Genomic DNA, 43,758 nt, shown 5'->3' with positions numbered 1-43,758 from the left:
GCCCCACCTTGCACTGCTTATATGGGGTATTTCTTTGGGCGGAAAAAAACTTAGCGTTTTAATTTTAAGCGCGGCTGCAATATGCATGGGGCCTGTGCTGCAGCTTACCACCAGCGATGACATCCCGATTAACGCGGCAAAATCCCTTACATCCATCGTTTCATCAAGAATCTTTATCCTTTTATCTTTAACAGAACCCGCGCCTGCTTTAATCATAATTTCTTTTTCTGATGCCGCGCCGGTTATAAGTACATCCGCTCCCGTTTCAACAGAAATCAGCGAAGCAATCTCCGCGTATTTTTCCGGGCTTAAGTTCCATGCCGAACCTTTACTGCCGGGATGAACTATTACAAACCGTTCTTTTAATCCAAGTTTTGCTGATACCTGTGCAGCCCTGTCTTTTTCTTCTTTTGTAGGAAAATAGTAATAGCCTGCCGCCTGCTTTTCGCCAAGAAACGGCGCCAGCATAAGGTTGTAATCGGCTTCATGTTTATCCGATTTTTTTCTGCTTATATTTATTCTTCTGTTAAAAAAAAGAGGCGAATACCACCGCCTTGAAGTGCCGTAAATTTCTTTTATTCCGCTTTTTTTCAGCATCCGCGCGATTTCAAAACGGGGATAAGCGCATATTGCAAGGTCAAAACCGCGGCCTTTTATGGACGTCTGGACAAACTTAATATTTTCTTTATTATAATAAATTATCCCTTTTACGTCGGGATTGTTTTCCAGAAGCGTTCCCGCGTACAGTCCCGCAAGCACATATGTTTCATATCCTGCCGCGGCCAGTTCGTGAATAAGGGGTGTGGTAAGTAATAAATCACCTATTCCGTCCGTACGGCATACCAGTACTTTTTTCATTAATCCCCCGTTTTTATGTCAATACCCGATACCGGCTTTTACTTATTATTACCGTATCTTTCAACTATTGTCTTAATTACATCCTTTGTAGAATGATTTTTCTTATCACCCACAATTACTATCTTTATCCCAAGCTCTTTTGCTATATCCTTTTCAGGCACTGTATCTTTTGTATAATCAGTGCCCTTTGCGTGATAATCGGGCTTTATTATCCTTAAAGTTTTTTCCACTGTCTGTTCGCCAAAGACGGTCACATAATCCACAAACTCAAACGCGGCCATAAGTTCCGCCCTGTCGCGCTGATTTACAAGCGGCCTGCCTTTGCCCTTTAACTTTCTGACTGACGCGTCCGAGTTTAAACCCAGTACAAGAATATCGCCTTTTGCTTTGGCACCGCGCAGAAACCGCACATGTCCCACGTGAAGAATGTCAAAACAGCCGTTGGCAAATACAATTTTCTTACCCTTTTTTTTCTGCTTCGCGGCAATAACCGCTATCTTTTCCCTTGTCATTATCTTAGTCGGCATTTTTAAGCTCCCTTTTTAATTCTTCCGCCGTAATTGTCGCTGTACCGCGCTTCATTACCACCACGCCGCCTGCCACATTTGCCGTTTTTGCGGCATCCGTAAGCGATGAATTACACCCAAGAGATAACGCCACAACAGAAGACACCGTATCGCCCGCTCCGGATACATCCACTATTTCATCCGTACCGTGCGCCGCGATAGAGGTAATTTTCCCTTTTTCAAAAATCATCATCCCTTTGCTGCCCCGGGTCACTATCATCCCTTTTGCCTTCATGGCATCTGAAAGTTTTCTGATTATTTTCGTCACGCTTTTGTCGTCGTATTTTTCTATTTCTACCGCAGGGCCTGCTTCGGTTTCATTTGGCGTGGCTGCCGATATGTATTTATACTTTCTTAAAGCGTATCGGGAATCCACTATTACTTTTGCCCCGGCTTTTGCCGCGGAATTAATGTATTTTATTATTCCGTCGGTAATCATACCGCCGCCATAATCCGAAACTATTACAGCACAGACAGAAGGTAATAACCTTTTAATATTTTCAATTACCTTTTTTTCCATCTCTTTTGAAATCCCGTTATCGCTGTACCTGTCAATTCTTACAATCTGCTGTTTTACGGTGTGCACGCTTCCCGCCATAACGCGCGCTTTTACAGGTACTGTATATTCATCGATCCTTACAATGCCGGAAATATCTATTCCTTTTTCCTTCATAAGGTCAAGCAGTATGTCCGAATACCTGTCAGTACCCGCAACCGACACCGGCACAGGCACCGCGCCAAGGTCGGATATATTCATAACAGGGTTTGCCCCGCCGCCTGCCACATAGGTGCTTTTTGTGTGCCTTAATATAAGAACGGGCGCCTCTCGCGAGATGCGCTCTGTTTCGCCGTAAATGTATTCATCAAGGATAAAATCCCCAAGTACAAGCACACGCTTGCCGCGGAATTTATCCACAAGGGCTGTATATTTTTTCATTTGTCCTCCGTCTTTATTCCGGCTGTTATCTTTTTAGCCGCAGAGTAAAGGTTTGCCGAGATAATATCGGGCCTTGTCTTTGGTTCAATTTTTAATGCCTGTTTCTTCCCTTTGCCGGTAAGTACAAGTACGGTTTTTGTCCCGGCATTTTTTCCAAGTTTAACATCGGTCAGTTTATCGCCTATTGACCAGCTTTGTTTCAGGTCAATTTTGAATTTTTTAACAGCCATATCTATCATACCCGTTTTGGGTTTGCGGCATTCGCAGTCTTTTCTATATTTTTTAACTTCAGCGTCAACGTGGTGCGGGCAGTAGAAATACGCGGCTATTTTTACGCCGTGCGCGGCTAAAAGTTTATCCATATATTTGTGCGTGGCCTTTACAAAATCCTCGCCGTAAAAACCGCGCGCCACGCCGGATTGATTTGTAAGTACAATGAGTTTGAACCCGCTGTCCTGCAGCAGTTTTAAACCCTTAACGCTGTTTTTATAGAAACGGAACTTTTTAAGGTCGCTTAAATAACCCGGGTCATGAATTATGTTCCCGTCCCTGTCAAGAAAGACTGCTTTGTTCATTAAGTACTCCTGATAAATTTATCCAATAAACTATTATCCCATATCCCATAACCAAACAAACTACCGCGGGCTAAAGACCCGCGTCTACCGGAACAAAACATACTACAACCGCTCTATTCAAATGTCCCTGCATCTTCGCTCGTAAACTCGCTTCATCGCCGGGATTTCCGCTCGCAGGCTCGCTACAACCGCATCCTGAAAGGGTGCGCCTACCGGTACTAAACCAAGCATCCAAGCATCTAACCTTCCAAGCATCTAAATTACTCGTGCAGTTTAAACTGCATATTATAAAGTTTTGTATATATCCCATTTTTGGCAAGCAGTTCTTCATGTCTGCCTTCTTCTTTTATGACACCGCCGTCAATTACAACTATCTTATCCGCGTTCCTTACCGTTGATAATCTGTGGGCTATGACAAATGTGGTCCTGTTTTTCATAAGGTTATTTATCGCGTCCTGCACCAGAATTTCTGATTCACTGTCAAGAGATGACGTGGCTTCATCCAGAATAAGAATAGGAGGATTTTTAAGTATAGCCCTTGCAATAGCAAGCCTTTGCCTCTGTCCTCCGGACAGCCTTACACCCCTGTCGCCTATCATGGTTTCATACGCTGCAGGCTGCTTGACTATAAAATCATGCGCGTTGGCAGCTTTTGCCGCGTCTAAAACTTTTGTTTCGTTTATTTCCCCGTCCCCGTAGGCAATATTCGCCTTTATAGTGTCATTAAAAAGTATTGTTTCCTGCGTTACTATTCCTATCAGTTTGCGCAGCGCTTCCTGTTTTATGTGCCTGATATCGGTTCCGTCTATTTCTATAACGCCTTCATGCGGGTCATAAAAACGCGCAAGAAGGTCTGCAGTGGTGCTTTTACCCGAACCTGACGGCCCGACAACGGCAAAAACCTGGCCTTTTTTTATTTCCAGATTAATTCCTTTTAATACATCTTCCCCCGGATTGTACGCGAATTTTACATTGTTAAAAGTTATGCTGTTTTTAAATTCAGGATATTCCTTTGCCCCGGGCAGGTCGTTAATTTCCGGCTTGGTATCAAGTATTTCAAATACACGTTCCCCCGCGGACAGCGCCTGCTGGATTACATTATTCATATCATTTAATTTTTTTACCTGCGGATATAATCCGGTAATGGCCGCTATGAAAGCAAAAAACGTCCCTGTGGTAAGCGTGCCGTTAATAACAGCTGACCCTGCCACAAAAATTATAGCCGCGATGCCAATGGCACCTATGGTTTCCATTGTGGGCGACGACAGCGAAGAAGCGCGGACTCCTCTCATTGTATAGTCAAAAAACCTCTGCAGGTCCGAATTAAAACGTCTGCGTTCATACTCTTCCATGCCAAATGCTTTTACTATCCTGATTCCGTTAAAACTTTCATTTAAAACAGCGGTGATATCACCCATTTTTTCCTGAGTGCCGCGCGCCGCAGCTTTCATTTTTTTGCCAAACTGAATAATAGGAAGCACAGCTATAGGAAAAACAATAATAGCCATTAACGCAAGAAACCAATTCAAATAAAAAAGAAGGCTTACAAGGCCGATAATGTTAAGGACGCTGCCTATAAGATTGCCAAGCACATTGGCCACCGCGCCCTGCATAAGAGTGACGTCATTGGTGATACGGGAGATAAGCACTCCCATTTTTTGATTGTTAAAAAATCTCATTGAAAGGTTGGTGATGTGCCTGTAAAGCGAATTGCGCATGTCCCAGATTATCTTATTTCCTATCCAGTTTATAAGATATCCCTGAATATACAGAAACACACCTTTCAGAGCGTAAATTAATATAACCGCGATCGGAAGCAGCCGTATGTATTTTAACGCTTCTGCCTTGTCAGGATTGGCAAGAATCTTATCAATTACGGGCTTTATAACGTAAAAAGAAGCCGCTGTAAGCCCCGCGGTAATGACCATAACACATAAAGCAATTATAATACGGGCAAGATATGGCTTCACATATTGCAGCATTCTAAGGTATGTTTTCATGCGTCTCCAAAGGTAAAGTAATATAAAACAAGCAATAATGTTATTATTTTATATGATTTTAAGGCTGTAAGCAAGAAAAACAAACAGAAAACCCGATAGAACAGGTTAAGTTGCCGCTAATTATTAAAAAAGGGTTATGTGTGTTTTTTCAGAAGCGCCGCGCAAAGTAACTGTGTATACATCAATACAGATTTAATGCAGCGCCGGCAGATTCGTATATGCCGCTAGTTCCCGGCCGCCAATGACGTTAACCTAACCCGCGATTTCAGGCTTGTTTGCCTGCAAGATTACCAATTTGCGGCGCGAACTGAAAAAATATACATAACCCTTATAAAATCAACTGCCGCGGGCTAAAGACCCGCGTCTACCAATACAAATCCCAACCAACTGCCGCCCCCTAAAAAAATACACATGCCCAAAATTAAAAAAGAGCCGGACAGCGTAAATGCGATGGCAACGCCCGCATTTAAGCAGCCATCCCTACAAATTCAAATACATCAAACAAAAACGAGGCGCAATATATTGCGCCTCTACATTATTAAAACAAATAACTGCTTAACAGACAGTGTCCTTTGTAACAACCCCGTCTTCCAGGACAACCACCCTTTTGGCGTGTTCCATGACGCGCTGGTCGTGGGTGGAAAATACAAATGTCACGCCGTGTTCTTCGTTCATGTGCTTCATGATAGCAAGAATATTCAGGCCGTTTTCCTTGTCAAGGTTTGCCGTAGGTTCGTCCGCAAGGACAAGTTTGGGGTTTGTTATAAGCGCGCGCGCGACAGCTATACGCTGGCGCTGCCCGCCGGACAGTTCGTCGGGCTTATGCCCCACAAATTCCTGCAGACCCACATCTTCTATAATATCCGCTACCCTTTTCTTTCTTTCTTCAGCTTTCACTCCCTGTATAATAAGCGGGAATTCAATATTTTCCGATACGTTAAGCACCGGTATTAAGTTAAACGTCTGAAAAATAAAACCAATCCTGTCCCTTCTTAACTCTGTTGCATGTTTGTCGCTAAGTTTGGAAACATCGTGGTCGCCAAAAAGTTTTACAAGCCCGCTTGTAGGCGAATCAAGGCACCCTATAAGATTTAAAAGGGTTGTCTTGCCCGAACCTGACGGCCCCACAATAGACATAAACTCTCCCTCTTTAACGTTAAGGTTAACGCCTTTTAACGCGGACACAGTCGTCTTTCCCAGCTGATAATCTTTCTTTGCATCTTTAATTTCAATTATATTTCCCATTTTTTCACCTCTTAGAAGTATGCATTAAACTTCAGATTTAAAACCGACCGCACCGGATTTAACAGCACTCCCTGCGCGCTTCTTGAATCGCAGAAATTGTATAAAAGTTCCGCGGTAAAACCGTAATTTTCAGATGGATTCCACGTTAACGCCGGAAACGCGTAAACCGCGCCGTCATCCGCGCCGTAAATACCGGCGGCTGTTAAAGTAATTGTATCAAGCCAGGTATAACTTAAACTTGCCCCCGCGTAATTGCGTTTTGGCCACGCCATAAGCCCGCGGGAAATTCCCATATATGAATCACTATCCAAAACCTCCGCGGCAGCTTCGGCATAATCCGCGTTGTTCAATCCCCAGCCGTTATAATAATACTCCACGGAGATAAAAAATGAATCAGAGAGCCTTTTTGAAAGCCCGGCTGTTATGCCCAGCTTGAACTTACCGGTGTCACGCGGTTTTAAAACATGCATCACATTAGGCGCGTTTGACAAATATCTTATTGCCGCGCCTTCCAGATTAACTACAAAAATATCCGCGTCCCAGGATATTGCAGCACCAACGCTTTCAACATAATCATTCAGGTACGCGCCGTTTATAAAGATATCGGCAGTACCCACAAGTTTATACAGCTGAAAGGCATATGATATGCTGTTTTCAAGCGCCCCTTCATCATCGGCAGACACTGCCGATACAATTACCGACGGCGTAAAGAATTCACCGGAGTATTCAAGCCTTGCGCTGTAAGTGCCTTCCACCGTACCTTCAGGATCAAGCGCGTTTTTAGGTAGCTGCAGGACATCGGAAGGATTCCACATATACCCTGTGCCCCATCTTACCCGCTGTTTTCCAAATGACGCGGTAAACGGCCCGTTTGACAGGCCCGCGTACGCGTAATTAACAGCTGTGCTTACACTGTTTTCATTTAACTTCATCTCGCCGTTAAAATTCAATTTTACATCATCAAGTTCTTTTGTAAGGGTCAGCTCCGCTTTCTGTTCAACAGCAGATACAGGCGTCTGCGGGATTACATAAGGCCCGCTTATTAAAGCCTGCCTGTAATAACCCCTTAAATAGGAACTTTCCAGTTCCAAAGACATGTCAAAATCAGCCGCGTTTACACCCGCTGCAGGTATTAAAACCGCTAATAAAAATAGAAACCTTTTCATTGTTACCTCCAAAATATTAACCTCTTAAATATCCTGAATAAATAATGTTTTTTATTTTGCCATCTGTGTCTGGTCAAACTTGTAATCAGGCAGCGACTTTAATTCTTCCATGGATATAAAATCCACTTCCGTATAAGCTCCCCTCTCAAGGACATCTTCCATTTTCATGTGAAGCGGCCTTTTTAATCCCGCCATTTCCCCCACTTTGTCAAAAGTCATTTTTTTCATAAGTTTGCCGGACATACCGAAATAAGAAGCCTCGGTCGGCACCATAAGCGCCCTGTTTACCCAGATTTCAATTCTTGCGTAAGCCACATCCGGCCTTTTTGCCGTAAGTTCAAGCAGGTATAAATCGCCTTTGTTATCCTTTATAACCGGTTCATAGTCATCCGCCATCGTGGAATTCATAAGGTCTTCATTACTGAAAGAGCTGCCCATAAAAGAATCCTTTTTGCTCAAGCGCACAGGCCTGGACACAGCCGGCACATACATCCATAAATTATCGCCTGTCATAAGTATCTTTTTTCCTTTATCCCTTGCAGGCGCCGTAATTTCCATAAGCGCTTTATCCGTGCCTTTGGAGTGGATAAGATACGTGTAGGACAAAGCTTTCCTGCCCGGCCTTATAGTCTTCATACTCATTACCGATTTAAAAATCTTTGGATACAAAGAGTCATCCGTGGATTTTAAAAGTTCTTTTGCAAGCTCTTTTGAATATTTCGCGTCAGCGGCAAAAAGCCCGGATGCCGCAAGCAGCACTGCCATGACAAACAGTAATTTTTTCATAAAGTCCTCCATTATAGTTTTTTCATTAAACCCGCGCTTACTTAACGCCTCTTTTTAACGCGTGTATTATATCCGTCTTTGCGGCGCGCGAAGCGGGAAACCACGCCCCGAAAGCCGCCGAAATAATGCATATCAATCCCGATATAAGCCAGTCAAACGGCTCGCTTATCGCCTTCATCACAGGGTCAAAAGGCATGGACAATTCTTCCATTCCTTTACCGCTCATATCTATTCCTGTCACATTCATCTGATATACCAGAGGAAGTACAAGCAATCCTCCCACTATTACGCCAATCATGCCAAGTATCAGCCCTTCCACAAGAAACATATTTTTTATCTCTTTTTTCTGCATTCCAATAGCCCTTAATGTCCCTATTTCCGCCGTGCGTTCAAACACGCTTATGGTAAGCGTGTTTACAATTATAAAAAAAGATAAGAATATCAGAATTGCAAAAATAATCGAATAAACAACCAAGTCCTGCTGGATGGCAAAAATTATTTCCGGAGCTTCTTCCGCCCAGTCGCGCACGATAAGCGAAGGATACTTATTCCGGAGTATTTCCTGTATCTCTTTTTTAGCCTGCGCCGTGTACTTTTTATTTTCAAGGGCGATTTTAATTTCCGTCGCCGCGCCGTTCATGTTCAAATAATCCGAAGCGAAATCAAAAGGCACAACCGCAACATTTTTTTCCATATACTCAAAACCGGCGGAATATATGCCCTTAACTTCCGCGTCCACCAGGTTATTTGAATTATCCTTTGTCCTGGCGTAAATCATCATGGTGCCGCCGGGTTCAACCTGCATCAGCTGTGACAGTTTCTTTCCTATATATATTCCTGCATTATTACCCAGCGCCGTACCTGACACTTTATCGTAAGCGCTTGTCACTTTCTTTTCACTTTCATAATCTATTCCCATAAACATCATACCCGTTTTCTTGCTGCCGCTGCTAAGCGTACCGTTGCTTACTATATGCTTGGCAGCACCTTTAACCCTGCCCACCTTAATAATATCTTCTATAACTTCATCGGGGTTGCTTATGGCTATATCAAGCGGCATGCGCTTTTTGTCTTCAATATAACCTTCTTTATATATTTTCAAATGGCCCACCTGTAAATCTATTGTCTTGTCTATCATCATGTTATACTGCCCGCGGACCAGCCCTAAGACAAATATAAGCGCGATCATATTTACGGAAAAAGTCATCGCATTGAAAAACGTGCGCCTTTTGTGTTTAATAACGTTAAAAAATGCCATCTTTAAAGTTTTTTTGTTCATTCAAGCACCCTCAGTATCTCTACAGGTTTTCTGCGCGCTGCCGATAAAGCCGGATACAGCGAAGCTGCCACAGATATAAGCACACCGGTCACAAAAACAGCGGCTGCCGATTCAAATGTAAGCGCCGTTCCTATCATCGCGTCTATCCCTCCCATACTTTCCATCATATCCCCCATTTTTTCATAATTGATGGGGTGCTTCTGAAAATAAGCCACAATCGCGACAGAGGGCAGCATGCCCGCCGCCGTCCCTATAAGGCCAAGCGCGAAAGATTCCGATAAAATCATAAGTACAAGCTGCAGCCTGGACACGCCCATGGCGCGCAGTACGCCGAATTCCGGCATCCTTCCCATTATATTCATAAGGAAAGAATTAACTATGCCGAAAGCCGCGGCCACAAGAATAATGGCGCATATAATAAACGTCGCCACATCCATGGACTGAAAAGCATATACAAGCATAGGCTGCTCGTCCTCCCATGAATTCACCGTGTATTCAGGCGGTAATTTTTCCCTTAGCGCTTTTGCCGCGTCTTTGGCGGTAAGCGAATCATTTAAATTAACAAACAGCTCCGTTGCCGTGCCTTCTATGCCAAGAAATCTCTGCGCCAGTTCAAGCGAGCACAATACAAGTTTTTCATCTTCCGGCGGATTAAAATTGTTGAATATTCCGGTAATCACGCCTTCTACCGCGTTCATGCCGCCGTAACTGTCCAGCCCAAACAGCACCAGAGAATCCCCTTCTTTAACTTTTAATATCTGCGCCATTTTATAACCGATAGCTATTTCATTTTCCGCAGAAGGATACCTGCCCTGCCTGATATTTTTTACCCTCGGGGCGTAAACTTCATCCCTACGCGAAAGGTCAATTGCCTTAACCAGCGTTTCCTGGCTTAAATCGCCGGTGCTTGCAAGCACTCCAAAATTTATTTCCGCCCTTACATCCTTAAACCCCGGGATGGTTTTTATTTTTTCCATTATCCCGTCGTTAATCGGAATATTGTATTCCACAGGCGAAAAATCAAGATTCTCTTTATACATTTTGTTATACACTTTTACATGGCCCACCAGATCAAGCCCCTCTTTTAAAAGCTTCATCTTAAAACCATCCATATACCCGATTGTAAATTCCATAAAAAACACGCTGATAAAAACCGCAATAATAATAGTAAGCGAATTTCTGATATTCTTGGTAATATTTCCATAAGCAAGTTTAAGAAAGAAAAACATTATTTTTTCTCCTTTTTATATATTCCGTCTTTAAAAACCCTGTAAATAAGCCCAAGCCTGTTTTCGTAGGCAGCTTCTATGTCATCCATTGTAAATTCACCGCCTAAATCCGAAAGCACTTCCGAATCTATCGCGTAATCTATCCAGTTCCAGAGCCTGATAAATTCTTCCTGTGATAAAGCCAGTTTTGAAAAATCAACGCCTGAAAAAAACCTGCCGTAAAAAAACGCGACCTTCGGCTCCCAGCGCTCTTTCAAATATTCCATAACATTCATTCCGCCCTCGGTTTTAACCCGCATAAGCACCTTAAACAGGCTTGTCTTCTTCCTGAAAAAAGAATATGTCTCTTTGGTTACCAGTTTCAGCCTTTCAAGAATGTCTTTCTCTTCCAGATAGTAATCCTTGGACTGTACATACCCAAAAAAATCCTCCAGAATGTGGTCTATAACTTCAACATATAACTCTTTCTTGCTGGAAAAGTACTTAAAAAGGCTGCCTTTTGAAATTCCCGCCGCCTTTGCCATTTTATTGGTGGAAGCATTGGTATAGCCGGCTTTGGCGAACTCGTCTATACAGGCATGCATTATACGTTCCTGTTTGTCCGGGCTTAACCTTTTAAATAAGTGCTTTTCCTGTATCTTTGGCAATCAATCCTCCAATGACCACATGGTCATTAAATGATATATACAAGATTTTAATTAAAAAGTCAATAACGAAATGACCACCCGGTCATATCCCCCGACAAAACTACTCTAGACAGGCAATAAAATCCCTTACGCTTTTGGTAATATCGTCACTATGCCTGAACAATCCCCCGCCGATAAGAAATACGGCATCATTGCCGTAGAATTGCTTAAGTTCTGCCGCGCGTTCAACCGTCATACCGCCGCCCGGCGCCGGCATGATGGACTTTGCATTCCCGAATTTATCAGTACAGCCATTAACAATGCTTCTGCATTCCTCTTTTGAAAAAGAAAACCGTCCGCCGTAACTTGGAAAGATAGCGGCATCCGCGCCTGACAGCCTTGTAAGCTGCCCATACAGCGCGTAATGGCTTATTCCGGAATTCCCGCAGGAAGTGAAACTGCCGGCAAAAGCAGGGTGAAAAAAAACAGGTACGTTTACTTTATTATCACGCGATACTTCAAGAATGGAAGCAAAACCTGAAAGCGCCCCTGAAATTATAACCGCTCCCGCGCCGTACTTTGCCGCAAACTTTGCCCTCTTTAAAGTCTCTGTCCCGTCCCCCGTAACATTTGGCATATATACCGTATTGTATCCGGTCTGCCTGTTTGCTTTTCTTACCGCCTCCGTACACCTTTTTACCCTTTCATTAAAAGGTGAAAATTTCTGGTCAGCAAGGCCATGGTCGTCTTTTATTATGTCTATTCCGCCAAGCGCAAATTTATATGCAAGTTCCGCCAGTTCTTTAACACTTGTTCCCATTGGCTTTAAAGCGGAACATACAAGCGGGCGTTTTTTATTGCCGGTTATTTTTTTTATCCCTTTAACCCCGAAGCGCGGGCCGGTAAAAGTTTTTAACATGGCACCTGTAAGTTCAAACTTTTCAAGTTTGATTCCGGGCTTTATACTGATATTGCCGAACAGGACATTGAATAACTGGGTTAATTCATTACCCGCCGCGGCAGACGGAAATAAAATTTCCGCATTATAAAGACCTTTCTTAATCTCACTTAACGAACTTATTTTTCCGACAATGTTTTCCCTGATGCTTTTTTTCTTTATCAGGTCATACGGAAATTCAACAGTCTGCTCCACGCAGATATCAAAAGCGCGTTCTTTGGCTTCCGCCATATTACCCGCAGAAATATTGTACCGCGCGGCAAACCACCCTGTATTGTTCATTATTTTCCCGCCAGCCTTAAACCCGCAACACCGGCGACCACCAAAAGCAGGCTGATTATGCGCACCGCGTTAACCGGTTCTGCCAGAAACACTATACCTATAATTGCAACGCCAAGCGCTCCGATTCCCGTCCATACCGCATAAGCTGTTCCCACCGGAATTGTCTTTAACGCGTATGACAGCAGGAAAAAACTTATTACCATAAAAATAACGGCAATCACGCTGAACATGGGTTTTGTAAATCCCTGCGTGTATTTAAGCGTAAGCGCCCACGCCGTTTCAAATATGCCCGCAATAAACAGAATTATCCAGTCCATGATACTCTCCTGATTTTTAGAATTTATTAGAGGCCTTCGGCTTTAGCTTCGGAATGAACCGCTTCAATTCTTACTTTGGCAAGTTCATCATCGGAAATATTCAGTTTGTTTCCCGTCATCTTTTCGACAGCGTGTATAATAGCCGCGGCATCAAAGCCGTGTTCTTTCATAAGGTAAGCCCTGCTTGCTCCATGGGTAAAGGTGTCCCTTAAACCCAGCCTTGCCATTCTTTTATTAATACCGCAGGCTACCGCTTTTTCCGCCACTATTGTGCCAAGCCCGCCGGTAGTGGTATGGTTTTCAACGGTTATTACGCCGTATTTTCCGGTATTTATTATATCCGCGTACATTTTATTATTAAAAGGTTTTAACGTGGAAACGTGCACGTGATTTACCGACACGCCTTTTTTCTTCATAGCCGCGGCAGCGCGCAGGGTTTCTTCTGTGCATATCCCGGATGATATAATTGTCACATCCGTGCCTTTGCTTATAATTCTGGGAGTGTCAAACTTCATGGGTTCATCCGCGGAAAAAAGGCGCGGCAATTCCCCCCTTAACATTCTGATATAAACCGGGCCATTAACAGCGCGCATTACGTCAAGCACGCTTTCAACATCCGTGGCATCGCCTGTCTCAAGTATTGTCATATTTGGCAGCGCCCTCATTACAGAAACATCTTCTATTGCCTGGTGGGTGGCGCCGCCCGGCGTTACTATTCCGGGAAGAAAACCAAACATCTTAACCGGCAGATTCGGATACGCCACAGACATCGCAATCTGATCATACGCCCTTCTGTAAATAAAAACCGCGAAGGTATGAATTAAAGGAATAAATCCTTCCCTTGCAAGGCCTCCGGCAACCGACATCATATTCTGCTCCGCAATTCCGCAGGAAATAAAACGCGACGGATACGTGTCCCTGAAAAGGTCAGCTTCGCACGAACCTGTAAGGTCCGCGGACAATACAAGGACATTTTCCCTGTCCCTTGCCCAGGAGACAAGATTCTTCTGATGAACCCTTGATAATAATTCCATTATTCCGCCATCCGTTTCAACGCTTCCGCGTATTTTTCTTTTTCTTCCGCGCTTTTAAACCTTAAATAATGAAGTTTGGGCGCGTTCGCGCTTAACAGGGACAGCCCCTGGCACGGGTCAGTTTCCGCAAGTATAACAAGCACCCTTCCATCCGGCTTCAATTCCGCGCGTGATGCAAGTTCATTAATATTGTGCCCGTATAATTTAAAGACCCTTGCCCCAAAAGCTTCCAGCCTTTTATCCAGCGGGTCAATTCTCATAACTGAATTTACCGCGCCGTCACACTGCTGTTTATTAACATCCACAATTATCACCATATTATCAAGTTTATGGTGCGATATAAACTGCATCGATTCCCATGTCATTCCTATCTGAAACTCGCCGTCTGACATCATGACAATTACCCGGCCTTCTTCTTTTTTCATTTTTCTGGCAAGCGCGATACCGGCTGCCTGTCCAAGCCCCTGCCCTAAAGACCCTGTCATTACTTCCATTCCTGGGGAATGTTCAGCCCCTATCATTTCTACAGATGACCCGTCGCGGTTAAACTGTTCAAGGGAATTTTCCGACATTCTTCCCGCTTCTATCAGCGCGGCATAAAGTACAAGCGAATAATGCGTGGGCGACAGTATAAACCTGTCATATTCAGGATTTTTCGCGCCGTGCATATAAGCGCCGGTGGAATATTTGGAATTTGCCGCACCGGGAACGCCGGCATAAGGTTTTGGTTCAAGCGGGCCTTTAGAAGGTTCAAGTTTTAATATTTTGCTGTATAACGCGGCAAAAATTTCCGCCGAGGAACATGCCTGGCTCATATAACCGCCGTTATTCTTTATCGTGTGTTCAAGCACCCGTTTTCTTATCCCGGCTGCCATATTTTTTGCTTTTTCCTGCCAGCTTAATTCAGGTTTTGACATCATATCCTCCGTGTTATTAAGTAATATTAACAGATAACAGGCAAAGGATAAAGTTAAAAATATACCCGGGGATTTTGTTTTATACAGGCAAAAAAAACGAGGCGCAATACATTGCGCCTCCGCGTTAAAAAACATTTAAACACCGGCTTTATGCTGTCTTCTTCCCCCCGGTTAAATCCAAAAATGCGTACAATGACGCGACCATGGAATTTAGTTCATGAACCTGCGCGGATAATTCTTCCGAGGCCGCTGCTGTCTCTTCCGCATTTGCGGAATTGCTCTGCGTGCTGGAATCAACCTGAGCTACTGCTTTATTTACTTCTCTTATACCGGACAGCTGTTCATTGGACGAAACGCTTACGCCTGAAATTGCCTTTGCTGTTTCATTAACGCTTGCCCGCATGCGTTCCAGCGCTTCTTTTACCTCTGCCGATATAACAGTGCCTTTATCCACATTTTTCTGAACACCCTGTATTAGTTCTGTTGTGCTTTTTGCGGCATCAGCGGAACGTTTGGCAAGATTTCTTACCTCTTCAGCAACTACAGCAAACCCCTTCCCTGATTCACCCGCGCGCGCCGCTTCCACAGCCGCGTTTAACGCCAGAAGGTTTGTCTGAAAAGCAATATCATCTATTGTCTTAATAATTTTGGCGGTTTCATCAGATGACTGCTTTATAGCGGTTATGGCTTCCTGCATTCTGGCTATTGAAATTGAACCTTTCGCGGCCTCTTCACCGGCCTGGCCTGACGCGGCGCCGGCGCTTGCTGCAAGCTGGTTATTTTTATTTGCATTATCCGTAATCTGTGAAAGGGTGGAAGCCGTTTCAGTTACAGCAGCAGACTGTTCTGACGCGCTTTGGGCAAGGTCCTGGCTTGCAGACGCGATATGCACAGAAACCGAAGCCACTTCATCTGCCGCGCCCTTTAATTTTCCTATATTTGATTCAATTGATTTTTCAAAATATCTTCCCGTTAAAACAAATATGGTAATTACCATCAAAGTTGAACCGCCAAGCGTAATCAGCCGCATTAAAAGTTTATCAACCCCGGGGACATAACCGACATTAGTGACAAAATTAGAAATCATAATCATCAATACAATTGCCGGATATATCCTTATCCACATCTTAAATATCATCCTGTTCCTGAATATCATATACAAGCCGATACTGACAATAATAAAACCCAATGTTATTATCACAGTTGTTACGATAAGCGAATAGAAAACATTTCCCCAGGTCAGAACAGCTGTCGTTGCTTCCTCCATATAGCACCCCTTTTATAATTTTATAATTCTTACAGTTAATAATAAAGCATATACCGTGCCATATGGAATTTGTTATAAATATGAGATTTTAAAGGTATATTACCTTACAGAAAAAGACGTTTGTCGCATAATTGAAACAGGTTCATATGCCCCGTCTCACTTATGCGACCGGCTTTATCCCCAGTAAAGCGGCCGCGTTACCCCAAAAAACCAATTCCCTTTCCCTGTCATCTTTGATACAACTTATAAGCTTTGCTTTTATATCCCTTGCCCTTACCCACGGGAAATCTGAACCGAACATTACTTTATCCGCGCCGTGGGCTTTTACTATTTCTGTAAGCAGCGCGTCTTTTATAACCGTACAGTAAGCGGTGTCAAACAGGACATTTTTACCGCAAAGGTATTTCATCGCATCTTCCCACATATTAAGCCCGCCCATGTGCGCTATTACCAGTTTTAAACCGGGATATGTCTCAATAACATCTCTAAATCTTTCAGGCGTTCCTTTTATTTTATCGCGGTCAAATTCAGGCTCCGCGCCCGCGCCCGCGTGCTGCACCATATAAAGGCCGTTCTTTTGGCACGCTTCATAAATATCTTTCATACTGTTATCATCCGGATAAAAGTCCTGAATCTGCGGGTGCATCTTAACGCCTTTGATACCGTTTTCTGCCAGAAACCGCGCCTCTTCAAACGCTTCCCTTTCCATTGAAGGATGCATTGTGCCAAGGCAGATTACATCTTTCTGCGTATTATTAAATTCAATCATCATCCTGTTCACTTTTAAACAGGCCTGATGTGATAAAGCAATAGGGGCATTTACCGAAACAGATACCCCGTCTTCTCTCATAAACTTTTTTAACCCTTCAAGCTCCCCGTCATTACCTTCCAGTATCAAACCTTCTGATTTAAGATACTCTTTATCTGCCGGACTTCTGTCATCGGTAAAAAAGTGGGTGTGAGTATCAATGATTTTCATTCAGACTGACAGACCCAGAAGTTTTTCGGCGTTTAAATGATATATTCTTTCTTTGATATCATTTTCAGGAAAACACTTTTCAATCTTCGCTATAATTTTGCCCGAGCGTTCCCACGGAAAGTCAGAACCAAGCATTACTTTATCCGTTCCGTGGTCTTTTATTATATTGGTAAAAGCCGTATCTTCCATTTCATCACAGAAGGCAGTGTCAAAATAAACATTTTTGCCGACAAGATACCTGTAAACGTCATCCCACAGGTGATAGCCGCCCATGTGGGCAAGCACCATTTTCAACTGCGGATAAGTTTCAGCAACCCTTGCAAACCGCTGCGGCGTGCCTTTTACATCGTTCTCATCAAAAGCGCAGTCCGCCCCGGCGTGAAATAAAATTATCATGCCCAGTTTTGAACAAGTCTTATAAACTTTTTTTACCCGCCCGTCATCAGGATAAAACTGCTGATACTCCGGGTGCATCTTAATGCCTTTAATGCCATTATCATATAAAAACTGAATTTCATCCTCAAAACTGCCTACGGTATTAAAATAAGGGTGCATAGCGCCAAAACATATAACATCTTTATTTCCGGCTTTGTTGAATTCAACCATGCGCCTGTTAATTCCGGTAATCTGCTCCGGCTTTGTGGCGGCCGGCACATTAACCGATATATCAACGCCGTCTTCTTTCATATACTGCCGCAAAGATACTAAATCACCGTTGCCATACCCTTTTATGCCGCCAAGGTTTTCAAGGTGCCTTATTGTTTTTTCCGCGATTTCATCGGGAAAAAAATGGGTATGTACGTCAATTTTCATAAAAGCCCCTAATTTTTTATTGTCCTTTTACCATCTTAACAACCATTATACCCGCAAAAACCATAAGTACACCGCCAATATTATTCAGTAAAAAATTAAGCGCGGCGTCTTTATACATTCCCGCGCCAAGCTGGTTATGCATTTCCAGAGCGTATGACGAAAACGTTGTAAACGCTCCCATAAACCCCACCGCGAAAAACAGCCACAGATGGTTAAAATGCGGCACACCCTGCACGGTGGAAAACAGAATGCCTATCAGAAAAGAACCGACAAGATTAACCGCAAGCGTACCCCAGTGGGATACAACAGTCCCGGGAAACGCCAGGTTAACAAAGTGCGTGACAGCGTATCTTAAAACAGCACCAAGGCCGCCGCCTGCCGCCACCATAAGTATCTTATTAAGCATTTTCTTTTCTCAACTTTGAGATATCCGACTCTTCATAAATACGCCTGTTCTGTTCCACCCTGTTCATAGAATACAGATGAATTCCGGGCACGCCATTTTTTATCAGATGGTTTATCTGATTTACGGTATATTTCACGGTTTCATCACATACAGGATTATCAATTGCACAGGTGGAAGTGGCTGCTTTAAACCGCTCCGGAATCTCCACTCCGCACATCTTTGTCATACGTTCAAGGCTTGAAATCTTTGTCGCTGTCATTATTCCCGGCAGAACAGGCACTTTGATTCCCGCTTCCCTGGCCAATTTAACAAAATTGAAGTAATGGTCATCATTTAAAAACAACTGAGTGGTGATAAAAGAAGCCCCTGCTTCAACTTTATTCTTAAGATTTTCTATATCCACTTTTATATCTATTGCTTCAGGGTGTTTTTCAGGGTATCCGGCTACACCCACGCAGAAATCCCATTTATTCTTTATAAATTTAACAAGGTCAGATGCGTACTTGAAATCTTTCAGCGGGTCTTTAACACCTTCAGGCAGGTCGCCCCTTAGCGCCATTATATTCTGAATATTCTTTGATTGCAGTTCATTTAATATACCTGTAATGGAATCTTTTGTGGCGCCAATGCAGGTAAGGTGTGCCATGCAGGGTATTTTATAATGATTTTCAATACGTTCCGCAATTTCCACAGTCCTTGAACGGGTGCCGCCGCCGGCGCCAAATGTAATGCTTATAAAATCGGGCTTTAAATCCTTAAGCCCGTCCAGTGTATTATAAATTACCGATATATCCGAATCCGGCTTTGGCGGAAATATCTCCAGGGAAAAAACAAACTCTTTATTCTTTAAAATTTCGCTTATCTTCAAGTTATTGCCCCTTTCAAATTTTATGAATGTTATTATATATTAATAGATAGGAAGTTTAAAGGCAAAAATTTTACCCGTATTTTGAAAAGCCCATGCCTGCAGCTGCAGGTACAAAATATATCCTTGAAAAAGCCGCAATATATTGCGATTCCACATTATCATTTTCGGCATGTTTCTGACATTTCCTTCCACACGCCCGTTTCAACCATTTTTAAACAAAGCATCTAACCATCCAACCTTCCGCCTTAATAGTACTTCTTTATCAGTTCCTTCGCCCTTTTGACAGCCGCCCCAAAATACTCCATTTCATTCTTTGCCCTGTCCGGTTTTTCACCACTTACAAATTCCTGCCCTTCATATTCAATTGCTATCCACCCGGTATATTGCGCGCCGCTTAACACTTCAAACACCCTATCAAGATTAAAGTCGGATGTCTTTTTGCCGTCTTTGGATATGGCGTGGACTTTTAAGTGGCAGTTTACGGTATATTTCATTGAAGCGGCTATTGCTTTATAAATATCCTCATCGTGCCCAAGGTAATTCCCGGTATCTACATTCATTTTAACAGACGGGGAGTTAACATCTTTTATGAACCTGATTGCGGACTTTGAATCCGGCAGAAAACCGCCGTTGTTATGCGGCTCTACCGCAAGCGTTATTCCCTTTTTTTCGGCATATTTTGCGGCAAGCTTCATATACCTAACAGCTGTGCCCCGCATCTTTTCACGCATACCCGCGGGCGGCCAGCCGGCAAACACCCTTACATTTGGCGCGCCAAGGATATACGCGGTATCAATGCTTTTCTGAACGTATGTCAGATTTGCTTTATTATCCTTATCGTTCACATTGCCAAAATTATTGCCCGGCGATATTGCGGAAAAAGTAATATTTTTATCTGACGCGTATTTTTTCAATTTTAACAGGTGTTTTTCACCGTGAGATTTTAAATGCTCCATAATAAATTCAATTCCGCCAAGGCCATGTTCTGCATAAAGGTCAATCAAACCCATATCATCAATCTTTCCAAGTTCATAAGAATAGTGCTGCGACCATGTAACCGCGCTTAGCTTATATGACATTTGCGTTCTCCCTATACCGTAAGTTTAACCGGCTTGCCGGTTTTGGCGGACTGCCTTGTGGCAATAACAACAGCAGCGGATTTCATACCTTCTGTTCCGTCTATAATACATTTCTTTTTGTTTACCATACAGTCAACAAAATGCCCGATAGGGCTTATATTCCTGCTTTTCGCGGGAATCTTATACCTGACTTCCTTTACCGTGTTGTATGGATTTGCCGGATCCACCGTCCACACGCGCACCCTCTGCGGGTCATAGTTGGACTGGTTTACCATTGCTTTGCCTTTTGTCCCGTAAACCTGCACTACAACTTCATACGGGCTGTTTGTCCACGAGGCTTCATACACTCCTATTGTTCCGTCCGTGAATTTAAGCGCGGCTTCCACGTTATCTTCAAGTTTTGCTTTTTTCTTTACAAGGTTTGCCATATAACCGGAGACCGACGCCACATTCTTGCCGGTGACAAAACGGATAAGGTCAAGGATGTGTATTCCGACATCAACAGTCACGCCGCCGCCTGATTTTTTTTCATCAAAAAACCATGGAGAATCATCCGACCAGAATTCCGGCCCGGAATGGCCAAGCTTGCCGCGCACTGATACAACTTTTCCAATGATGCCGCTGTCCACTATATCTTTTAAAACTTCGTGGCCGGGGTCAAAACGGTGTGACTGTTCCACCATTAAAATTTTCATAGCCGCCTTTGAAGCCGCTATCATTGCTTTCATCTCTTTTACTGACATCGCCATAGGTTTTTCCACAAGGACGTGCATATTATTTTTTGCAGCGAATATTGACATAGGCGCGTGAAGATAGTTGGGGGTACATACGGAAACAGCTTCGCAGCCGCACTCTTTTATCATCTTTTTGTAATCTGTATATACAGCCGGTATTGAAAATATTTTCGCAAGGCGTTCAGCTTTTTTTCTGTTTATATCGCATATTGCCGCCACTTCCACATTCTTTAATTCTTTATACTGCGGAAGATGCGTCCTTTCCGCAATCTTGCCCGCCCCAATCACAGCCGCTTTTATCATTTTCATCATACTCTCCTGTTTATATGAATATTTACTTTTTTTATCGCATTATTAATGGAAACACTAAAACAGCTTCATGTCACAATGCCGATGCCATTAAGATACCTGCCGCCTATTCCATGAATTTTCAACGCCGGACACAGTAAAAACTGATATATCAACAATTCCTTCTATAACATTATTTTTTTAAAATACCTGATTTGAATGAAATATACATCACGAAAGCGTTTTAGTCAATATTAAGGTTTAACGCAGATATGTTTGATAAAATTTTTTAAATTTAGAAATAACCGCCCGAACAAGGTTCCCCGGATCTAAACCAAGCCTCTAAGCCTCCAAGCCTCCAACCATCTAACCTTCCAACCTTCTGCTCTTTATATCTGAAACCTTATGCCTGTCATTAAACTGAATACTTCCCCTGCCCATTCATACGTGAAGTTCCATTTAAAAGCCGCAATGCCTATTTCAAAACCCATTATAAGCCTTGCGTCAAGCATTGAAGGCGTGCTTGAATACGGCGCTTTTATCTCCGCGAATTCTGTCGCGGTATTTCCCGGATTTCCGGATTCAGTTATTGTTATATAGCTCTCTATCCCCGCCGTGGTTCCATAATTTCCAAAATTGAAATTAAGCCCAATCCCCGCAAAAGGGTTAAAGAAAAACAGCTCTTTATTCAGGACAAGTTTCATTCCCACTGTCTGCACATTCCATTCAGATGCAACCACCACCTGACCGTCAGTTACAATATCATAAGGCGTGCCGTTAATTTCCGCCGTATCCGCAGTATCCTGAGCAAGCGTAATCTTTACCCTTCCCGACAAGTAATCAAGGCTTAAAGCGCCGGTGACACCAAACGGGGATGTTTCCGTCTGTTTAACAAGCAAATACCTTTGTTCAAGTCCGAAAATATAATGCTGCGCGCGCATTTTTACCTTTTCCTGATTTATGCCAAAATCCAGCGTAAGGAATCTTATTCCAAGGTCAGTCTCTTTTCCAAACAGCGGGAAGAAACCGGATTTAACATGAAAAGCCCCCGCAGGAAGGGGAATATTTTTTGGAATGTCCGCGTTGTCCGTATCTATCTGCGGAAGGTAATCATATTCAAGAGATTTAAGGCCTTCCACATTAAAACTTCCCGCCGATATCCCAAGCTGCGCTCCAAATTCCGCGCCCGGAAAGGTGCATATATTTCCCGGGAAAACAGTACCCGCAGTACCGTTTAATAATATCTGTTTTGTAAGTTCCGAATTTATAAATCCCGAAATCTTTGTCAGGTCGTTTTTCAAAAGACCTGTTTCCGCTGTCAGTTCTTGAAGATCACTGTTAATATCCGCGTAAGCGGCAAATGAAAACATGCAAAAAACAAAAAACAAAATTAATTTTTTCATAGTTTAATACTCCTGTTGTTATTTAAATCTGAACCCAGCCTGTATTTTAAATGTGTTATCAAGCCTTTCAAAGCCGTATGAAAAATCAAGCGACGCGGACATTGACCTTTCCGGCCCGAATACAAATCTGGACAGCCCAAAACCCACAAAATATTCCTTATATGATTCCGTATCAAGCACCTGCGTGTAGCCGCCGCGAAGGTCAAAGTGTTTAAAAAACGTTTTTTCAATCCCTATTTTAACAATACCCAGATCCGCTATTTCACCCGAAATCATAAATTCCGGCATTCTGTAGCTTACGCCAAAAGAAGAAGTAAGCGGTACTCCTTCCGTGTATGTTTCATACTGGTTTTTCCATGATATCCAGGAAAATGAATCCCTTATCATTACCCCTGCCCTTATATTTTCATTTACCTGCCACATGGAAGACAAATCCAGCCCTATACCCCACGCGCTGCCTTTAATGCGCTCTTCGCCTCCGGATATATTCTGATCGCCGTAACCCGCAAACATAAATTTCACATTGGCGCCAAGCGAAAATCCTGACAGCATCCTGTTAACCCACCCGAAATTTTCCGCGTAAGATAAAAAGAATGTCTTTTCATCAAATATCTCATCACCGGAAATTATCATGCCCGCGCCTAACCCGCGCATTCTGCTTATGGGGAATATAAAGGAAGCGTAATTATATGGTATTATCCCTTTCTGCCGAAAATGCAGAAACGAGAAATCCTTATAATCCGACAGCACAATACCGGCAGGATTATAAAAAACAGCGTTGCTGTCATCCGCAACAGCGGTAAACGCGCCGCCTAAAGCGGAAGGCCTTGCCGTTCCCACATCCGTAAAAGCGCCTGAAACACCGGGATTGGCATAAACCGCGCCCGCCGTAAGAATAAAAAGTAAACACATCAATTTTTTCATCATAACCTCCATAAAAAATTTATCCAATAAACTATTAACCAATATCCCATAAATATAAAAATTATCCTATAAACTTGTATCCCATATCCAATAAATATAAAAACATTCTTTCATTCAATTCAACTGCCGCGGGCTAAAGACCCGCGTCTACCGGATCTAAACCGAGCTGCCGAGCTGCCGCTCTATTTCACTACCGCCACAGAGTACAAATACTGTTTTTTCTCTTTGGCGTCTTTTATTTCCACCTGTATTATATACCTGCCGTTAGCGCACCATTTGCCGCTTTCATCCCTGCCGTCCCAGTAATCATTATTAACAGCACCCGCCGCCCTGAACTGCCTGTCTATGATTGTCCTTACAAGTTTTCCGGCGACATTAAATACTTTTATTGTAGTTTCAACAGACGACCCTTCTTTAGTGCTTATTGCGTACCTTATCTTTAATTCCCCTCTTTTAGGAGAAAACGGATTAGGCGTTAATTCCGAGAAGTCCATTGCCAGCTGCCCCATTTCTGACAGCACTGCAAACCGCGACAATGTTGAGGACCCTGTGCTTATTGAAGACCCTGATACTGTTCCGCCGATTGATATCCATGAGAGAGTGTCCGCGCTCCATATTCCCGCGCTGTAATTACCGCCGGTGTATTCTGCCGGTATAGGAAGCGTAACCGTGCAGTTCATATCAAAAATTACGCCTTCTGTAATTTTATAAATACTACCCATTGCCTTCAAATCACGCGAGGTTCCATAAATACCTGATGCAGGCATCTTATACATTGTTATCCTGTCAAGTGTGTTCAGCGGAGAGTATGCACCTGAAGGTATCTGAAGGCTAAAACCTTTATAATCGGTGACATCCACAGCCCCCATTCCCGCGTAAAGTTTCTGGTATACCGGGCATTCGTAAGCGCCTTCGTATCCCTGCGCCGCGGCAAATATTGTTATCTGTCCTATGTAATTTGTATCAGGCGTAAAGACGCCTGCTGAAGTTATTGTACCCGCTTCCTTCGGCGAAACCCTCCACGAAAATACGGCAGATACAGACTTGCCATCCCCGTCTTTTAAAACTGCCGCAAAATTATACGGCCCGCCGATGTTTGTGTTAAACACAGGATTAAGCGGCCCTGTAATTGTAATACCGCCGCCCGTTAACGGCGACATTGTAAATGAAGCCGTAACAGTTGTGCCTGCAGCGATTGAAATATACTCCTGGACAGGAGAAGAGGAGTAACCGTCCTTTACCGGGACAAGCGTGTAATTTCCCGCAGGCAATACATGCCAGAAAATTCCCGTCAAATCGGTTGAAGCAGTTCCGTACACGGTATCCGGGAAAGCCTGATCGTAAATATTAACCGTAACTGCCGGCATTGCATTTGCATCAGCATCCTTAATTGTTCCCGCCACTCCGCCCGTCTCACCGGGATTAACTGTCATTGTATATTCCTGCTGCGCGGTAACACCGGCTGTAAGATTAACCGTAGAATTAAGAGTTGTATACCCGCTTTTTGAAACTGTTACATTATAATCCCCCGCGTTAAGCGCGGTAATTGTAACACCGCCGTCAGCGCCGGTTGTACCTGAACCTGTGTAGCCAAGGTTGGACCCCGTACCTTCAAGGGTGATAAATGCCCCCTGAAGCGCAGTACCCGCGCCTGTGACATTCGCATAAAGAGCCGCGGTTTTTTCCGTAAGCATTAAATTCAGCCCTGTTAAATCACCCAGTGAAACATCCGCATTCTGTTCCAGTACATTATATCCATCCTTATAAACAACAATATTATAGGCGAGTGCTAAAAGTCCGGCGATGGAAAAATTTCCCGAAGCATCAGTTACAGCTGACGTAACAAACGTATTATCAAACCTGAATACCTGCACCGTTGCACCCGCTATATTTACAGCGCCGTCATTTACATTTCCGGAGATTGTCCTTGGCGTAGAAATCTGACTAAGTACTAATGTCCCTATATATGTTGTTCCGATGCCGATTAAAACATCCGAAACCACGGCATCAGAATACCCTGCCTGCGAAACTGTGATGTTGTAAGTTCCCGGAAGAAGAGGCATGGCAAAAGCGTTTACAGGTGATGGGCCCAAAACCGCTTTTGTATTGCCGTTGGCTGAAACAACAGCATTTATCGGGCTTACATCAGAAGTGGCTATGTCCATCTGAAGAGTGCCGTAAGCTGCGCTCATTGCCCTATCAAAATGATAAAGATGTGCAGGAATTCCCCAAGTTGCAACATCATCAGATGTGGAAGTATATCCTGCTTTTACGCACTGTACCCTCACAGAAGTACTTAAACCGGGTATCATGGCAACATAACGCCCCGATCCGTCTGTCATAGCATTAATTGTGGCTCCCGGCGCGGTGACCGTTACCGCAACACCGTTAAGCGGATTTACACCATCAGTTATTATACCCGTTATTGTTTGCGCGTCAGGAAAAAGCTGCAGGTTAATAATCTTTGCGTTATATGTTGTATTTGAAGAATCAACAGAATCTGTTGTCAAAGAAGAATTCACATACCATAATTTTGATGCGTAAACCGATATCCCGCCTGTCTTAACCCCTGTAAAATAAACCCCGTTTGTATCCGTTAAAACAGTCTTTGTTACTCCTGACGCGTTTAAGATATAAACAGCCGCTGAATTCACGGGGTTAACCCCGTCTGTTACAACGCCTGTCAGGTAACCTATATCCGGAATTAAAGTAAGGTTATTCCCGTTTGATATCTGCCCCGGAGAAAGTGTAAGCACAACATCAGACGAATCATTAAATCCGTTTTTTGAAGCATAGACACTGAAAACCTGCGGATTAGCCATAATGGAAATCGAATAATTTCCCAGGCTGTCTGTTAAAGCCGTTTGTGTAACCCCCGGCCCTACAGCAAAAACTGCCGCCCCGCTTACAGGCGTGCCTAAATTATCACGCACAACGCCGTTAATTACGCACGCGTTTGGCGACAGAACAAAATCTATATCATTTAAAGTCTGCCCCACGCCGACTATTATAGGCTCATCGCCATCTGAAGAATATCCGGTTTTAGCCCCCGAAATTGTGTAAGTACCTGATAACATTGAAAGCGAATAATTTCCCGACGCATCAGTATATACTGTTGTTACTCCGTTTGAAACCGCCGCGCCTTCAAGCGGCGCGGTTCCGTCTATTGTTACCGTGCCGTTTACAAAAGAGCCGTTTTCCGACATTGCAAAATAATTTCCAGACGACGTGTTTCCGCCGGTTATAAAAGAAACTGTCCTGCTTTGGTCAGATGTATAGCCGCTGTAATACGCGTCAACCGTAAAATCGCCAATGCCGGCGCTTATGGAATACGCTCCAAAAATATCGGTATAAGTTTCTAGAGGACTACCCGCAGAAGGCACCGCCCGCACCAACACACCCGCAAAAGGCGCCGCGTTTCTTGACACAGTACCGCTTATTATGTTTGCCTCAGGAGACATTGTAAAATTCCTTACCTTTGACTCTCCAAGCGCAACTGACAGCGCCGAAACAGGCGGCGGCACAAAACCTGTCTTACTTACAGCAACTTCATAACTGCCGTCCGGCAGTGAAATAAAATAATTACCCGATGAATCTGTTGTGTCAGTATAAGTGTTGGAAATATCTGATACCGCCACCACAGCGCCCGCTATTCCCTGCGCCGTGTCATTTGTAACCTGCCCGGAAACAGAATTCAGATTTTTAACCATTATAATAGGAGATAATTTAATCACATCATAATTACCTGTCATTGTTCCATCCGGTACAAGCTCTGTTATTACAGTTTCCGCATACCCCGCTTTAACCGCGGTTATCTGCCACGGGCCGTAATTATCAAGATAAAGGACAAAAGCACCGTTTGCCAGTGTGGAAGCGGTGGCTGTCACGCCGTCAAGTTTTGCCGTTAACTGCACTGCCTGCAGCGCGTTAGCAGAATCATCGGTAATACTTCCGGTAAGAGAATAAGCGCTTTTTGTAATGGTAAATGTTTCGCTTACAGCGCCTGCAACTGCCACACTGAAATCCTGCGTATTATACCCTTCTTTTTTCACTGTAAACTTATACGTTCCGGCAGGCAGGTCAATATCAAAGGTTCCATCATCCCTGCACGTGTAAGGGTAAAGGTTTACCGAACCGCCGGAAATGGTTTCCACAAAAAGAATTGCCTGAGGTACTGCCTCTGTCCCCAAAGAAGTATTCTCATTTATTGCTATATGGACGGGATATACAGTTGTCTGATAATTAAATGACCTGACCGCGCTTTTTACGCCTTTGCCTGCGGAATCAAAAGCCATCACATACCATTCATAATTAGCATTATAAAGCCATATGTTATACGGGATATTTATCTGCGTATCAAGCGTTTCCCCACTCCACACCGGCACGCTTGCAGAGCCTATTATTTCGCCGCTGCCCTCTTCTTTTCTTGATAGAAAAACTTTATACCCTGATGCTCCTGCAACGCTATTCCAGGAAAGATCAACTTCCTGATCAATAAATACAGCGCCGTCCGCAGGAAGGTTTAACACAGGCGCCGAAACACCCGCAGGCATATTAACCGTAAAAGCCCTTACTCCGGAGAATGCATCTGATATTAACGAAGGAGAGCCGCTATAATTATTTACCACAGCCCAGGAATAAGTAAGCCCCTGTACCAAAGGGGGCGGTGCAAGTTTGTCATAATATCCCGACGGGTCAGGCTGAGGATACTCTATGCTTGTCTGGTCGGTGGTGGCCGCCCAGATCACGTTGGCGGTGATTGAAACAGAACCTGAACCAAAATCTATTTCCGCCTTGCTGTCAAACATAAACACCGTATAATAAGGGACACCTGCAACCGGCTGCCAGCTTAATACCGGATTAAGGGTTGTCAATACAGCATTATTCGCGGGCGCAATATACTGCGGGGCATTAGAAGATTCAACATAAAGTTTAAATTCGCGCGAAGTTTCATTTATAACCGTGTCTGATACGCGGCAATAGTAGACACCGCCTGTCATGCCATAATCCTGAGGAACAAAAGCGGCTTCCCCAAGGGCAGTCTGGTTTATCTGCCCTGAATATGATGACGGCGAAGTTCCAAAAACTATTTCACAGGTGCGCGTAATCGGGCTTGCCGTAAAACCATCATCCCAACGCACAGTAACAGATTCATCGTTTGGTATTAATACCTTCGGGTTTTCGGTCACACGCGGCAGCGAAAACGCCGACGCGGCAAACACGGATATTAACAAAAATGAAATAATAATTTTTTTCATCAGGCACCTCTTTTATATTTTTACGCTAAAAATTATATGTTACAGCTGATTTTAAGACCGGAAAAGGCACTGCCATAAATTCCATTTCCGCGTCTATGTATTTTCCTATTGGTATAACCATTCCCATTGATAGTACCGGTATCGGGAACCACGAAGTCTGTTTGGTTATCTCTCCGGTATCTTCATTTTTTATTTCTGTACCTTCATTTGAAAGTATTATTCCGCCCCCAAGCTGGAAACCGCCAAAATTAAAACCAAGGCGGAAAGCGTCCATCATTGTCAGATGCACTTTATCGGCGCCGTACGAAATATAAAAAGGGTCAAAGTAATGCGTGTAATTGAACGCTATAATTACTCCCGGCTTCCATGCAAGCGTTACCCTTGCAAAAGAAGGCAGTTTAATTTTCAGTTCTTTATCCGTGCCATCCATTGCTTCTTCCTGTGTCAGCGTTACATCAGAAATATCTATTGAATCCGGAATGGTGTGATATTTTATATCCAGCCTGCCTTTGTATTTAAGCTCCGGCTGAATTGAAAAATCAATTGCGGTTTCCACCGAATCGTCCGGTGAATGAAGCGATGTCCCAAACCTTAATCCCCAGCCTTCAGCCCTTAAATCGCCCGCAGCCACAGCGTTTAAACTGTTGTCAGGCCGCGTGTTGAATTCATAATCATTGCCGGAATACCGCGCAATTGCATCCACCTGCGCGCCGGCATCCGTGAAAAAGCGCGATTCAATTCGTTCCAAAACAGCTCCCGCAGCCCAGATAGGCGTTATTTTTCTTGCCAGCCCGAATGACGTCACCACATTTCTTATATCCATATTTACAAGCGCGTTTACTTTGGCGCGTGCGTCCACGTCTATCATGGAATTTTCATCATCCGTCATATTAATTAAAACTTCCGTACCGTTTAACAGCATGTCAAATTCCATCGTAAATTTTTCTTCCCTGGCAAGTCCAAAACCCGCGCCGTTATCCGCAAAAGGCACCATGATTTCAAGGGAAGTTATTCCGGGCGGCTGGCCTATGTGCCCTTTTATAGTATCTATTGTGGTGGTAACACCCGCGGTTTTTGTCATGTCCTGAAACGATTCTTCAAGGTTTTCATTTATTATGCTTTCAACGCTCTGCCCCGCAAAAGAAGCTATCATTCCCGTATCCATTCCCAGCGAAACAGGTATAAGCCCAAGAGAAGCAGTTGCTGTTTTCATAAATGCAAGGCAGGCAGGATTGTAAGAGGTAAAACTTTGATGAAAATCAAGGGTGGAAACCGTACCGCCGGCCCTTAAACCGTCGCCGCGCGAGCCGTAAAAAGCATCTGTCTGAATTGCGGCGCGAAAATCAACAGAGCCGCCGTAAAATTCCCTGATTGTCATCACTGTTTCCGCGAAAACGGAACAGAAAGATAATAAAAACAAGAAGAAAAAGATGAATATTTTCTTTTTCATATACCCTCCAGGTTATTGATTTTTTATATTATACCCTATAAACGGGTGATTTTAAACCGCATTTTTGAATTGGTATTTAAAAAAATCTGCGCGGATTAAATACCCGCATCTGCCAAACCAAAAAAAAACAAATCAACAGCCCCGGGCTGAAGCCCGCACCTACCACGGCATTAAAACACAAAAATCAAAAAACCAGGACACAATGTATTGTGTCTCCACAATAAAAAACAAAGCTTTAAAATAAAAAAGGCGGCCATGAAGGCCGCCTTTTGATAATTAAATTAATAAAATCTACTTAAGCCAGATATCATCCAGATATATTGTACCCTTACCCTGCATACCGCCAAGCTGAACGCCGACAACGCCTATAGCGGATGGGTCTAAATCATTATTTCCCGCCTGTGAGCCGGAATATATATTCTTGAAGAATTCATCAAAAGGAATTTCATAATAAGCCCACTTTCCCGCGCCTGTCTGGCTTGGCGAATTCCAGTATTCCCCGTCGCCGCCGTTTGCCGCGGCTTCATTTACAAAGAAATAAAAAGTTGTATTTTCCGGAGCAAGTACCCATGCCGTAATAAACTTTCTTCCTGCGGCATCAATGTAACCTTCGGTTGCATAAGCGCTGGCAAGAGCCGCGCCGCAGCCCCATTCAGAACTTGTCCCCGTGTCATAAGCCGAAGCCGCAGAACTGCTTCCGTTATATTTTTCATCGCCTGTAACCGCAAACTTAGACATATTAGCCGCCGCCTGCGTGTTGGCGTAAGAATAAGACATCGGGATATTTCCCCTTTCAAAATCATCAAAAAGAACGGGCTTTAACACAGCCCCTGCAGCGGCCTTTGAAACCCTTGCGGTACCGGGTTTTCTGAATGAAATTACGCCCGCGCAGGAAGTAATTAAAAATAATGCCGCTATGAATGAAGAAATTACAATTGTTTTTTTCAATTCAGCCTCCGAAATAATTAGTTTCTGTGATTATTTAAAATATACATCATCTATATATACTGTTCCCTTGCCTACCGAACCGGAAAACTGCAGCCCTATGGTGCCCATTGCAGTCATATCAACCGCGTTATTGCCTTCCTGATTTCCGGAATATATATTTTTGTAAAACTCATCCATGCTTACTTCATAAAGGTCCCATTTACCTGTACCTGTCTGGTTAGGCGAATTCCAGAATTCCCCGTCCCCGCCGTTATCCTGCGCTTCGTTGCAGAAGAAATAAAAAGGCATACCCGCAGGCGCTTTTACCCAGATTGAAAAGGTATCCCTGTCTTTAGCATCTATATAACCGCCGCCGTACGCGCTTTGGGTTCCTATGCCAACACCCCACGCGCCGTCAGCGCCGGTGTCAAACGAAGAAAACGCGGAATAATTTCCGCCGTGTTTTTCATCCATCGTCGCCACAAACTTTTCAGCCGAAGCGTTTCCGCCCGTATTGGCATATGAATAAGAACCGACAGCTGTGCCGGCTTCAAAATCTTCAAATAAAACGGGTTTAAATTTCTTCTTTACAGTTTTAGGCACTATCTTTCCGCCGGTAATACCCGGAGTTTTCACTTCAACAACGCCGGCACAGGAAGTTAATACGAACAACGCGGCTGTTATATATGCTATAAATTGTATTTTTTTCACTTTTTAACTCCTGTTTGTTTATATAAGTTCTTCCGGCCGCGGTTTAACCCGCGGCCGGATTTATATCAGTATTGCCTTTATTTATTAATAATAAAGTTCTATATCGTCAATCCATATTTCGCGGGAGTTAGGATAACGGTTCTCTGCCGCCGGATCTCCGAATGTCTGGAACTGTATCTGTTTCACATGCTGAAGTACCGTGGTGATCGCGCAATCTCCGCCGGGTGCAGAGCAGTCTGTGGTAAGCGGAGCGCCCCATGTTTCATAAGCAAGCGAGGAGAACGGTATCTCTATTAATGTCCAATCCGTGGCACTGGCCATAATATTAAAGCCCGCATCATTGGCTTTTGTATAACTTGACGTAGCCATAATCGCAGCTTCTTCTCCGACAGGCATTTCCGGATGATACTTCCCATCACAGTTAAGCTGGTTGGTAAACGGTATCTTAACCCTCCAGTTCATTCCGTCGCCTTTATACCAGAACCTTATTCCGGTAAAGCCCGAAATATCAACTTCCTGACAGTCCAGCGGATCGTCAATAAGGCCGGCAACACCGGTCTGTCCTGCGGTATAACCTGTGGCACCTTCACCTGCTGTAGGTGTTAACTGACAGCCCATACCGATAAAACCAAACCTGAATACCGTTGTTTCGTCAATAGGATTATATATTGTAATAGTACCAAGCCCGGTGCACGTGGTATCTAACCACCAGCTGCCTGACCCGCCTTCGCAGCCAGTTACATAACCGGTAATACGCGCCGCAAAACTCTGTCCATAAGGAGAACCGGTATAACCGGGAGCTGACATTACAAAAGGTTCAGGAGAAACAGATTTCCTCTCAGCCCATGTATCAGACATAGGCCAAACGTAGGATGTTCCATTATTCTGCTTTGAGTTATCGTCATAAGTTATCCAGTATCCGCCGGAATTTAAAACCGGCCCGCCTGTTACCTGGAAATCATTCTGGTTTGGCCCATATATGTCTTCACAGTCATCTATCCAGCCTGTGGGTTTTGGAATAGGCGTCTCAGTCGGAGTACTTGTAAAAGTACGTGTAAATGTGTTTGTTGGAACAGCCGGGTCAATGGTATTTGTTTCAGTAGGAGTATTGGTAAATGTATGCGTATATGTTGCCGTGCCTAAATCTTCCGGCGCAACCGGAACCGTTCTTTTCTTGCTGCATGCCGAGAATATTATCCCGACTGCGGCAAGTACCACTATTACCGTTACCAGAGCTTTTTTCATATTCGGTATTACCTCCCTCAATTTTATCTTTCTTTAATATATTATTTTAAAACCGCGGTTCCCCAACCGGCAGGATTCTTGTAACTTTCAGCGTATCCCGACCATGTGAACTGAAGCTTTCTTGCCGCGCCTTTTGTTCCCTGGTCATCTATGCTTATGTCAAAAGAAATTTCATTGCCGCTTGCAACGTTCCACGCAGGAAAGAAAGAACCCGGAACCATTGCTTCAATGATGTATCCGCCTTTTATCTTTTTTGCCTTTATTTTTGAACCTTCCGCATTCTGTTCCATGTTAAAACAGTAAACTTCCGGTTTGTTTATTACTTTGCCTTCTTTATTTACTTTCCCCGGGTTAAAACCAAGCTGGTAGTCAGATTCCGTGTACATTTCCCTTTCCGGGTCTGAATTATCAAATCCAATAAATACTTCCACCGCATTTCCGTTCCACATATCTTTGCCTACATTATTATTAGCAATTCCTTTGGGGCTTTTTACTTCTGCAGCTACATAAAGCGCGTCTTCCGTAAAAGCAACATAAACTTTCCCAGACTGAACTTCTTTGCCCGCCCATTCCGCCTTACCGTGAGTTAACATTTTTGCACTGTCAAGAACAACAGGTTTAACTGCCGCCCAGTCCGCAAGCGAACCGTCAATTGTAAAACCTTCCGATACGATGCTAAGAGTCGTTTTTGGTTTTTCAGCGTAAACAAACACCGCCGAGAAAGCCAGTACCAGTACTGCCATTACCGCGATTTTCTTCATTTTATTGCCTCCTTTAAAGATATTTTTTATTGTTTCTTTCTGTCAGTTTGACGGAATTACCTGACAAAAAGTTTACATTAAATTCATCAAAATATACCGCATCAAACCGCAGCTGCCACTTTTTACACCGGAGACGCAACATGTTGCGTCTCTACAATAAAGAACAAAATACTTTTAGAACAGAATACTTATCTTTGCGCCAAGTTCCTGAGCGTTATAACTGTTGTAATCGGAGAATTTCGTGCCTATCGGCTCACCGTAATAAAGCGCGTCTTCAGCTGTTTTTACGGTCCTGTTATCTTCTATAAGGGTATTTGTAAAATATATACCCATTGTTACGGGTTTTGCAACTTTAAATTCCACTCCGCCGCCAAGGCTTGTGATTGTATGGTCGTATCTTAACTGCGCCATAGGGGCTATCGCGCCGGTACCTGAAATATACGAATCAAAACCCTTTATGCTGTTGCTCTTGAATCCCAAATACGCAAGCAGCTTTTTCTTTATTATCTGATATTCAATTCCAAGGTCAATACCCGTGGAATCAAAAGCAACCTTGGAATTTCCTACAGCGTCATTTTTAACACTTTCCATTTTAACGCCTGCCATTACCGCTACCTGCCAGTATTCAGCCCTTGCGCCAACTTCAATAACAGAGAAATTCTTAGGTTTCTTTTTTATAAACGGTTCAGGTTCCGACGCCATTTCAAATACAAAATGCGGTGATATCATATTGTCAAGATAATCGCCTTTAAGAGCCACTTTGATACCCGACCTGTTTGGAGTTGAATCGCCGTAAGGGTTTGTCGCATTTTCATATACGGGATAATCCAAAAGATTTCCGGGCCTTGACGCAATTCCGTCTTCCTGAAGCGAAATAACCGGATTATACTGCGTGAAAGGGTAAACTTCTCCGCCTATCATATAAGCGGGAGGAAGCCCGACTCCCGGATTTATATTCCAGGTATTATTCTGCGTAAGATAAGGGAAATTATTTGCTTCGTCATATATTCTTGTCTGAGCAGCATATGCCGTGAATGAATTTCCGACATTCCTATATGAAATTTCGACCGTTGTGTTGAAATAGTTTGCTTCAATGCCCGCCTTTAAAGCGGCGCCTTCAGCATAATGGTGGCTTGTTGCGGTAAGGCACTGATAGCCGGTTGTGCTGTCATAGTACCACTGCCTCCATTGTTTTCCTTTTTTGGGAGTGTACATTGATTTGGCAAATTCACCGGATATCTTTACATAACCATCATCCTCTCCTTCACCAAACATAAACTTAAAAGCACCGTCGCCTGAAAATACATAGTTATTAAATACATCTGAAATGGCAGGGTTTAACGCCTGTGCCGCGGAAAGCTGTGTGCCTGTATCTTTTGCATCAGTAATTTCATTGTAGTTTACGCCCACTTCAAGCATATCTTTAAGCGAAAAATCTGTTGCTATCCTGCCGCCTATCATATACTGATCGTGATTATACGTTACCCCGCCGTACCCCGGTTTATTTGATTCACCCAGCCTTGCTCCAAGCACCATCATGTTAACATCAACTGAATCAAACAGTTCAACTATAGTCTGAATCTTGCCGCCGTTTAACGGCCATGAATTATCAAGAAGGTAAAGTTCGTTCTTATTCATATCCCTTTTATCGGCAAAAACCTTGGCTTCAAAAGGCCTTTCATCATCAACCGCCCATAATGTAAACGGGGTCTGTTTTCCCTGAAAATCACCGAATACAAACGACACAGGCATATCGCCCTGAATGAAGAATCTTCTTAAACCATAAACATCTTTGCTGCCCCAGAAACCGCCAAACATATTTTCCAGCCTGAATGTGGCTTCCGCGTAAAGGTCTTTTCTTGCGCGAAGGGAAAACTTTAAGTCAACATACTGCGTTATAGGCCTTACGCGTTCAACAGGGTCTCCCACTGACTGATACTTATTTCCGAATAAAAGAAGGTCTGTCATATAAGCGTTAGATTCGCCGTTAATCCTCATTCCTATTGAATTAAGCAGTTTATCCTGCTTCATTTCTATTTCTTTCTTTTTGGCGCTTAAATCGCCTATTGTGTTTAAGATATCATCAAGTTTTTTCTCGGTGCGCATCATATCTGTCATGTACGCTTTGACAAGGTCATATAACTTGTTGATCTTACCCATCAGATCGCTGCCGCCCGATGACGAATCCCCTGCAGCCGCGTAAAGTACGTTATCAACGCCGTTGTTGATATAATCAACAACTTCAGCGCGTGTAAGTGCGTCTTTTTCAAGCGGCATTGTTATTATCCCGCTTTCAGAGAGCTCTTTTATATTCTTATAAGACCAGTGATCCTTTCCGATAAGGTCATCCGCGGCAAAAACAAAAGCCGGGACAATAAAAAGCATTAATACAACCGCAATTTTCTTTAACATTAAGTGTACCTCCATATATTTAGTAAATATTTTTTATCTTTAAATACAACACCTTCATTACAAACCTTACGCGGACAGCGCAGGAGCGCTGTCCCTACAAGAACAAAAAAAACCAAGAAAATTATATACTTTTTTGTGCGCTTTTAAACATAAGCGCTACAAAAAGTATAGTCATCTGTAACGTTCAGCCTGCGCGTTTCACGCTTGGCTTCACGAACAGCTGACTAGAAGAAATTCTTTACTTCCATAAACAGGAACCAGCCGTCAAAGTCCTGGGTTTTCCATTCGCTTGTGGGTGTGTCCCTGTAATCCTTGTAATATAAATCCTGATGGAAGAACCTTTTAGCCCTTAAATATAATGACGTCCTTGGCGCAAAGTCATAATCAAGCCCAAGACCGTAACTGTTATCAAGATATTCAATAGGCTTTTTAATATCCCTGTTTGTAAGCGCGACTGACTGCGATGAAGACCAGCGTTCTATTGAAGCTTCAGCCATTAAGCCTATTTTTCTTGTCGGGTTAAAATATATGAAACCGCTTAAAAGATTCTGCGTGAAAAACGCTTTTCTGTCGCCAAACGTAACCATAAGGTCAGCGCCCGGCCATACGGTTACAAGTTCGCCGTACCCCTGAATAAATAAATTATCTTTCATGCCTAATATTTTATTAAGCTGGAGTTTTAATTCAACAGAGGCATTATTTGTATACTTCTTAGAACGGTCAAGCGGGTCAACATCAAGTACAATTACTTCTTTATTGGTAAGCCACTTATCTGTTATAAGATAACGTTTTCCGCTGTAAGTTCCGGCTCTGTGAAGCCCGCCTGTTAAACCGTCCGGATCATTATATTTCCAGAAACCTGAAAACGCGTCAGAATCAGGATATCCATAACTGCTGTAGAAAAGGTGCCACCACATGGGTCCTGTAAGCCTGTTGCCGGAAACAAAGTGGTCCACATAAAGCCTGTTTGTGGTCGGGTTTATCTGCGATGCCGTACCGTAAGTGAAGTTTAAGAAGCCGCCCGGTATTGGCACGCTTGCAAGCAGGTCAATTCTCTGGGTATTATTATATAGAAGAGTGGGATCGCCGGAATAAGAGTGCCAGTCCAGCTTTGCGTGCCTTGAATCATCCGGCGGGGTGTTAAGCTGGTAATACGTAGTGTCAATGATAGCAGAAGCATCCGCTATATATGTAGGGTCAATTTTGGAGTATTTGCCTGTAATTGTCGCGTGCGTTTTAAGTTTACCCTGTACATAAGCCGCGCTGCCCGCCGCGTTTACCCTGGGTGAATATAAGTCAATAGGATCAAAAGGCTTCATCCAGCCGTGGTAATCTGAAAATTCGTATTCGCCGGTTAATTCAAATATATCCATTAAATTGAACTTGGCGTCGCCGCCGACTATTGTGTTTGCCTTCAAGTAGCCGTCAGGCGCAAGAGGATAGTTATAATCAGCGGGCGCCTGCGGATCGCTTGATATAATTTCACTTTTATCATTTGAAGTGTTAAAAAAGTTAACCGCAATATGAGAAGCTTTTAAAGGCCCAAATTCAAGGGGCTGTAAATACCTTCCCGCGAATTCATAAAGGTAAAGCACATCATAGAACTCTTCAAATTTTTCGGCTTTGCCTGCCATAAGCTTAAGCCTGCCTTTAGTGCCGAAGAAATCGTTGTTGTAAAGCGCTATACCCATAAAGCCGTGTTTTGACCAGATATCGCCGCGCGCGACAAAAGAGTGCAGGAAAGCGTTTTCATAATGCCCTTTTGTTGTTTCTTCAAGCGCGTAATGGTCGCGGTCAAATAAAGCCGGCCTGTTTGAAAGCACGGATTTTGCGACAAACGGGGTGATGTCTTCCCAGAAAAACCCTGTGGAAATCGCCCATCCAAAAGCGCCTATGTTAATTGTGTATTTGTCCAAAAACCTCTGCCCTGTTCCCCAGTATTCCGGATAATTCATTACAGGCGTGCCGTCAGAAAGAATAAGTTTCTTTTCCGCTTCGTTCCATGGTTTTTCAAAGGTAAGGTTTAATTTAAAATTAATGTCCTGCGTTATTACCCCTTCTGTCCACAACTGCATGAATGTTCCGCCTAGCGATGTATGGTGCACGGGGGAAACGCCAAAAGCTTCAACGTCCTGCCAGCGCGCGGTTAACATACCCTGAACCTTAAAAGGCGGAATACCGCGGTATGTTGTCTTTTCGTGTTCCATTCCCGCTTCTATTGTTTCCGGATATATCTCTTCTATGTATGCTTTAAAACCCGCTATTTCAGGGTTGGAAAGAAGCTTTTCCGCTGCCTGAACCCTTTTTCTCATCTCTATTGTTTTGTTATAAATTTCAAATGCTTTTGCCCTGTAAATATCAAAATATTTTCTTAACATGGCTGTCTTGCCCTGCGTATTGGTGCCGGGCGCGACGCTTGTGGCGGCAATAATATTATTTGCGCCTTCCACAATATACCTTGCCGCGTCATATGAGCTCATCGGAATAGTTTTAAAAGTATCAGGCATTACAGATGTAATTACACCTGACTGCGCCAACAGATAAAAATCATGATAGATAGGGTCTGTCTGAGGAATGATTAAATTTTCTGTGTCCGTTAACGCGAATACAGACGCGGAAAAAACAAATATTAGGATAAGTGGAATTGCAATTTTTTTCATGCTTATCTCCTTAACAAAATTTCCCTGTTTTGTAATAATGTCCGCTTATTATAGCAGAAATTTCAGTTCGGTCAATTAATTTTTAATGTATTAATAACAAAATTTTAACGTTAAAACCGCATATGGATTATAAAACACATCATATGAACGATTTAACAGTTAAGCTATAGCGAAACAAATTTCTTACGTTTTCGCTTCTGCTTAACTGCTTATAGCTTAATTCGCTATTTTAAAAATCAATTGCCGCGGGCTAAATACCCGCGTCTACCAATACTAAAACTTACAAGCCTCCAAGCATCTAAGCATCCAATCATCTAAATTATTTCATAATAATAATCTTATCTGTCTTTGCCCTTGCTTTATTGCCTTCCGCGTCTTCCGCGGTTATGGAGTAATAATACGTTCCCCTTGCCAGCTGCCTTAACATACTTTCCGGCAGTTCAATTACATTATAGCCCTGCATTAAATTCCTGTCAGATGTATATATTTCCGAGTATTTTACAAGCCTTGCGGAAACAGTGTATATTTTAATTTTTATTACCTTTGCCTGTTTTGTTATTAAGAACCTTATTTTTACCGTACCATCCCCGCTTACAGGATTGGGATATATAAGCGGTTTTTCAGGTATTGAAATTTTTCCGTCAGGCGTTGGCGACGGCGTCCACACCGGGGTGTAAGTATAAGTTACAGTTGGTGTATCAGTAAACGTCTGCGTGGATGTATATGTATTTGTTGATGTCGGAACAGTTGCAGTGTGCGTATTTGTGGCCGTATGCGTGTTTGTGAAAGTTGAAGTTGGAACTGTTGGCGTATGAGTATTTGTGAATGTATTTGTGTGCGTATGCGTGAATGTGGCTGTGTTTGTATTGGTAAGCGCAGGCACAGTTGAAGTATTGGTATGTGTTGCAGTGAATACAGCTGTATTTGTGTTTGTAGCGGTATTAACCGCGGTATAAGTGTAAGTAGGAGTATTAACTTCAGTATTTGTGTGCGTGGCTGTGCTAACCATCGTGTACGTTTCAGTCGGAGTATCAACAGGAGTGTTTGTTTCCGTTGCCGTGTTTTCAGCGGTATTAGTTGCCGTATATGAATAAGTGGCAGTGTATGTCAGCGTTGCCGTATCCGTATCCGTAGCCGTGTAAGACGGCGTATTTGTATATGTTTCAGTCGGCGTGTTTGTGTAAGTCTGTGTGTTTGTAGCGGTATCTGTCGCAGTGGGTGTATTTGTGTCAGTTGCGGTATTGGTAAATGTATTTGTGCACTGCGGTATTGTTGTAGGCGTTACAAGAACTTCGCTGAATACATTATTTGTTTCATCAAGTTCCGCAATAACGTTATTTATATCCGCCGTAATATTAACAGCGCCCGAAGGCACATACTGCATCCAGAACGAACCGCTTCCCCCGGGCGGAAGGTCTGATACCGCCACAGTATTCCCGTCAACATCAATTACAAAAGCGGCTGCCGGGTCACTGCCCTGATTTCTGTAAAACACAAGTACTCCCTGCGCCTGCATTCCCGCGCCGATAATACACGGCACAGGATTCTGCACGGTAAGTGAAGCTGACAGAATTACAAGATCCGGCCCGCCGGGTATTGGCGTGGCAGTTGCCGTATGCGTGTGTGTGTCTGTAGAGGTATTGGTAAACGTGTTTGTCACAGTATAAGTACGGGTAAAGGTGGACGTAAAAGTATTGGTGGCTGTAAATGTATTTGTATATGTATTGGTAAAAGTGTTTGTTATTGTGTGAGTATAGGTGGAAGTATCCGTAGGCGTATTTGTTGAAGTGTGAGTGTTTGTAAACGTATCAGTAGGCGTGTTTGTTAAAGTGTTTGTATCCGTAAAAGTACGCGTTGCAGTATTTGTAAAGGTGGCTGTATTCGGTATAGGCGTATTTGTCGCGGTGTAAGTGTTTGTCCGCGTATTTGAAGCCGTATAAGTATACGTGGCTGTAGGCGGTATCGGTGTGTTGGTAGCAGTGTAAGTATTTGTGCGTGTATTTGACGCCGTATAAGTAAACGTGGCCGTCAGCGGTATGGGCGTATTGGTTGCCGTGTAAGTATTTGTGCGTGTATTTGAAGCCGTATAAGTATATGTGGCCGTAGGCGGTATGGGAGTGTTGGTAGCCGTATGTGTGTTTGTGTTGGAAGCAGTGGGCGTATTGGTTCTTGTATTGGTGTATGTGTAAGTGGATGTATGGGTGTTTGTTGCCGTAGGCGTAGATGTATAAGTTCTTGTATTTGTGGGTGTTGAAGTGGTGGCGTCCGGGCAGCCCGTCGCGCCCGTGCAGACATGCCTGCCGGTTGCCGTATCCCGCGTTGTATTGCTTACATATTCACATACCAGATTTGTTCCCTGATAGAGCACGTGCCCGCTGTTATTCTGATAAGTGGTCCATGTCTTTTCTATCTTCGCGTAGTCATCGCATTCAGCATCAAAAGGCGTCTGATAACCGTCCCTGTTAAGCCTGCCCTGTACAATAATATATCCGCCATTGGCAGGAATATCCGTGGCCGGGAAAGATATAACCACTTTTTTTGTTCCGCCCGTGCAGGTTTCACCCGCAGAAGACGCAAGCGTGGGGCTTATTGAAGTGTAACCCGAACCGTCGGCATTATATTTTGCCGCGGAATCTATTGCGCCTGCAATAGTTCCTGTTGTCCCAAGCCAGATAACAACTGTAATATTTGAAGCGCTAACCGCCGTAGTTTCCCAGTTTGTAATCTTATAATCAAAACCAAAAGAATTATCGGTACACGAAGCCACACTTCCGTTTGTTTTTACTTCAAGGTTAAGTTTGCTTGTAAGCGGCGGTATCGGGGTTATTGTTGCTGTTGGAGTGGCCGTGTATGTAAAAGTCTTTGTCCACGCCGGGTCAGGAGTATTTGTTCTTGACGGAGTGTAAGTGTATGTAGGGGTGGGCGGATTGCTCATGTAAATATAAGCGGCAACAGAACCCACAAAACCCGCGTTGTAATCAACACCCACTTCATTTGCAACGTAATCATCTATTTTATCATTATAATTACTGCACGAAGCACGCGGTCCGCCCACAAGTGCGCCTTTAAGCTGATATAAATAAGGAACACTTCCCGGGCTTGAATTTTCCTGCGGCCATTTGGTATCAGCATCTGTCGTCCTTCCAAAAGCGGCGCGGTGATGAGGATGTTCCACGCTGCCTGCCGAAGCATTATCCGGATTTGTGTAACCTATTAAAAACGACCTTCCTGCCTGAGCACCGGGAGAACCCGTTATATCACCGTGTGTGCCTAAAATAAAATCAATGTTATTTTTCAGAAATGTTATCGCTCCGCTTTGTTCCGTCCCGGTTGAAATCCGGCTGTACAGCGCTGCTATATAAGCCATATTAGCAGCATATCTTAATGAACCCCATTCGGTTTTAAACGCGTATGAACCTGTACCGCATGTAACCATTGATGCCTTGTAAGAATCCACTTCTGTTTTTAACTTGGCCAGCTGTGATGTATCGCCGGCTTTATACAGCTCATAAGCGGCAATAGGTTCCGTGTGGTCATAGCAGAATATCCAGTTTGTGGGCATTGTATAGCTGTTCCCTGTAAAACCCTGAGCCTTTGTAAGATACGTTGAAGCATCCGCTGAATTTCCCCTTGCAACCGCGGCTTTTCTTATGGCAATCGCTCCCCACGCCATATCGTCACCCCAGTTGCCCGCGGGATAATAACCGCCGCCGCCCACAGCGTTAGGGCTTGTCTCTCCTGTGGCAAGATATGCTTTAGCTTTTGTATAACAGGTATCGGCATAAGCGGAATCATACGGCGCGTATGCAATAGCCATTAAAGCAAGCGAAGCTGCAGCGTTTCCGGCAATGTTGCTTGCGCCTGAACTTGCAAAACTTACCGGCCTGCCGCCGTCTTTTTCTCCGCCTTCTGTTACATTATAAGTATTGCCGTAATAAACCGGCTCTGACATATGCTTGTGGTCGTAATCGCCGTTTCCTTTTTGGTAATAAAAACCGCTGCCTGTGTGCGCCTTTATAAGCCAGTCTGTCATAACTTTAGCTTCATCAAGGATATCCGGAATTCCGTTTGCCGGAGGCGCCGAATAAGCCTGCGTATATCTGTCTTCGTGAGACGCCTGAAATTCAACGTAAGAGTGAAGAAGTACAGAACACGCATAAGGCGCTGTCTGTCCGAATAATACATGGTCACCGCAGTCATGCCATCCGCCTGTAAGATCCCTGCTGACTGTCTGCCCGTCTTTTACATGGCATGCGCCGTGTATCCACGATTTAGTGTCACCGCAGCGCTGGGCGCCGTAATAATAAGTTGATAAATACAGCGCTTCCCTGTAATCATGCGCCGCAAAAAGGTTAGTAAACGATGATACGGCAATAAATGCCGCAAGTGTAATTAAGGCTTTTTTCATTGCTGTAAACCTGCCTGTTTAGATTAGCAGCCTAATGTATATAATTTACCATATTTTTAGACAATTAAATGTATAAAAAGTTTCGTATTTTGAACAAGGTTTTGTATTGTAAAACGTTATAAAAATATTATTAATTATAATGGCTGTTGCGAGTTTTTCGCATTTATTTTTGTACAAAAATAGGATAAAACTCTCATATATCGACCAAGGAGCCAGGATATGGAATACAGAATACGCCCGTCAAAAAATTTTATTGTTCACCTGCAGACCATCAAGCAAAACCGCTCTATTTATCAACAAATACGAGTATGTCAGTTCTTTTGTGTAAACAGCCATTCATAGCTACTCTTGATCCAAGTTAAGTCTACCTTCAAAAACAATCGCAAACTG

General features: G+C 43.5%; 33 protein-coding genes. All 33 read right to left on the bottom strand.

Annotated features, from left to right (window positions below; translation table 11 throughout):
* The coding region (locus JXR81_11425) for a glycosyltransferase family 9 protein (GenBank protein ID MBN2755453.1) at positions 1 to 858 on the bottom strand (858 nt) is incomplete at its 3' end.
* A 38-nt stretch (positions 859 to 896) separates the two neighbouring features.
* Positions 897 to 1,370 carry an adenylyltransferase/cytidyltransferase family protein gene (locus JXR81_11420; GenBank protein MBN2755452.1) on the bottom strand — a complete coding sequence of 158 codons (474 nt, stop codon included), beginning with the start codon at positions 1,368 to 1,370 and terminating at the stop codon, positions 897 to 899.
* 4 nt (positions 1,371 to 1,374) lie between these two features.
* Positions 1,375 to 2,361, bottom strand: a complete 987-nt coding sequence (locus JXR81_11415) for a bifunctional hydroxymethylpyrimidine kinase/phosphomethylpyrimidine kinase (protein MBN2755451.1) — start codon at positions 2,359 to 2,361, stop codon at positions 1,375 to 1,377.
* Complete coding sequence (locus JXR81_11410; GenBank protein MBN2755450.1) at positions 2,358 to 2,936, bottom strand: HAD family hydrolase; 579 nt, start codon at positions 2,934 to 2,936, stop codon at positions 2,358 to 2,360. Before JXR81_11410 ends, JXR81_11415 begins: the two co-directional genes overlap by 4 nt.
* Positions 2,937 to 3,196: 260 nt before the next feature.
* Positions 3,197 to 4,936, bottom strand: a complete 1,740-nt coding sequence (msbA, locus tag JXR81_11405; GenBank protein MBN2755449.1) for a lipid A export permease/ATP-binding protein MsbA — start codon at positions 4,934 to 4,936, stop codon at positions 3,197 to 3,199.
* Between the two features lie 555 nt (positions 4,937 to 5,491).
* Positions 5,492 to 6,181, bottom strand: coding sequence for an ABC transporter ATP-binding protein (locus JXR81_11400; GenBank protein ID MBN2755448.1), 690 nt, complete (start codon positions 6,179 to 6,181; stop codon positions 5,492 to 5,494).
* Between the two features lie 11 nt (positions 6,182 to 6,192).
* Positions 6,193 to 7,347 (bottom strand): hypothetical protein, encoded by a 1,155-nt coding sequence (locus JXR81_11395; GenBank protein MBN2755447.1) that lies wholly within the window; start codon positions 7,345 to 7,347, stop codon positions 6,193 to 6,195.
* Positions 7,348 to 7,398: 51 nt separating this feature from the next.
* Complete coding sequence (locus JXR81_11390; GenBank protein MBN2755446.1) at positions 7,399 to 8,133, bottom strand: outer membrane lipoprotein-sorting protein; 735 nt, start codon at positions 8,131 to 8,133, stop codon at positions 7,399 to 7,401.
* 37 nt (positions 8,134 to 8,170) lie between these two features.
* Positions 8,171 to 9,412 carry an ABC transporter permease gene (locus tag JXR81_11385; protein ID MBN2755445.1) on the bottom strand — a complete coding sequence of 414 codons (1,242 nt, stop codon included), beginning with the start codon at positions 9,410 to 9,412 and terminating at the stop codon, positions 8,171 to 8,173.
* Complete coding sequence (locus JXR81_11380) at positions 9,409 to 10,641, bottom strand: ABC transporter permease (GenBank protein ID MBN2755444.1); 1,233 nt, start codon at positions 10,639 to 10,641, stop codon at positions 9,409 to 9,411. Before JXR81_11380 ends, JXR81_11385 begins: the two co-directional genes overlap by 4 nt.
* Positions 10,641 to 11,288, bottom strand: a complete 648-nt coding sequence (locus JXR81_11375) for a TetR/AcrR family transcriptional regulator (GenBank protein MBN2755443.1) — start codon at positions 11,286 to 11,288, stop codon at positions 10,641 to 10,643. The genes JXR81_11380 and JXR81_11375 overlap by 1 nt, the downstream gene beginning before the upstream one ends.
* 100 nt (positions 11,289 to 11,388) lie before the next feature.
* Complete coding sequence (locus JXR81_11370) at positions 11,389 to 12,507, bottom strand: ribulose 1,5-bisphosphate carboxylase large subunit (protein MBN2755442.1); 1,119 nt, start codon at positions 12,505 to 12,507, stop codon at positions 11,389 to 11,391.
* The gene (gene sugE, locus JXR81_11365) at positions 12,507 to 12,824 is read right to left on the bottom strand and encodes a quaternary ammonium compound efflux SMR transporter SugE (protein MBN2755441.1); all 318 of its coding nucleotides are present in this window, start codon (positions 12,822 to 12,824) and stop codon (positions 12,507 to 12,509) included. The genes JXR81_11370 and sugE overlap by 1 nt, the downstream gene beginning before the upstream one ends.
* Positions 12,825 to 12,850: 26 nt before the next feature.
* The gene (locus tag JXR81_11360) at positions 12,851 to 13,858 is read right to left on the bottom strand and encodes a transketolase (GenBank protein MBN2755440.1); all 1,008 of its coding nucleotides are present in this window, start codon (positions 13,856 to 13,858) and stop codon (positions 12,851 to 12,853) included.
* On the bottom strand, positions 13,858 to 14,775 hold the full coding sequence (locus JXR81_11355) for a transketolase (protein ID MBN2755439.1): 918 nt from the start codon (positions 14,773 to 14,775) through the stop codon (positions 13,858 to 13,860). Before JXR81_11355 ends, JXR81_11360 begins: the two co-directional genes overlap by 1 nt.
* Before the next feature lie 148 nt (positions 14,776 to 14,923).
* On the bottom strand, positions 14,924 to 16,042 hold the full coding sequence (locus tag JXR81_11350; protein ID MBN2755438.1) for a methyl-accepting chemotaxis protein: 1,119 nt from the start codon (positions 16,040 to 16,042) through the stop codon (positions 14,924 to 14,926).
* Between the two features lie 160 nt (positions 16,043 to 16,202).
* Entirely contained in the window at positions 16,203 to 17,021 is an 819-nt protein-coding gene (locus JXR81_11345; protein ID MBN2755437.1) for an amidohydrolase family protein, read from the bottom strand.
* Complete coding sequence (locus tag JXR81_11340) at positions 17,022 to 17,834, bottom strand: amidohydrolase family protein (protein MBN2755436.1); 813 nt, start codon at positions 17,832 to 17,834, stop codon at positions 17,022 to 17,024.
* A gap of 16 nt (positions 17,835 to 17,850) precedes the next feature.
* Complete coding sequence (gene crcB / locus JXR81_11335) at positions 17,851 to 18,240, bottom strand: fluoride efflux transporter CrcB (GenBank protein MBN2755435.1); 390 nt, start codon at positions 18,238 to 18,240, stop codon at positions 17,851 to 17,853.
* Positions 18,233 to 19,108 carry a methylenetetrahydrofolate reductase [NAD(P)H] gene (metF, locus tag JXR81_11330; protein MBN2755434.1) on the bottom strand — a complete coding sequence of 292 codons (876 nt, stop codon included), beginning with the start codon at positions 19,106 to 19,108 and terminating at the stop codon, positions 18,233 to 18,235. The genes crcB and metF overlap by 8 nt, the downstream gene beginning before the upstream one ends.
* Before the next feature lie 245 nt (positions 19,109 to 19,353).
* Positions 19,354 to 20,187, bottom strand: a complete 834-nt coding sequence (locus JXR81_11325; protein ID MBN2755433.1) for a sugar phosphate isomerase/epimerase — start codon at positions 20,185 to 20,187, stop codon at positions 19,354 to 19,356.
* Between the two features lie 11 nt (positions 20,188 to 20,198).
* Positions 20,199 to 21,230: a Gfo/Idh/MocA family oxidoreductase gene (locus tag JXR81_11320; protein MBN2755432.1), complete on the bottom strand. Its 1,032-nt coding sequence runs from the start codon at positions 21,228 to 21,230 to the stop codon at positions 20,199 to 20,201.
* A gap of 368 nt (positions 21,231 to 21,598) precedes the next feature.
* Complete coding sequence (locus tag JXR81_11315) at positions 21,599 to 22,612, bottom strand: hypothetical protein (protein ID MBN2755431.1); 1,014 nt, start codon at positions 22,610 to 22,612, stop codon at positions 21,599 to 21,601.
* Positions 22,613 to 22,630: 18 nt separating this feature from the next.
* Positions 22,631 to 23,536, bottom strand: coding sequence for a hypothetical protein (locus JXR81_11310; protein MBN2755430.1), 906 nt, complete (start codon positions 23,534 to 23,536; stop codon positions 22,631 to 22,633).
* A 182-nt stretch (positions 23,537 to 23,718) separates the two neighbouring features.
* Positions 23,719 to 28,794: a carboxypeptidase regulatory-like domain-containing protein gene (locus tag JXR81_11305; GenBank protein MBN2755429.1), complete on the bottom strand. Its 5,076-nt coding sequence runs from the start codon at positions 28,792 to 28,794 to the stop codon at positions 23,719 to 23,721.
* Between the two features lie 25 nt (positions 28,795 to 28,819).
* Positions 28,820 to 30,244 carry a hypothetical protein gene (locus tag JXR81_11300; protein ID MBN2755428.1) on the bottom strand — a complete coding sequence of 475 codons (1,425 nt, stop codon included), beginning with the start codon at positions 30,242 to 30,244 and terminating at the stop codon, positions 28,820 to 28,822.
* Between the two features lie 291 nt (positions 30,245 to 30,535).
* The gene (locus tag JXR81_11295; GenBank protein MBN2755427.1) at positions 30,536 to 31,192 is read right to left on the bottom strand and encodes a CIA30 family protein; all 657 of its coding nucleotides are present in this window, start codon (positions 31,190 to 31,192) and stop codon (positions 30,536 to 30,538) included.
* A 30-nt stretch (positions 31,193 to 31,222) separates the two neighbouring features.
* Positions 31,223 to 31,882, bottom strand: coding sequence for a hypothetical protein (locus JXR81_11290; GenBank protein ID MBN2755426.1), 660 nt, complete (start codon positions 31,880 to 31,882; stop codon positions 31,223 to 31,225).
* 84 nt (positions 31,883 to 31,966) lie between these two features.
* Complete coding sequence (locus tag JXR81_11285) at positions 31,967 to 33,127, bottom strand: hypothetical protein (GenBank protein ID MBN2755425.1); 1,161 nt, start codon at positions 33,125 to 33,127, stop codon at positions 31,967 to 31,969.
* Between the two features lie 41 nt (positions 33,128 to 33,168).
* On the bottom strand, positions 33,169 to 33,888 hold the full coding sequence (locus JXR81_11280; protein ID MBN2755424.1) for a hypothetical protein: 720 nt from the start codon (positions 33,886 to 33,888) through the stop codon (positions 33,169 to 33,171).
* Positions 33,889 to 34,062: 174 nt separating this feature from the next.
* On the bottom strand, positions 34,063 to 36,300 hold the full coding sequence (locus JXR81_11275; GenBank protein MBN2755423.1) for a hypothetical protein: 2,238 nt from the start codon (positions 36,298 to 36,300) through the stop codon (positions 34,063 to 34,065).
* 224 nt (positions 36,301 to 36,524) lie between these two features.
* Positions 36,525 to 38,960, bottom strand: coding sequence for a hypothetical protein (locus JXR81_11270; GenBank protein ID MBN2755422.1), 2,436 nt, complete (start codon positions 38,958 to 38,960; stop codon positions 36,525 to 36,527).
* 319 nt (positions 38,961 to 39,279) lie between these two features.
* Entirely contained in the window at positions 39,280 to 43,368 is a 4,089-nt protein-coding gene (locus tag JXR81_11265; protein ID MBN2755421.1) for a glycoside hydrolase family 9 protein, read from the bottom strand.
* Between the last annotated feature and the right edge of the window lie 390 nt (positions 43,369 to 43,758).

This window comes from Candidatus Goldiibacteriota bacterium (assembly GCA_016937715.1).
Taxonomy (GTDB): Bacteria; Oederibacteriota; PGYV01; order PGYV01; family PGYV01; genus PGYV01.
This window is presented reverse-complemented; position numbering and strand designations above follow the sequence as displayed.

Coding starts and splice junctions, on each gene's coding strand:
- JXR81_11315 (MBN2755431.1), bottom strand. CDS start 22,612: ATGAAAAAATTAATTTTGTTTTTTGTTTTTTGCATGTTTTCATTTGCC.
- JXR81_11340 (MBN2755436.1), bottom strand. CDS start 17,834: ATGAAAATTGACGTACATACCCATTTTTTTCCCGATGAAATCGCGGAA.
- sugE (MBN2755441.1), bottom strand. CDS start 12,824: ATGGACTGGATAATTCTGTTTATTGCGGGCATATTTGAAACGGCGTGG.
- JXR81_11345 (MBN2755437.1), bottom strand. CDS start 17,021: ATGAAAATCATTGATACTCACACCCACTTTTTTACCGATGACAGAAGT.
- msbA (MBN2755449.1), bottom strand. CDS start 4,936: ATGAAAACATACCTTAGAATGCTGCAATATGTGAAGCCATATCTTGCC.
- JXR81_11395 (MBN2755447.1), bottom strand. CDS start 7,347: ATGAAAAGGTTTCTATTTTTATTAGCGGTTTTAATACCTGCAGCGGGT.
- JXR81_11320 (MBN2755432.1), bottom strand. CDS start 21,230: ATGAAAATGATAAAAGCGGCTGTGATTGGGGCGGGCAAGATTGCGGAA.
- JXR81_11400 (MBN2755448.1), bottom strand. CDS start 6,181: ATGGGAAATATAATTGAAATTAAAGATGCAAAGAAAGATTATCAGCTG.
- JXR81_11360 (MBN2755440.1), bottom strand. CDS start 13,858: ATGGAATTATTATCAAGGGTTCATCAGAAGAATCTTGTCTCCTGGGCA.
- JXR81_11310 (MBN2755430.1), bottom strand. CDS start 23,536: ATGAAAAAATTGATGTGTTTACTTTTTATTCTTACGGCGGGCGCGGTT.
- JXR81_11280 (MBN2755424.1), bottom strand. CDS start 33,888: ATGAAGAAAATCGCGGTAATGGCAGTACTGGTACTGGCTTTCTCGGCG.
- JXR81_11385 (MBN2755445.1), bottom strand. CDS start 9,412: ATGAACAAAAAAACTTTAAAGATGGCATTTTTTAACGTTATTAAACAC.
- JXR81_11390 (MBN2755446.1), bottom strand. CDS start 8,133: ATGAAAAAATTACTGTTTGTCATGGCAGTGCTGCTTGCGGCATCCGGG.
- JXR81_11325 (MBN2755433.1), bottom strand. CDS start 20,187: ATGTCATATAAGCTAAGCGCGGTTACATGGTCGCAGCACTATTCTTAT.
- JXR81_11300 (MBN2755428.1), bottom strand. CDS start 30,244: ATGAAAAAGAAAATATTCATCTTTTTCTTCTTGTTTTTATTATCTTTC.
- JXR81_11415 (MBN2755451.1), bottom strand. CDS start 2,361: ATGAAAAAATATACAGCCCTTGTGGATAAATTCCGCGGCAAGCGTGTG.
- JXR81_11410 (MBN2755450.1), bottom strand. CDS start 2,936: ATGAACAAAGCAGTCTTTCTTGACAGGGACGGGAACATAATTCATGAC.
- JXR81_11305 (MBN2755429.1), bottom strand. CDS start 28,794: ATGAAAAAAATTATTATTTCATTTTTGTTAATATCCGTGTTTGCCGCG.
- JXR81_11355 (MBN2755439.1), bottom strand. CDS start 14,775: ATGTCAAAACCTGAATTAAGCTGGCAGGAAAAAGCAAAAAATATGGCA.
- JXR81_11370 (MBN2755442.1), bottom strand. CDS start 12,507: ATGAACAATACAGGGTGGTTTGCCGCGCGGTACAATATTTCTGCGGGT.
- JXR81_11380 (MBN2755444.1), bottom strand. CDS start 10,641: ATGTTTTTCTTTCTTAAACTTGCTTATGGAAATATTACCAAGAATATC.
- JXR81_11420 (MBN2755452.1), bottom strand. CDS start 1,370: ATGACAAGGGAAAAGATAGCGGTTATTGCCGCGAAGCAGAAAAAAAAG.
- JXR81_11270 (MBN2755422.1), bottom strand. CDS start 38,960: ATGAAAAAAATTGCAATTCCACTTATCCTAATATTTGTTTTTTCCGCG.
- crcB (MBN2755435.1), bottom strand. CDS start 18,240: ATGCTTAATAAGATACTTATGGTGGCGGCAGGCGGCGGCCTTGGTGCT.
- JXR81_11265 (MBN2755421.1), bottom strand. CDS start 43,368: ATGAAAAAAGCCTTAATTACACTTGCGGCATTTATTGCCGTATCATCG.
- JXR81_11350 (MBN2755438.1), bottom strand. CDS start 16,042: ATGGAGGAAGCAACGACAGCTGTTCTGACCTGGGGAAATGTTTTCTAT.
- JXR81_11285 (MBN2755425.1), bottom strand. CDS start 33,127: ATGAAAAAAGCTCTGGTAACGGTAATAGTGGTACTTGCCGCAGTCGGG.
- JXR81_11275 (MBN2755423.1), bottom strand. CDS start 36,300: ATGTTAAAGAAAATTGCGGTTGTATTAATGCTTTTTATTGTCCCGGCT.